Source organism: Kiloniella sp. EL199, assembly GCF_900313065.1.
Lineage (GTDB): Bacteria > Pseudomonadota > Alphaproteobacteria > Kiloniellales > Kiloniellaceae > Kiloniella.
Genome location: NZ_OMPU01000001.1, coordinates 1 through 57,671, shown reverse-complemented (window position 1 = coordinate 57,671; position 57,671 = coordinate 1). Strand labels below are relative to the sequence as shown.

Below are 57,671 nucleotides of genomic sequence, written 5' to 3'. Positions count from 1 at the left end.
TTAGGGCATCTTCCCGGCTGGTCCATTCCAATATTTGGTTTTGTCTCTCGCTCAGACGCATGACTGAATTGTTGTATAATTAAAGATAATGGTGAGTACTGTAATTTAGAGAATCTTGATTTATCTTGTTGTTCCTGTTGGTGTATTAGGCTACGGCTTGTAATCTCTTCCGGGTTATTGTATGGAAGAAATGAAGTTTTTCCCGTTTAAAATAAACATGGAAAGTATCGCCTTCAGTAAATTCGGTTTTACCCCTAACGCGAACAACTAAATCATCATTGAAACCCTCTGAATTACCATAAATCAGACTGTCGGCACCAAGTGGTTCTATTGCGGAGACTTTCAGTTTCAAATCTGAAGAATTGCTGTCAACAATTTCTATATCTTCAGGTCGAATTCCTAGTATGGCTTCTGGTTGTTCGATATTTGTTTTTATATCCAGGATCTTTCCGGAAACAGGAATTTCGATTTTATTATCTTTTGTTTTCACGGAGAGAAAGTTCATAGCGGGTGAACCAATAAAGCCGGCCACGAAAGTGGTTTGAGGGTGTTCATAGAGATTCATGGGTGTACCAATTTGTTCTGCGATACCCTTGTTCATAACGATAAGTCTGTCGGCCATTGTCATGGCTTCTACCTGATCATGAGTAACGTAGAGGCTCGTTACCTTAAGGCGTTTTTGAAGTTTCTTTATTTCCAAACGCATTTGGACGCGTAATTTTGCATCAAGGTTTGATAAAGGCTCATCAAATAAAAATACCGAAGGGTTGCGTACTATCGCCCGCCCCATAGCAACCCGTTGACGTTGCCCTCCTGAAAGTTGCCTTGGTTTTCTCGTCAAGTAATCACTTATCTGGAGTAATTTTGCGGCATTATTAACGCGATTTTCTATTTCGCTTTTTGCAAGTTTTTGGATCTTCAGGCCATAAGCCATATTTTCAAAGACACTCATATGTGGATAAAGAGCGTAATTCTGAAAGACCATTGCAATATCACGGTCTTTAGGTTCAAGCGTATTTACTACTTGATTATTAATAGAAATGTCACCACTTGTTATGGTTTCAAGTCCCGCTACCATCCGTAACAGGGTTGATTTTCCACATCCAGAAGGGCCAACAATGACAATAAACTCGCCATCTTGAATATTGATGTCTATCCCGTGAATAATTTGATCATTGCCATAGGATTTTGTGATTTGATTGATATGGACTTCAGCCATCGTCTATTTCTCCGTTTCCGTCAGGCCTTTGACGAATAGTTTCTGCATTATCAATACGACAATAGCAGGAGGTAACATTGCCATGAGGGCTGTCATCATGATCAAGTGCCAGTCAGGAGCTTGTTCTGCAGCTTCCAGCATTTGTGATATTCCCATTACGACGGTGTACATATCGCGATCTGTGGTTATTAACAAAGGCCACAGGTACTGATTCCATCCATAGATAAACAGAATAACAAAAAGAGCAGCAATATTGGTTCTGGACATGGGAAGCAAGATGTCCTTAAAGAACCTGAGAGGACTTGCTCCGTCAATACGTGCAGCTTCGAGTAGTTCATCTGGTATTGTTAAAAACACTTGCCTGAACATGAATGTTGCTGTTGCTGAAGCAATCAAGGGAATACTCAATCCCCAGTAAGTATCAAGCATGTTCAAATTGGCTACAACGGCAAATGTCGGCAAAATACGTACCTCTACCGGAAGCATGAGTGTTACAAATATCATCCAGAAAAAGGCAATTCGGAAGGGAAAACGAAAATACACAATGGCAAATGCTGATAATAGAGAAATACTGATTTTACCAACTGCAATCAGAATAGCCATAATCAAGCTATTAAATAGCATAATTCCTACAGGAGGACTTCCTGATCCTTCCAGACCGCTAAACAGGACTAGTTTCAGGTTCACCAGAAATTGATTACCTGGAAGTAAAGGCAAAGGAACTTGTGTCATACGAACAGCATCATGTGTTGATGCAACAAACGTAACCCAAAGGGGAAAAGCGACAACAAGAACGCCGCACAGTAATACCAGATGGGAAAAGAAGGTCGTGAGCGGACGATTTTCAATCATGTCAATATGCAACCTTTTTCTCAACATACCGGAATTGCACCGCGGTTAGAATAATGACGATCACCATGAGGATGACTGATTGAGCTGCGGACCCACCCAGATCTAAGCCAACAAAACCATCGTTGAAGACCTTGTATACAAGGATTTGTGTCGAATTTGCCGGGCCGCCCTGAGTGACGGCATGGATAATTCCAAATGTTTCAAAAAAAGCATATACGATATTGATGACAAGCAAGAAAAATGTTGTTGGTGAAATAAGGGGAAATATAATTGTCCAGAAACGTTTCGTCGGACCTGCACCGTCAATTGCAGCGGCTTCTATAAGTGATTTGGGGATGGCTTGCATTCCTGCCAGGAAAAACAAAAAATTATAGCTGATTTGCTTCCATGCGGCCGCGATAACAACAAGTAACATTGCCTGGTCACCGTTTAATTTGTGATTCCAGCTATACCCCAGAAAGTTAAAAATATAAGTTATAATTCCTAGTGTCGGGTCGAAAATGAAAACCCAGAGAGCCCCTGCAATTGCGGGAGCAACGGCGTAAGGCCAGATTAGCAAAGTGCGGTAGGTGGTGGCTCCTTTTATAACGCGATCAGCCATGGCAGCCAGTATAAGAGAAACCCCCATTGATAACCCGGCGACCAGAATTGAGAAAATAACAGTTGTTTTGAAAGCCCCCAAATAATAGGGGTCATTCATTAACTCTTTATAGTTATCAAACCAAACAAATTCAGTGCTGAGACCAAAAGCATCTTCTACAAGGAATGATTGATAAAGGGCCTGAGTTGCAGGCCAAATAAAAAAGATAATGGTTATCGCAACTTGCGGAGCTACCAATATGTACGGTAGGGCCGAGACATTAAAATGTACCCGTTTAATCATGATGAGCCTGAGTAGAAAAAGACAGTTCAGCGATACTAAATAGTCGGGCGCCTTTAAAAGACACCCGACTATAATATTTATAAAGTATTGTTATTTATTTGCTTTTTCAAACTTACGAAGAAGCTTGTTACCACGCTCTACAGCCGTGTCCATAGCATCATCCGCAGACTTGGAATCGTTCCATACAGCTTCAAGTTCTTCGTTAATGATGTCACGGATTTGAACAAAATTCCCGTAACGCAAACCGCTTGAATTTAGTGTGGGTTCATTCAGGCTTAGTTGCTTAATTGCAGTGTCAGTACCCGGGTTGCTTTCATAAAAACCCTGCTCTTGACTCAGGCTATATGCAGCTTTGGTAATTGGCACGTAGCCTGTTTCTTGATGCCACCATGCTTGCACTTCGGGGGAGGATAAATAAGTCATAAACTTGGCAACACCTTTATAATCGTCTTGATCGTGACCCTTCAAGGTCCATAGTGTTGCTCCGCCAATAATGGAATTTTGAGGTTTCGAGACAACGTCGGAATAGAAGGGAAGCATTGCTTGACCAAAATCAAACTTGGCCTGTTCTTTAATTGAGCCATAGTATGCAGATGAATTCATCCACATTGCACATTCACCGTTTGTAAACTTGGGTAAGCTGTCTCCGCGACGTCCGCCGTAGTCAAACAGACCATCTTTTTGCCATTGACCAAGGTTTTTGATATGGCGTTTCACCGTTTTGTTGTTAAAAGTGAGTTCTGTGTCTAATCCAGAGAAACCATTATCTTTGCTGCCTGTAGGCATGTTGTGCCAAGCACTGAAATTCTCAATCTGAACCCATGATTGCCATCCAAATGAAAAACCGCATTTCGATCCGTTGGCAACAAGTTTTCTAGAGGCTTCTTCCATTTCTTTCCAGGTTGTTGGAACAGCTTCAACCCCGGCTTTTTTAAATGCATCCTTGTTATACCAAAGAACAGGTGTTGAACTATTGAAAGGCATTGAGAGCAGTTTGCCATTCGGAGATGTATAGTAGCTGACAACAGCTGGTAGATAATCTGAGCTGTCGAATTCTTCGCCAACATCTTTCATAAGTTGTTCAATAGGATACACTGCACCTTTTGCAGCCATCATTGTTGCTGTACCAACCTCGAATACCTGAACAATATGAGGTTGTTTTTTTGCGCGAAAAGCTGCAACTGCGGCTGTCATTGTTTCCGTATAGTTACCTTTGTATACCGGGACGACTTTATAGTCAGACTGGGTCGCATTGAAATCTTCGGCAATTTTATTCACACGATCACCGTTGGCTCCACCCATAGCGTGCCACCACTGAACTTCGGTTGCAGCATTTGCCACGTTAATTGTCGCCAGGCACGAAAAAGCGCTAATGGCCATGAAAGTACTTTTAAACATAGAGATAACTCCCTGTGGGTAAGTATTGGAAGAATAAATCAGACCCGTTTGTCGGGTTCATTTGAACCATTTATAGCCTTCATATGAAACTATAACTACAAAAATAGGTCAAATAAAAGACAAAATACAACTCCAAGGATTTTCCAGAAATTCCACGCATTGACTCCGTTTTACCTATGGTTGCTATACTTTTTTCTTAAAGTTTATTGGTGGAAAATTGGTATCTTAAGTGTATTCAAAGTGGTTACTATTTTTGTGGATTTAAATTGTGACATCTCGTTGAGTTATCTTTCCTATTTAAAATTATGATATGCTTTGCACTGTTTCTGTAGATTTCTGAGAATTAAATTTCATGAAAGTATTAAACAAAATGCTTCTAAGGGCATTACTCATGTGCTTCCTAATTGTTGGCGCAATGCCGCCCGCTAAGGCTAATACAGATTTAACCAGGCGTTTTGATGAAGCATTGTCTTCTTGGGAGTTTGTTCTTTATGAAACAGCACAAAATTTGGAGCGTATTAATTTAAATCAGAATGATTTTGAAAATGCACGTGATCAGCTTGAAGTGGTTCGTACGGAATCAAGAGAAATTATTGCTCAACTGCTCCCCATTCAAGCACAACTAAACAGACAGCTAAAAGGGTTGGGACCCTTACCTGAAAAAGGTCAGGCACCAGAGACAGAGCAAATTGTTACTATACGTCAAAAGCTCGAATCAGAACTTTCGATTGTTAATAGTCAAATAAAACAAGCAGAGCTAATTTCCCCGCGGATTGACGAGCTTATCGATCGATACAGCAAAATGGAACGGCAACTATTTGTCCGGGAAGTTTTTAGCAGAGGTCCAGTGCCAATCTCTCGATCATTATGGCAAGAAGCCATGGATCTCAGTCAGACGGATTGGCAGTCTTTTCTTGCTCAACTGAAGCTGGAAGTGAGGACTTTAAGCTCGGATATTCAGTGGGAACAGGTTATTCCTCTGTGGATTATTGTTCTTGCTGCTGCGTTTGTTGTCTCTCTTTTATTGCGCGTTATGCGAAGGCGATACGGTGTAGAGGTCAGCGCTGTTCGCCCGGATTATCATAAAAGAGTTCTTGCTGCTTCTCTGTACGCTTTAAGGCGGGCATTGATACCAATTACTTGTCTGGTTTTGGTGACAGGCACACTTGTTTGGGGGGATGTACTGGAACCGGCGATAGAGCAAATGCTCAAAGCCGTAATTTTGGGGCTTTTGTTTTTAACAATTGCCGAAGCGATAACAAAAGCGACATTGTTTCCCAAACGTTCATCTTGGCGAATTCTCGCCATGTCCATACCTGCGGCACATCAGGTGAGGGTAATTGCCATTATCATCGCCTTCACATTTTCAGTTGATTTGATTATCCGTGTGATAAATGAGGTCATTGATGCGTCGGTAAGCCAGCATCTGATCGGGAACTTCATTACCGCTACTGCTATGGCCACGCTTGTTATTTTGCTTCACAGGAAAAGCTTGTGGCGATTAGCAGGCAAGGTTCCCGAAGAGATTATCAAGATTTCAAACCTCTGGTCTCGCTTTCGAAAAGCAATTGTTGCGTTTATGTCCGTTATGATTGCCGCGGCTTTTGTGGGCTTTATTCCTTTGGCACATTTTGCCGTATTTAACCTTGTCGCGACGCTAGAGCTATTTTTACTGTTACTTCTTGTACATGTGATTGTGCACGAAGTTACTCATTATGAGCTTTCGGGTGATGCAGATATCGGACGCAGTTTGCGGAATATTCTTTCTCTGGATGATGACGGTGCTGACCGACTTGGTTTTTGGATTGTTTTCGGTGTTGGTTGTGCCTTGATCCTGCTCGGGATTGTCGGAACCTTATTGATCTGGGGAATGAGTGGGCAACGCCTGTTCAACGTTATTCAAACAGCATTGACCGGCTTCAAGATCGGGGAAGTCCGTATCTCGCTTATTGATATTGCTGTTGCAGCTGTTCTTTTCCTTGGTTTATTGGCCTTAACAAAGGTCTTTGCCAATGTTCTTGATGAAAGACTGTTACCAAAGACAAAACTTGATTCAGGGGTTCGGAACGCGATTAAAGCGTCTGTTGGTTATGCCGGGCTGACACTCGCTGTTCTGGTCGGGGTGTCTGCCGCGGGATTTGATCTGTCAAACGTCGCGATTATTGCGGGTGCTCTTTCTGTCGGGATTGGTTTTGGGTTGCAATCCATTGTGAATAACTTTGTTTCTGGCCTGATTTTGATCTTTGAACGCCCTATAAAGCAAGGTGACTGGGTTGTGGTTGGAAACGAAGAAGGCTACGTCCGGAAAATCAAGGTGCGGGCAACTGAACTCGAAACCTTTGACCGTGCGTCGGTCATTATTCCGAACTCTGACCTTATTTCAGGGACGATGAAAAACTGGACGCACAAGAGCAAGGTTGGCCGTCTGGAGGTGCGTATTGGGGTCTCCTATGATGCTGATGAGGAGCAAGTTAGGGATATCTTGACCGAGATTGCAAAAAATCATCCAGGCATTATTCCCCGGCCTGAACCTTATGTCCTGTTTATGGATTTTGGTGCCAGTTCGCTTGATTTTGAATTAAGGGCTTATTTAAGGGATGTCGAGAGCAGATTAAGTATCGAAAGTGATTTGAGGTTTTCAATTCGAAAAGCTTTTATGGAAGCCGGAATTGGTATTCCTTATCCACAGCAGGAAATTTTTATCAAAGAGTTTCCGGGCGCTCATGTGGTTGAAAACAAAATGATTTCTGTACCGAAACCCAAAGATAAGAAGCAGGATAAGGAAATAGAGTAGTTTTCGACTGGAGTGCACAAAAATTTGGGATTTTTGTGGTTATTTAAGGTTATTTCTTGAAATGAAGTTGTTTGAGCGGCATAAAGATAATCGATTTATCTTTTGGGGTTATTATGTCTGCTTCGTCTCGCCAGCAAGAAATATTACGGGCAATTCGCTTGAAAGGCACCTGTGCCATATCTGAAATTGCGACGTCTCTTTCTGTTTCAGAAGAAACTATCAGGCGTGATATCAAGCCAATGGTTGCCAAAGGACTTGTCATTAAAACCCATGGCAAGGTTACCATGCCGGATGATGTCAAAGAGCCGCCGTTCCATATGCGTATGCAGGAAAATATGGACGCCAAAGTCAAGATTGCCACCGCTGTTTCTCGTATGATCGAAGATGGTGAGACAGTTTTTTTACATCCCGGATCGACAACCAATTATGTGGCGAGAGCTCTGTGTGATCACAGTGATCTGGTGATCCTGACAAATTCTGCTGAAATTTCTCGGACCTTGGTGAGTGGAGAAGGCAACGAAGTCTATATGGCGGGGGGATTGTTGCGGACAGACGATGCCGCCTCTGTCGGGCCAACGGCAATTGAGTTTATCAAAACATTTCAGGTCAAAACGGCTGTGTTTTCAATCGGGGCGGTTAGTCCCGCTGGTTTAATGGACTTCCGGCTCAGTGAAAAAGAGTTTTGTCAGGTTGTGATGGAACGTTCTGAGCGGGTAATTGTTGTCGTTGACCATACAAAGTTCGAGCGCAAAGGTATCGTCCATATATCCAGTCTCGAAGACATGGATCTTCTGGTGACAGATAAAGAGCCACCCCAAGAGCTTCAGGATGCTCTTGAGGAAGCCGGGGTAGAGACTTTAATCGCGACTTGAACTCAGCAAGTTAAGCGAATGCAAATTCAGTGAATTAACTGGATACTGCTTCGCGCCATCTGTCGGATATTCTCATGCCCCAATAAACGCTCTGCGCCGCCAGGGGACCAAAGATACCACCGTTCCATTCCAGCTCAAAGGCTTGAAAAAGCTTGTGACGGTCAGATGTTTTGCTTATGCCCTCGGCAACAAGACGCCCCCCTATAGGTGCTGTGTTCATGCCGTGCCCACCAAAAGCGGTACAAGACCAGACACCGGGTTTTAATTCACCGATATAGGGCATCTTGTGACGGGCATAGGCCATTAAACCCGTCCAGGCCATATCAATCTTCACGTCCGACAATTCCGGATAAACGTTTGTGATATCCTGTTTTAACAGGTGGGCAAGGCGTTTGGGTTGGCTTGTTCTTGTGGTGATTCTGCCGCCCCAAAGTAAACGGTCTTCGTCAACAATGCGGTAATAGTCCGATGCCTGACGGTCATCCAGAATAGCCGCGCTGGTCTTCACCAGATCATGTACCCGCGCACCAAGCTTTTCCGTGACAACCACATAGGTTGCTATGGGTAGTAAAGCACGTCTGAGACGGTCAAAAACATTACCGGAATAGCCTCCGCCACAGAGAACAACGTCTTTTGCTTTGACGGTGCCGCCTGTCGTGTGAATTTCTTTTGTCGGACCTTCTAGATTCATTTCAATGGCTTCGGTATTTTCAAAGATCAGGCCATCTTTGTTTGTGATTTCCTGTGCGATGCCCAGACAATAGTTCAGGGGATGGAAATGAAATGCACCCTTGTCGAAATTGCCCTGATAATAACGTGGGCTTTTGAATTTTTCCTCAAGGTCATCGCGGGATAGATAGTCCAGCGGATAATTGTACTGTTCTGCCATATCATCGCAGTGTCGTTTCATACCATCCGGGTCGTTATAGCGGATGACCGACAACATACCGGGGCTTGGGTTTACGCCTTGCAAATTCAGGCAGGCAATATTGTCCCGGACCATATTGACGCCTTCAAGAGACAAGGCAAAAACTTCGCGTGCTTTATCAATGCCCAGACGCTTTTCCACAATGGCCTGACCGCCCGCAAAACCCGGCGAAACAAAGCCGCCATTGCGTCCTGATGCACCCCAGGCCACGCGGTTGGCCTCTAGAATAGTCACGGACTTTCCTCTGCCCAGAAGTTCCAGTGCACAGCTTAGTCCCGCCAGACCACCACCGACGACGCAGACATCTGTTTCCAGTTTTTTTGTCAGAGTTGGATAGCTTGAATGTTTAATAGCTGTCCGGCTGTAATAGGTATCGGGATAGGTCATTGGCGTTGCTTATTTTCTTGTTCTTAAAGGGGGAAGGCTTAAAGCCATTCGTCTTTGATTTGATAAAAGGCATAGGCCGCTTTTAAATATTGCAAACGCAGTGCTGGCAACGGAAACTTATTGAAACGTTTGCTAAAGACAATCGGTAGCTTACTCTGTGTTCTGTCTCCGGCAATCTCGTCAGCCAGCGCTTTTCCAGCCCAGCCGGACATGGCCACGCCGTTTCCATGAAAGGCGAGTGAAACCCACGCCGTTTTATCTTTATTTATTGGCCCTATGTAGGGAACGAGATCATTGGCAAAGCAAATAAACCCCTGCCAGAAATGTGTGTGTTTGACATGTGACCAAGCCGGGAAGAGCTTTTCAAAATCTGCTCTAACGCGCTTTTCAGCCAGCTTCTCCCCTGTGGCCGAGCTATCCGTTCCCCCGCGCCCGCCAAAGAGAAATCGCCCATTAGGCAAGAGTCGGAAATAATGCAACAAAATACGGCTATCATAGACCGTTGTCGTGTTGCTCCAGCCTTGATTTTGCTGTTCCTGTTCACTCAAGGGGCGCGTTACCAGAATGGAGGACAGGGCAGGGAGTAACCTTCCGGCAGCATTCGAAGACAGGTTTTCTGCGGTATAACCATTTGTGGCCATGATGACATGGTTGGCTTTGACAATACCCTGTGGTGTGTGAAGGTGATGACCGTCCACATGCTTTTCCCACTTGGTCACAGGGCTATTTCCAAAAACCTCAATACTACTGTCGCGCAAAAGGCGGGCTAGCCCTCTGGCATATTTTAACGGATGAAGGCCAAATCCGGTTGGATTATGCAGGCCGCCGTGAAAATCACCAGCCAAGCCCATTTCCCCTAATTGCTCCGGGGATAAAAGGTGAGTTTTGTGATCAAAGGTTTGGGTCAGAAAGTCTTGTTCCTGTCGAAGATCAACCATGCGGTTAGTCTTATGGGCCAGCTCAATCTCTCCATTACCCGTAACATCTGCATCAATGTTATGGGTTTCCAGAAAAGACTTCACAAAGGCCACGGATTGTTTTTGCGCTTCAAAGAAATCTTGTGTTGCTTCTAGCCCATAACGACGGATCATTTGCTGATAACTGAGCTTTGTCGACCCCATACAGCAAAAGCCACCATTACGCCCCGACGCGCCCCAACCGGGTTGGGCGGCATCAAAAACTTTCACATCAATCTGGTATTTCGTCGCCAAGCGATAGGCGGCCATCATGCCCGTGTACCCACTGCCGATAACAGCCACTTCGCACTTGGTGTCTTCTGTCAGACGTGGGAAGTCCTCTAACTCCGACGCCGTATCCCGCCAATAACTCGGTGCATGATTTTGAGCAGAGAAAGCGTGCGTATCATAAAGGTATTTCATGGCGTGCAATTAGCTTTTTAAAAGGAGGCGAGGGATGTGTGTTTTGTTTCAGAGTATTCCATGTCAGGAAATAGATTGGATCAAGATAAAATATCTTGTCGAAGTATTCACATTTCTGCCTAAAGTAATAATTAAAACATTCTATACCGAACGACGGCAAAGCTGACAAAACCACTGTTGGTCAAGATTATTACCCTCCCAGGTATGTGTTAAGGGTTTTAAGACGTTCTCGCGCGAAATATTGCCCACAAATGGCACGCTGCATGACGTTCTTCTGGATAGTAAGCTTTTAGCAAAATCCGAATCTTTGCGGCGCGGTCGTGAGATTCGAGCAAGCCAAACTGATTAAGTTCTTCATTTGAGAAAGCTAAGGGAAAGCCACCACAGTTAGACAAGGCGCTTACACTACCTTCTAGATCCACCAAATCATATCCAAGAAACTCGAACTTTAGTTTTCCAGATGGAGCCTTGGGAGAGGAAATTGGGTTTTTGAAAACGCACAGAATGTTTTTGTTAACAATTTCAGATACTTCGTTCAGAAAATAGTTCAAATCTGTAAAGTAGTCCGACATATAGTCTTCGTTGACTATGTAAGGCCAATATTCATCCTTAGTCACCGACAACACGGGTTCGCACAACAGTCCATCAAGAGATACCAACTCTTTGAGTTGTGTCAACTTTGACCATTCAATGTACTTAACCCAAGCTTTACCATCCCAAGGCCCAAACCTTTCTGTTGCAATAAAAAGTGGTTGCATCTGTTTCCCCCAGATTAACAAACAACGATTGGTAGCGCTTACGTAGCGATCTCAAGTATGGCATAGGTTATTTAGGGCTAGCAATATATGACTTTGATCCCATTGGAGTTCGAAGCATAGAAGGGTTGAAAGCAGACGCCCCAATAACAAGTTAAAAGCTGTCTAAATATTTGATAAACAACCTTTAGTGGTGTCATGTGCGTATTTTAAGTGTTCTGTTTTTTGCTATTTTACGTTTTGCTGTTGGAATTGTATGCCTTTGGTGTTTTTCCAAGGTCTTTGTCCTTAAATATCTATTTCTGTATGTGAAGTTATTTTTTATTGCTTAATTGATAAATTAGAACTTTATTCGCTGATAAAATGAACTTGGCCTTATGTAAAGTATTTCGATATATCCAATAAATAGAGGTCACGACTGCGGCATTTTGACCGGTATAGATATCTGTTGTTGAGTTTAATATTATAACATGTATATAAAATACATGTTTAAAAATAGAGACACATTAAAGGAGAAGCTTATGGCATATGTTGTTTTAGCAGCCGAGCTTTTTACAGCCTTTTGGTTTGTGAATTACATCCTGTTGATATCCGGATTTGTCAAAGAAGGGGAAAAGGCTGCTTTTCCTAGGAGAGACCCGTTGGTGCGGTTTTTTATAGCCAATGCTAAATGGGCAATCGTTGTCGGGCTGACGACGGTGTATGCGGGAACCGTCGTATATGTGTATGGGTTAGCAACATAATCTTACTCAATTGCTTACGACCAGTAATGATCCCTTGAAGACACTGGAGAAAATTCCGGGAAAATCCTGAAAAAAGGAGAGAGAAAATGCCTTTAGAAGTTGATAAACTACTTATCAAAGCACTGACAATTAGCTTGATCTGGGTGCTTGTTCCCATGCCTCTATATATCTGGCTTTTTCTTGAGTTTCTTGTCTAAGTGGCGCAACCTTATTTCTTTTCGTGTCGGGCTGCTTCGCGCAAAAGCCATCGGCGGAAAGTTTGCAGGCGTGGCAGGCCGCGTTTGTTTTCGGGATAGACGAGGTAGTAGGCATTTTTGCCACGCACGCTGTCGTCAAAAAGTTGGGTCAGGAGACCTTTGCTCAGTTCTTCCTTGATTAAAAATGCGGGTAAGAGAGCTACCCCAAGACCCGTGAGAGCAGCATTGATGATCATGTGAAACTGTTCGAACTTGGGACCTGCTGCAGGGTTGATATCCTGTGTTTCCTTGCCCTTGAGCCATTCTTGCCAGGCATAGGGTCTGGACCGAAGCTGCAACAAAGTGTGGTGGCTTAAATCTGCAGGTGTTTCTATAGAGCCCACATCTTCCAACAGAGAAGGGCTACAGACCGGGATCATCTCTTCGCCCATGAGTTTATCAGATATTGTTCCGGGCCAGTTACTATCCCCAAAATAGATGGCTGCATCAATATCTTCACTCTCAAAATTAAAAGCTTCGATCCGTGTGACGAGGTTCACATTGATTTCGGGATGTTGCGATGTAAAACGTCCCAAACGCGGGATGAGCCATCGACTACCGAAGGTCGGCAAACATGCCAGTAATAACTCACCGCCCACACCTTGATAAGCCAACAGGTTAAGGGTGGCTGATTTGAGCTGATCAAGACCTTTTCTGACTTCCTGTACGTAGCTTGCGCCAGCTTCGGTGAGGACCAGTCTTTGCCGGACTCTCTCAAAAAGTCGAATACCCAGCTCGTCTTCCAGTTGTCTGATCTGTCGGCTGACCGCACTTTGCGTTACATTCAACTCTTCAGCGGCTTTCGTAAAGCTCATGTGCCGCGCAGATGATTCAAAGGTACGTAAGGCAGTCAGGGAGGGGACATATCGGTATATCACAGAATTAAAACCCAGATATCAAACAAAGAATTACCAGAATGACAATATCGTTATTTGATACATTAGTCATGAGTTTAATGAATGATGTTTGGAAAAATAATCGTTGGCCTTTATAGTTACAGCAGGGGACAATAAACTCTAGTTGTTTAACTCAACTCTTTCTCTTCGTTGTTTCATCGTTCATGTAGGAAAATCTACATTTCTCTCTTTACGCCTTGAGCCAGAATTAAGTTAAGCAACTATAATATTATTTAGGCGAATAAAAACCTTGAGGCACTTCATGTGCCGCGTATAGCTCGGAAAGAAGAACATGTCTGCATCTGCCAAACTTGGAAAATTCGATTGGGAAGACCCGTTCCTGTTAGACGTTCAGTTGAATGAAGAAGAGCGCATGGTCAGGGACAGTGCGCGTGACTATGCGCAAGACAAGCTGATGCCGCGTATTCTGGACGCGAACCGTAATGAAAACTTTGATCGCGATATTATGCGCGAAATGGGTGAGCTTGGGTTTCTGGGCGCGACCATTGACGGCTATGGCTGTGCAGGTGTTAGCTATACCAGCTATGGCCTGATTGCTCGTGAAATTGAACGTGTCGATAGCGGGTATCGTTCGGCCATGTCTGTTCAGTCTTCCCTCGTGATGCATCCGATCTATGCTTATGGATCAGAAGAGCAAAAGCAAAAGTACCTGCCGAAACTGGCGACGGGCGAATATGTCGGCTGTTTCGGTTTAACAGAACCCGATGCCGGGTCTGATCCCGGCGGCATGAAAACCCGCGCGCGCAAAGTTGACGGCGGGTACGAGCTATCGGGCGCGAAGATGTGGATTACAAACTCACCTATCGCTGATGTGATGGTAGTCTGGGCCAAAAATGACGAAGGCATTATTCGCGGTTTCGTTCTGGAACGGGGCATGGAAGGGCTTTCCACGCCAAAGATCGAGGGCAAGTTCAGTCTGCGCGCTTCTGTAACGGGTGAGATCGTTATGGATAAGGTCTTTGTGCCAGAGGAAAATATGTTCCCGGAAGTTACAGGTCTCAAAGGGCCGTTTGGGTGCCTTAACCGGGCGCGTTACGGCATTGCCTGGGGCGCATTGGGGGCGGCTGAGTTTTGCTGGCATGCGGCGCGCCAATATACGCTGGACCGTAAACAGTTTGGGCGTCCTTTGGCGCAAACCCAACTGGTACAGAAAAAGCTTGCGGACATGCAGACTGAAATCTCTTTGGGATTGCAGGGTTGTGTGCGTGCTGGCCAGTTGTTTGACGAGGGCAAGATTGCCCCGGAACTTATTTCCATGATCAAACGCAATTCCTGTGGCAAGTCGCTGGAAATTGCCAGAACAGCCCGGGATATGCACGGCGGTAACGGCGTCTCCGATGAATTTCATGTCATCCGGCATGTGATGAACCTGGAGGCCGTAAACACATATGAAGGCACGCATGATGTGCACGCGCTTATTCTGGGGCGGGCGCAAACCGGTTTACAGGCTTTTATGTAGGATCGGGCCCTTAGTAATAAGACACGGATCAAAACGGTGACAAAGCCTTCTGATAATCAGGAAGACGATATGCCCCACGATAAAATGTCCGGGGAGGATATGCCCCTAAAGGGGGTTAGGGTTCTTGATCTGTCACGTGTACTAGCCGGTCCCTGGGTTGGTCAGACTTTGGCTGATCTGGGATGTGATGTGATCAAGGTAGAGCGCCCGGGTTGCGGGGATGATACCCGTGCCTGGGGGCCTCCCTTTGTGAAGACTTCGGCGGGTGAGAATACACAAGAGTCAGCCTATTACATGTCTGCAAATCGCGGAAAGCGATCTCTAGCTGTGGATATGACCAAAGCCGAAGGACAGAAAATCCTTCAGGATCTTGTTCTTCACTGCGATATTGTTATTGAGAACTTCAAGGTCGGTGGGCTTAAAAAGTACGACCTTGATTACCAAAGTCTGTCAAAGATAAATCCCAAGCTTATTTACTGTTCAATCACTGGCTTTGGTCAGGAAGGTCCCTATGCGGACAAGGCTGGTTATGACCTGATGATACAGGGAATGGGCGGCTTGATGAGTATTACCGGGGAGGCTGACCGGCAGCCGATGAAAGTCGGTGTTGCTGTTGTTGACCTTTTCAGCGGGATGTACGGGGTAACGGGCATTCTTGCGGCCTTGTTCAAGCGCGAACGCACGGGGCGTGGCGATCACATTGATATAGCGCTGATGGATTGTCAGGCTGCGATGTTAGCTAACCAGGCTACAAACTACCTGGTTTCTGATAAAGTTCCCCATCGCAGAGGGAATGCGCATCCCAACATTTCGCCCTATGAAGTTTTTGAAACGTCAGACGGTTTCATGATTTTGGCCGTTGGCAATGATCGTCAGTTCGAGGCTTTTTGCAGTGTTGCCGGGTGTATGGAACTTGCAGAAAACCCCAAGTACCTGACAAATACAGCAAGAGTTGAAAACAGAGCGCAGCTTGTTCCCCTTGTTCAAAATGTCCTAAAGGAAAAGCCAACCGATTTCTGGATTACATCTCTTGAAGCGGTGAAAGTGCCTTGTGGATCTATTAATGACCTTTCACAGGTTTTTTCAGATCCACACATCCAGCAGCGTGGAATTCTTAAGGAATATGCGCATCCCGGCGGTGTAAAGCAGCAATTGGTTTCAACGCCAATCAAATATGGACAGGCAAAATCGGGTGCGGAACTTTCGCCGCCGATGTTAGGTCAGCACACGGATGAAGTGCTCGGTGAAATCCTTGGCACGGAACAGGATGACATTGAAAAGCTGCGAAGCATTGGGGCTATTGCATAATCAGCCGGGGCATAATCAGGTAAGTTAAAAATCCAAGTGAACCAAAATAAAGCAACAAAGTACAAATGAAAAGTTGAACAGGAAAGATTGATGGCAAATGTAACGGAACGTTCAGGCGGGGAAATTTTGGCTCAGGGCCTACAGGCACACGGTGTCGATACGGTGTTTTGTGTTCCGGGTGAAAGCTATCTGGCTGTTCTGGACGGTCTTTATGATTTAACGAAAGACATCAATGTTGTGACCTGTCGGCAAGAAGGCGGCGCGGCCTATATGGCTGAAGCCTATGGCAAGCTGAAAGGGACGCCGGGGATCTGTTTTGTAACGCGAGGACCGGGGGCAACCAACGCCTCTATCGGTGTTCATACTGCCTATCAGGATTCCACGCCGATGATCTTGTTTATTGGTCAAGTCGCACGCGATCAGGAAGATCGGGAAGCTTTTCAGGAAATTGATTATCGCCGTATGTTTGGTGAAATGGCGAAATGGGTCGCGCAGATTGAAACGGCTGAGCGTATCCCTGAATACCTTAATCGTGCATTTCATACCGCGACATCCGGGCGACCGGGGCCAGTGGTGTTGGCTCTGCCTGAAGACATGTTGACCGAACTGGCAAGCGTTGCGGATACACGAGCATACAAGAAGGTTGCTTCTGCTCCCCGTCCAGAGGACATGACTGATTTCAGAGCATTGTTAAGTGAGGCGCAAAAACCCTTGTTGCTCATTGGTGGCGGCGGGTGGTCACAAGAAGCCAGTGAAAACATAACGACCTTTGCTGAAAAAAATCATTTACCTGTTGCCTGTGCTTTCCGCAGGCAAGATGCTTTTAATAATCATCACGCGCAATATATTGGTGAGGTTGGTATTGCACCAAATCCAAAGCTGGTTGCCCGGGTGAAGGAAAGTGATCTTCTGATTGTTGTTGGTCCGCGTCTGGGCGAAATGACAACCAGTGGATATAACTTGCTGGATAGTCCAAATACCAAACAAAAGCTTGTTCACATTTTGCCCGGCGCAGAAGAGCTTAATCGAGTTTTTAATGCAGAGCTGGCAATCTTGAGTGATTTGACTGCCTTTACAAAAGCAGCGTTGGATCTTGCGCCCATCAATACGCATGTTTGGAAGGGCATGGTTGCACAAGCGCGTGCTGATTATGAAGCTTTTATTGCAGAGGAAGCTGGCATCAAAGACTTCCCAATGCACAAAATCAGCAGCTATCTGAGGGAAAATTTGCCGGATGATGCGATTATTACCAATGGTGCGGGGAACTATACCATCTGGGGGCAGCGGTTTTATCAATTCTCATCCTATCCAAGTCAGCTAGCCCCAACTTCCGGTGCTATGGGATATGGTGTTCCAGCAGGCATTAGTGCCAAGATTACAGAGCCTGAAAGAGTTGTTGTAACCTTGGCGGGGGATGGCTGCTTTATGATGAACGGGCAAGAAATTGCAACCGCGGTTCAATATGAGGCAAATGTCATTATTATTGTCGTTGATAACGGATGTTTTGGAACAATTCGTATGCATCAGGAGCGGGAATATCCTGACCGTGTTATTTCTACCCGATTGAACAACCCTGATTTCGCGGCTCTTGCACGGGCCTATGGTGGATTTGGTGTAACTGTTGATAACGCGGATCAGTTTCCCGAAGCATTTGAACAGGCAAGGGATAGTGACAAGCCTGCTCTTATTCATATGAAAGTACCAAATGTGTGGGAGTAGTTCGCTACTTCGAAACATCAGAGATTTTATTGTGCTGTTTCAATGAAGGGTTTGATTGGTCTATGTGTTTAAACTGATAGGTTTTTAAATCCATAAATCAGGCACGAAAAAAGGGTACCTAGTTGGTACCCTTTAGTCTGTCGCCTACAATCAAATTAATGATTGCAGTATGGCACTACTCAGCAACTGCAATTGTTGAGACAGCCATTTTGCCGTTACGGCCGCGTTCCAGTTCGAACTCAACACGTTGACCTTCGTTCAAACCTTGTAGGCCTGCACGTTCTACAGCAGAAATATGAACGAAAGCATCATCACCACCAGCATCAGGCTCGATAAAGCCAAAACCTTTAGTGGAGTTAAACCATTTTACTACGCCAGTCGCCATTAAAGAGACTCCTAATTACTTATCTTGTGTGACGGCCAAAATCAGCCGTTGGTAAAGGGTTCGGCAAGGCCGGGAATCTTCTTTAGTGACCAGTGTAGGGCAGGCAGAGGAGGCCGGGACTTTTAAAACCATAGTAGCTTTATCTACGAATTTAGAGAAAAGTCAAGTATTATCGGGATTTGGGCGTGTTAAAGTTTTGAGTAACACCTTGATACGGCATTCTCTTAGCCAGCTTGTCGCTTACTTAAAAAATAAGATAATAATCGTATGGATATATTATTTGAAATAATATGATTTTAGGCAAGGATTAATTTGTTTTCTGTTATTTTTACAACTTTTTGGGGAGAATTCTGAATAAAATTATTCTTTAGACTTTAAATTACAGGAAAAAATTCAAAGTGGCTAACGTTAGCAAATTCCAAGAAGAGCATGCCAAAAGATTGATCGATAGTTTTAAGGCTGTAACGGGGAGGGATTTAATCGGACTAGAGGCCATTGCGAGTATCGGGCAGCAATCATTCGAAGCTCCTTTTGTAGTGGTATCGCATAATGGCGGTGATGATCTTGTTCAAAATTATCGGAATTTGACGGCCCTTAATTTATGGGAAATGGCTTGGGAAGATTTTACAAGGACACCTTCACGCAGGTAAAACAGCAGAACCGGAATTTCGCAATGATCGTGCTGCTATGTTAGAGCCGACGAAAGAAAAGGGGTATTTTGATAATTACACAGGGATTAGAATTCCCAGTTCTGGTCGGAGATTATTAATAGAGAAGGTGATAATCTGGACTGTGCTGCCTGTTGTAGAGAGTGACGATTTGGATGCTCAAAAGAAGGGGCAAGCAGCAATGTTTAATTCCTGGACATATTTGGATGAGTAAATTTGTAGGCTCATTTAGATGAAAACATGTCGCTTATAGATTAATTTTTTGAACGCAATTTAATTTTTTTAATTAACAAATGTGCTTATTGAATTGATATTATTTAATTAATATGGAAAATTCATACTATATAAAGAAATCTTTATTTTGTTGACGACATAAAAAATTCTTTATATGCTTGTTTGGTGAAAAACGCAGGTTGCTGCATAATTTTTTGAGAAAACGAGCAAGCTAAAAGCCGAAAATCCGAGAAACAGGGATGGTCGGCTGTCAGGAAAGGGAGGCATTGATGCATCTGAAGGTGTATAGTGCAGAGCCACAGATAAAGAAAAAAGCACCCCGAAGAGATTTGCAGCGTGTGGTTTTTATTGTTCTTCCTGGCACGGCCTCTTTGGACACCAGTTTGACTATTCAGGCATTAAAAACGGCTAATGCTGTTGCTGGTTATGCGGCTTTTCACTGGCGTATTGCGACAATGGATGGTCAAGTAATCGATCTGGAAGATGGCTTCGTTTTACAACCGGATATGGCTGTTGGAGATGACGAATCTATTGATCTTGCTCTGGTGTTTGGTGAATGGGGTGTTCGTACGGGAAAATCAGATTATCTGGTGAATTGGTTAAAACGCCTTGATCGGCAAAGTGTTTATGTTGGGGCTGTTGGCGGGGCTTGTTATGAGCTTGCGAGTGCAGGTTTGTTGAATGGTTATCAATGTGCTGTTCCGTGGGCCTATCATGATAGTTTCAAAGAGCTGTATCCTTCTGTTGAAATACAGGATGCTCTTTTTTCCTGGGATAGAAAGCGTATTACCTGTACTGGTAAAGCTGCATGCCTTGAACTCATTCTTAATATTATTGAGCACCAGTGCGGTACAGATATCGCCGGGCAGGTAGCCGAAGCCTTTAACTATGAAGTCAGAGGCGGAGCCTCCATTCCCTTGCGTCAACGCAATCTGACTTTGCAAAAGCTGTCGGGAAAGTTGGCCGAAGCAGTTCGCATTATGGAAGAAAACCTGGAAGTTTTGTTGACGGCCGAGGAAATTGCGAAAGAAATCGGCAGTTCCAAGCGCCAGATAGAGCGCCTTTTTGCCCGTCACCTCGGTTGCAGCCCAAAGCGGTACTATAAGCGCTTGAGACTGAAAAGAGCTCGCGCACTTTTACGGCAAACAGCTTTACCAGTGAGTGAAGTTGCCATTGCTTGTGGTTTTACTTCTTTTTCTTATTTTTCTCGTGCTTACAGAGGATATTTTGGGGCAACTCCCCGCGAAGATCGTCTGGCCCAGGTTAGCTGATACCTAAACTTATTTGTTTTGACCTTGTTTGATAACTCTTCCAGAATGTTTAGGAAATAAACAGCTGTTAGATTGTCTTGTGTATGGTCGTATCTTCTGAATTTTCATCTCTTTCTGGTCTCAAAGTGGGTGTTGTCGGTCTTGGGAAAATGGGTTGGCACTTTGCCAAGAGATTGCATACAGCCGGGATGGAGGTGTTTATTCATTCCAGAACGCGCGACAAGGCGTCGGAATTGGAAGCACAAGGCCTCATTTATTGCCAAACACCAGCAGAGCTTGCGCAGAAAGTTGATAGTGGATTTATTATTATTTGCGTAACTGACACATTTGCTGTTGAGCAGGTGATCTGTGGCGAGCATGGATTGTTATCGGCGATCCATCCAGATACCTTTGTGATCGATATGGGGACGACCCAGGTTATGAATACACGCGATCTTGCCGGGAAAATCCAGGAAGCTGGCGCTAAATATCTTGATGCGCCAGTAAGTGGTGGAGCTATTGGGGCAGAGCAGGGCACTCTCTCAATTATGATTGGTGGTGCAGAAGATGACTTTCATCGTTCCATGCCACTTTTCAACATTCTGGGTGAGAATATTAATCATGTTGGCCCTCTAGGGGCTGGTCAGATTGCCAAGACCGCTAATCAGATGATTGTGGGGATGACAATTGATGCGGTTGCCGAAGCTTTGACTTTGGCGTCAAGGGCAGGAGCTGATCCAGCCAAGGTTCGCAATGCTTTGTTGGGGGGCTTTGCAGATAGTCGTATACTTCAACTGCACGGCCAACGTATGATAGAGCGTAGCTTTGAACCGGGAGCGAGAGCCACTGTCCAGCTTAAGGATGTGAAGCAGGCCGTTGAGCTGGCGGAGCACCATGACCTTCACCTTACAGGGTTGGAAACTGCTTTGACATTGTGGCAAGCAATGATTGATAAAGGGCTTGGCAACCTTGATCAGGCAGGCTTCATAAGGACCGTTGAAAAATCTGATTAACTCAAAATCTAATTAACTAAGGTTTATGTTATGTATCGTTTTGCAGCTAATCTCAGTATGCTTTTTACTGACGTTCCTTTTCTTGATCGCTTTAAGGCTGCGCAGGATGCTGGTTTTGAAGGTGTAGAGTTTCTTTTTCCTTATGAGTGGTCAAAGCAGGATCTAAAGGTGAGATTGGATGATACGGGGCTTGAACAGGTACTGTTCAACTTTCCGGCCGGTAATTGGCAAAAAGGAGAGCGCGGAGTTGCAGCTCTACCGGGGCGGGAAAGTGAATTTCAACTCAGCGTCGAAATGGCTTTGGAATATGCCGAACACCTAAACTGTCGGAAGTTGCATGTTATGGCAGGTATCTGTCCCGAAGGTGAAGCACTGGAAGCATGCTTTGAAGTTTATCTGGCTAATCTGGCATATGCTTGCGAACAGGCCCGGTCAGCAAATGTTATGATATTGATTGAGCCTCTGAATACAAGGGCTTTTCCCGGATACCTTTTGTCTCATCAAGCGCAAGCACGAAAGATTATTGATCATATTGCCATGCCGAACCTCAAGCTACAGATGGATCTGTATCACGCGCAGATTATGGAAGGTGACCTTTCGGTGCTGATCCGTCATCAAATGGATTATGTCGGGCATATCCAGATTGCGGGTGTACCAGATCGACATGAACCATCTGATGGGGAGGTAAACTATGGCTGGATATTTTCTGAGTTGTTAAAAGCCAAATATGAAGGTTGGATTGGTTGCGAATATACGCCCAAAGCAGATACCAAATCTGGACTTGGTTGGCTGGATACGGCGCGTGATTTGTTTTCATAGTTACAGGTGAGGTTGTAAGATTTCGATAGCGTCAACCTGTCCTATTGTTTTCCGTATGGTGTGACCCTATTTTGTGTTTATATAGAATGTATGTTTGCTGCGACAGTTGTGACTTGAGATATTTGGTTTGAAATGAGACTTACGACCTATACTGATTACTCATTGCGTGTTCTGATTTTTGTAGGGCTAAAAGGGGATGAGTTAACGACAATTACTGAAATTTCAGAACGTTATGACATTTCACGTAATCATTTAATGAAAGTTGTGAATCAACTCTCTCAGGACGGATATCTCAAAACTATTCGCGGTAAAAAAGGCGGTATGCTATTGGCGCGATCTCCTGTAGAAATAAATCTGGGGGATGTCGTCCGCGATATGGAAGATAATCTGGATATTGTTGAATGTTTTGACAAGAAAAAAGGTTGCTGCCAAATTGATGGCTATTGCCGATTACAGGGCATCTTAGGGGAAGCTGTCGTTGCATTTTTTGATGTTTTGTCTCGTTATACTCTGGAAGATTTGATGTCCAACAGACAGGGGCTTCAAAAGGCGCTAAGTATTTCATTTGTATAATATTTGTGTGTTTGGATAAAGAGAGATAACGGGTAAGGGTCCCTTCTTTCTTTTATGTGTCTAGAAAATTTTTTCTTGTAAAATTAATCAGCCCCTATTAGATATGTTTTTGCTTGGGCAATGCTTTATCCCGCTCGGGCCCTACGGAGATTTTATGTTAGAGATTGCGGTAATCCGCTAGTTCCTGACTCTCAGGAACAGTTGAAACTGTTGTAACGTTCAAGCTGTGTGCTGGGCGATACCTTTTTCTACGCTCACATAAGACGAAAATCCATTGAATATTTCAAAGTATGAACAGCGTGTTTTACACGTTCTCGCTCAGGGTGGTGCTATCCATTATGAGCGTGGTGAGAATGGCAAAATTACAAAGGTAATTTGCTATACCCGGGATGGTTATGTGCTTGCTGATTGTAACTATCGAGTTTTTCAGTGTTTGAGGCGGCGATCATTTATCAAATCCCAAAAAGGACAACCCTATCGGATTACCCGTTTGGGCATTCGATCAGTCCGATCGCAACTGGATAACAGATAAATCAGAAAGAAGTATATTGTTATGATTAGAAAGTATGAAATAGCCGATACGGCAGACTTAATTGACATCTGGTTTGCTGCAAACAGGATTGCTCATCCCTTTTTAAGTGATAATTTTGTTGCCCAAGTGGCGAAAAACATGCGGGAAATATATCTCCCCAATGATGAAACCTGGGTTCTGGATCATAACCAGAAATCAGTTGGCTTTATTGCGCTTGTTGGTAGTGAAATTGGGGGGCTGTTTCTATACCCTGAATTTCATGGCAAAGGGTTTGGTAAAGCTTTGGTCGATCATGCTCTTAAGCTAAAGGGTTCTCTTTGTGTAGAGGTCTTTGAGAAAAATAAAATCGGCCGTCGGTTTTATGATCTCTATGGTTTTGTTGAGCTTAATCATTATTGCCACGAACCAACGAATGAAACCGTGTTTAGGCTAGTTTACTCTGCATAACTGATAATCGTATGAATAAAGCAAGTTTTTTGAAAAGTTAAATAGCTTGCTTTATTCAATTGAGGAAAAAATGATTGTTTTCTTATGTCATGAAGCTCTTATGATTTCTGGACTTTATGGCAGGGATGATTATGTTTGCGATTACTTCAGTCCAAAGGTGGGGTCTATGAAATTCTTCCGGCAAGTTTGCCTAACGATATTCTGCTTTCCGTTGATTATGTTATGTTCTCAGCAATTTGTATTAGGTCAAGAAATAGAGGGAGTTCAACCAAACCAAGTCAACAAATTAGTTGCCGAAATGGGGGAAGGACAATTTGTTGCAATTCACTATACGTCAGATGATGGAATGTGTAGTTATTGTATTAAGAATAATGAGGTTTTTGGAAAAGCTGCTCATAATGGAATAAATGAGTATTATTTTGCTTCAGTAACTCTCAATCCTTGGCGCAGTTTTTTTGAGAGCTCCAAAGCAAAAGAGCTTCTCGAGTTTCAAGAAAAAATTGGCTTCCCGTTAACATCTGTACCTTCTGTTATGGTTTTTTATGATGGGAAACCTATTCGAATGGTTTCTGGGCAGCAAAAGAATTTGGCTGCAATTTTGACGCAAATCTCAGAAATAGTTAAAATTGATCGAAAACGTACTCCTGGCAATGTTAGCGTTGATCATATCCTGCCGTCGGAATTCCAAGATTATATTAAGGATACAAGTTTTGATCGTCCGCTTGTTTTGTCTTTAAGTTCGACAGACGCAGAGTGTTCAACTTGTACGACAGGTAATAAGATAATAGACGAAGCTTCACGTTATATGTCTAAGGATTTTAATTTTGCACGCCTTGATTACAACCCCTGGCGCTCAATTGTGCAGGATCGGATTATGAAGGCATATTTAAAAAAACATAAAGTAGTTCTCCAAGAGCTTCCAACCTCACTTGTATTCTACAGGGGAAAGTTATCGGGCAGCATTCGGACCAATGGTCAAGATCTACGAACGGCCTTATCTCAAGCTCTTCCTATGATTAAAGGAGAAGAATAAAACAAGGCAAATGCAGCAGGTGGTTACATTGCAAAACTAGTCAAAGCACAAGGAAAGTATCACAGACGTATTACTTTCCTTGTAATGATTCTAGAAGGTTATAACTTCTTTTTCGTTTTTTGCACGGCCATTAGATAGAGCATTTCGAATGCCATTGTCGCGCCTGCCAAAGCGGTGATATCGCTAATGTCGTAAGCCGGGGATACTTCAACTACGTCTGCCCCGACAATGTTTATGTCCTCTAGCCCGCGGAGTATTGTAAGGGCCTGATGCGGGGTTAAACCACCAGTGACAGGTGTTCCTGTGCCAGGGGCAAAGGCCGGGTCAAGGCTATCAATATCAAACGTTATATAAGCCTTTCTATCGCCAACGATCCGTTTGATCTCTGCTACAACAGCTTCGGGGCCTTTTTCGTGAACCCAGGGTGCGTGAATGATATTAAAGCCGTGAGTTTTATCGTTATGTGTACGGATACCAACCTGAGCTGAAGAGGAGGGATCAATAATCCCTTGTTTGGCGGCATGATAGAACATCGTGCCGTGATCAATGCGCTGTTGATCTTCTTCCCAGGTATCGGAATGGGCATCTATCTGGATCAAAGCGAGTTGACCGTGTTTCTCTGCATGTGCTTTTAGAATGGGGTAGGTGACAAAATGATCGCCACCCAGTGTCAGCATGGCAGTGTCTGTATCCAGAATTGTTTTCGCATGGGTTTCTATGGCATCGGGAATGCTCATTGGCTCCCCTGGATCAAAAACAAGATCGCCATAATCTGCCACGGCTAAAGTTTCAAAGACATCAAGCCCGGAAGGGAAATGTGGTGCCCAGGCAAGATTGGCCGAGGCTTTTCTTACAGCTTGCGGCCCAAGTCTTGTGCCTGATCGGCCCGTGGTTGCGCAATCGTATGGAATGCCTGATATAGCAACATCTGCTTCACGAAGATCGCGGGTGTATTTACGACGCATAAAGGAATTTGCACCGGAATACATGGGTTCAACATCTGTACCCAGAAGGCTTTTTGCCATAAAGGCGTTATCACCTTGGGAATTGATACCGGATATGTCGGTCATGTTGTGTCTCCAGAACGATCTTCTGTCTTGTTTTAAAGGGTGTCGGGCTGAGATTTTGCCGGGTTAGGTTTTAGAACGAAGGGGGTGTTGCAGAGCTAACCACTTCGCATTCTTCGTCACCGGGGTTGCGAAAGCGGTGTGGAATTTCCGCGTTAAAGTAATAGGCTTCACCCGCATTGAGAATTTTAACTTCATTGCCGACGGTGATTTCCAGTTGCCCGCGGATAATAACGCCTGCTTCTTCCCCTTCCTGAACAATCATCTTTTCGCCTGTATCGCCATGGGGCGGATATTTTTCATGCAGTACACGCATTTTACGATCTTTTTTGGCAGCACCGACCAGACGGACTGACATCGTGCCGTCGGACATTTCTACCAGCTCGTCTTCGGCATAAAATATCTTCTCTTCTTGCTCGGGCTCCATCGAAAAGAATTCGATCATTGTGACTGGAAAACCGGCAAGAACTTTGGTTAAGGAATCAATAGACGGGCTAACGCGATCTTGTTCAATCATAGAGATTGCACTGTTGGTAACACCTGCGCGTCGGGCAAGTTCTCGTTGTGAAAGGCCGTGCATGGCGCGTAGGGCTTTTAGGCGTTTTCCAACACTGGCTGACATCTGTTCTGTTTCACCTCGTTCAGTTATGGTCTGGTTCTATGAGTTTTCTCTATAGTAAATCGCGTAGGCGGTAATAGGCCATGGCCAAAACCAGAGCAGGAGTTCGAAGCAAGCGCCCGCCTGGGAATGATTGGTGTGGAATACGGCTGAAGACATCAAAGCGTTCTTCTGAGCCGGCAATGGCTTCGGCAATTAACTTTCCAGCCAATCCAGTCAGGACAACACCATGCCCAGAAAAACCATGGGCAAAATATGTACTTTCTGCCAGTTTGCCGAAGTGCGGAAGGCGGTTGACGGTAATGGCGACGTTTCCGCCCCATGCATAATCAATTTTTTTCGGCGCAAGTTGGGGGAAGTATTCAAGCATGGTTTTTTGCATGATTTTACCGATATCCGACGGATCTTTGCCTGAATAGTTGACTTCGCCTCCAAAGAGCATGCGTCGGTCACCGGATAGTCGGTAATAGTTGAGGACAAAGAGAATGTCAGCAACAGCTGCATTGTCAGGAATAAGTTTTGTGGCTTCGTTTTCTGATAGAGGCTCTGTTGCAAGGATGTAGGTGCCGACAGGCATGATCTTTTTATCGAGCTTTTTATCCAAACCGTCGAGATATGCGTTCGTGCACAGCGCGACGTGCTTGCAGCTCACAACACCTTTGTCTGTATAAACTTTTGGAGCTTTTCCGTGCTCGATATTTGTTACACGGCTATGTTCATGGAGTTTTGCACCAGCTTTTTCGGCGGCATCGGCCAGGCCCAAAGTGTAATTCAGGGGGTGTAGATGTCCGCCATTGGGATCATACATGCCGGACAGGTATTTCTGGCTATCGATTTTTTGACGTATTTCGCTTTGATCAAGAAGCTTGCAACCTCTGTAGCCTGCTGTTTCTAAATCCTCGAGATATTCTTCTAGTTCGCCAATATGACGTTGTTTCGTGCTAACGTGATAGTGACCTGATGCCAGATCACAGTCTATATCGTGTTTTTTGATTTGGCTTTTAGCGAGAGACATGGCCTCTTCACCCATCTTCCAGAGTTTACTGGCGTCATCCTTGCCAACCATTTTTTTGATGTCTTGATAAGATTGGTTGTAACCAATGATCATCTGGCCACCGCTACGACCGGATGCACCCCATGAGATTTTACTGGCCTCGAGCAGGATAACTTTATACCCGCGTTCAGCAAGGTGAAGCGCAGCTGAAGTCCCGGTCATACCCCCACCTATGACACATACGTCACAACTATGTTCGCCGGTTATTTCCGGGCGATCATGGCTTTGGTTCATGCTCGCTGTATAATAGGAATTTGTGTAGGCCTGACCGTTCATACTCAAACGCTCCTCAGGTACCAGTCAAATTCGACAGGGGATATGTGGCTGTTGAAACGCTCACGTTCTGTTTTTCGGCAAATAGTGAAGACATTACAGAATTCTTTACCCATGTGTTTGGGTAGTATTTCAGCCTTTTCAAAGGCATCAATTGCATCAGGCCAGATATTAGGCAGAGTTGCTTCTTTTTCTTCATAGGCATTCCCGGTAACCCGTGGACCGGGATCAATTTTGTTTTCCAATCCGTGGAGCATGCCAGATAAAACAGCTGACATAACAAGGTGCGGACTGGCATCTGCGCCTGCAAGCCTGTGTTCAATTCTGGTTGCTGCTGGGGGGCCAGCGGGAATGCGCAAGGCAACCGTTCTATTATTGATCCCCCAGCAAGGAGTGTGTGGTGCGTAAGAGCCTAGCTGGAACCGACGATAGGAATTTGCGTTCGGAGCAAGAAGTGCCATTGATTCTGACATGGAATCACATAGGCCACCCATTGCCCATTTTATTTCATCACTTAGGCGTTTTTCACCTTCTGTTCCTTTGCCTTGAAAGATGTTTTTCTTGTTTTCGTCTAGTAAGCTGACGTGGATATGGGTGCCATTCCCTGATTCTTGAGTGTATGGTTTTGCCATAAAAGTGGCTTCCATGCCGTGCCGTTGGGCAACGTGTTTAATCAGGCGTTTAAGCAGAACGGCCTGGTCGCAAGCCAGAAGTGGGTCATCCACATGGTGCAGGTTGACTTCGTATTGTCCTGGGGCGTATTCCGCGACCATTGTATCAGCAGGTATCCCCTGTGCTTTGGCCGTTGCAGCAACTTCGTCCAGAAAGTCATCAAAATCATAAAGCTCATCAATGCCATAAACCGCTGGCTGCGCGTGACGTAATCCTGAAATTGGTGATACTGGCGGTTGCGGGTAACCAGCCATCGTCCTGTCTTTGTCCATAAGATAGAATTCAAGTTCGACAGCAGTTACTGGCTTTAGGCCCATTTGGGTGAAGCGATCAATTATACCTTTGAGAACATGGCGAGGGTCTGCAAAGAAGGGGGCGCCATCTTCTTCATGCATTGTCAGAAGAACCTGAGCCAAACCTTTTCTGTGCCATGGAACTGGTTTTAATGTTCCGGGGACGATGTGGCAGACACGATCGGCATCACCATTTGCCCAAACCAAACCGGCACCTTCTACATTAGCCCCGGATGTATCTAGGCAAAAGATTGATCCGGGAAGAAGAATACCATCTTTGTAAACGGATGCCAGTTTATCCCGGGTAATACGTTTACCGCGCAAAATACCATTGCCATCAGCGATAAGAAGTTCAATCAAATCAATTTCAGGATGCTTCTTTAAAAAATCAGTCTGTTCAGAATAATGATCAGTCGTGTTATTCATTTTTTATCGCCCAGATTTTACGCAATTTTCTGGATTATGCACAGCTTGACCTTATATTTGTCAAGTGATGTCCAATAAAAAGAACTCTTTCGTCCAAATTTTAGGATTCAAGGTAAATTCTGTTCTTTATATTGATCATTTGTTACTTTGTTGTTATAAAACAATAATTTTTAATTTTTCTTGTGATTTTCCTAAAAAAATAAATTTTCCTGTTCTCTTTTTTTAAAATGAGAACTATCATTCTGTTCAGAATAACGATCATTAGTTACGTCAAGGTAGTTCAAAAATGAGTATTGGTAAGGCCTTTATTGGTGTTTCCACCTGTCGTATGCCCAAGAACGGTAATGAGTACGATAGTGTAAGCCGATATTATTCCGAGGCGAGTGCTAATGTTGCGCAAGTAATCCCAGTTGGGATACCTGCATTAGGTGATCAATTGGATAGTGATGCTCTGTTGGATCATCTGGATGGCATGCTTTTTACGGGGAGCCCGTCAAATGTTGAACCCAAGCACTATGCAGGTGAGCAGAGTGAAGAGGGAACACTGCATGATCCCGCACGAGACGCCACAACACTACCGCTGATCAAAAAAGTATTGGAACGAGGCATCCCAATGTTGGCGATCTGCCGAGGATATCAGGAGCTGAATGTTGTTTTTGGCGGCACGCTTTTCCAGAAAGTGCAGGACCAACCCGGAAAAATGGATCACAGGGCTGATATGACTGGAGCGATCGAAGACCGTTTCGCGCTGGCCCACGATATTGAGTTAGTATCTGGCGGAATTCTGGCAGGGTTAAACAATGGTCCGACAGTTAAAGTTAATTCCGTACATGCTCAAGGCATTGATCGGTTAGGAGAGGGGCTGACGATTGAAGCTTATGCCCCAGATGGGCTGGTTGAAGCCGTCAGCGTTTCCGGGGCTTCTGCATTTGCGCTGGCAGTGCAGTGGCACCCGGAATGGAACGCTAGTGATAATGAGTTCTCCAACAAGATTTTTAAAGCTTTTGGGGATGCTTGCCGGGAACGCGCCAGGAAACGATAACAAGTAGGCGGTAACGAGTTGACGGTAAGTAGAACAGGATTTGGTATAGGAAACCGATATCCAATAGAACAGGTGATTTATGACGTTTGAAGAATTAGAACAGTGGTGTAAAGAGCGAAAGATTACGGAAGTCGAGTGCATGATACCTGATATCTCAGGCGTGCCACGCGGTAAGATCTTGCCCACTGAAAAATTCTTACGTGGCATTGGAAGTAATGGACATCGTCTTCCCGAAAGTATTTTTACACAAACCATTACCGGCGAATGGCCCGAAGAAGATACCTGGGTTGATATTGCTGATCATGACGTGATTTTGGAAGTAGATACCAGTACGATACGTCCTGTGCCCTGGTACAAAGAACCAACGGCACAGGTTATTTGTGATTGTGTTTATCCCGATGGGAAGCCCGTTGACCTCTATGCCCGTCAAATTCTTCGAACAGTGTTGGGACTTTACGAGAAAAAGGGGTGGGAGCCAGTAATTGCTCCTGAGTTGGAATTCTATCTGGTGCAAAAAAATACCGACCCGGATATGCCTTTGGTGCCACCCATTGGTAAGAATGGGCGACCTGAAACTGCCCGTCAGTGTTACGGCATTGATGCGGTGAATGAATTCGACCCTGTGTTTGAAGATGTATACGACTACTGTGAGGCCCAAGGGCTGGATATAGATACACTTAACCACGAGGCCGGAGCTGCGCAGATTGAAATCAATTTCCTCCATGGTGATCCCTTGTCATTAGCGGATCAGGTTTTCCTCTTTAAGCGAACTGTTCGCCAGACGGCTTTGTCCCATGACATCTATGCAACTTTTATGGCCAAGCCGATGAAGAATGAGCCTGGAAGCTCCATGCACATTCACCATTCCGTTGTTGATGCCAAAACAGGCAATAACATCTTTAGCGATGTCGATGGGAATGTAACAGAACTGTTTGATAACTTTATTGCTGGTCTGCAACGCTATTCAAGTGCTGCGATGCCTTTCTTTGCGCCGAATGTAAATTCTTATCGCCGTTTTGGGTATGATGAGTCACCGATCAATATCCATTGGGGAATTGATAATCGTAGCTGTGGTTTCCGGGTGCCTAATTCCAGCCCGCAAAGCCGCCGTGTAGAGAACCGTTTGTGCGGTTCAGATGTTAACCCTTATCTGGCAATAGCAGGTAGCTTGCTTTGTGGTTATCTGGGGATGACACAGGGCCTGAAAGCGGAACCTGAAATCGAGGATAATGCGTACATATTACCATGTGGGTTACCACTTTATCTATCTGATGCAATTACCGCATTGATGGATTGTAAGCCGATAAAAGATGTGTTGGGTGATCGCTTTGTCGAAGCTCATTGCGCAACCAAAGAAGTTGAATACAACAATTACCATCAAGTCATCAGTTCGTGGGAACGCGAACATCTGTTGCTTAATGTTTAGTGCCATGATCTTGTTTCTAAGATCGGCAATTAAGAGGGTGTTATGAACCATATAAATAAAAGTACCGAGTATTGGCAGGAACTGGATCGGGCGCATCATTTGCACCCCTTTACAGATACGAAGAGTCTGAATGAAAAAGGCACCCGTGTTATTACCAAAGCTGATGGCGTTTACCTATGGGATTCTGATGGTAATCGTATGCTTGACGGGATGGCGGGCCTGTGGTGTGTGAATATAGGTTATGGCCGTAAAGAATTGGTCGATGCTGCGCAACGCCAGATGCTTGAGCTGCCCTACTACAATACCTTCTTTCAAACGACAAATGCGCCTGCGACTGAACTCTCACAGCTTTTGGCGGAAATTACGCCAGAAGGCTTGAACAGAGTGTTCTTTGCAAATTCTGGATCAGAAGCGGTTGATACGGTCATTCGCCTTGTTCGTCGTTATTGGCAGGCAGAAGGACAACTCGATAGAAATGTGATTATCAGCAGGAATAATGCCTATCACGGAAGTACCGTTGCCGGTGCATCCCTTGGGGGTATGGACCCGATGCATGAGCAAAGCGGTCTTATGATGCCTGGTATAGAGCACATTATGCAGCCCTATTGGTACAAGGATGGTGGCGATCTGTCTCCAGCTGAGTTCGGGTTGAAAGCGGCACAAGCACTGGAAGAACGTATTCTAGACGTCGGCCCGGAAAAGGTTGCTGCCTTTATTGGCGAGCCTATTCAAGGTGCTGGTGGCGTGATTGTTCCCCCGGAAACCTATTGGCCTGAAATTCAACGGATCTGTGAAAAGTACGACATTCTTTTGGTTGCAGATGAAGTGATCTGTGGATTTGGTCGTACCGGAAACTGGTTCGGAAGTGAGACTTTTGGGATCAAGCCGGACCTGATGTCCATGGCAAAGGGAATGTCTTCTGGCTATTTACCTATTTCAGCTGTGATGGTTGGTGATCGTGTTGCCGATAGTCTTATTGAGAAAAGCGGAGAATTTTACCACGGCTATACCTATTCTGGTCATCCCGCGGCTTGTGCGGTGGCCATCGAGAATATCCGTCTTATGCGAGATGAAGGTATTGTTGACAAGGTGCGTGATGAAACGGGGCCTTATTTTCAAAAATGTTTGCGTGAGCTAGAAGATCATCCTTTGATTGGTGAAGTTGTCGGATACGGCATGGTCGCTGGCATGGTGATGGTGAAAAACAAGGAAACCCGCGAACTTTTTGAAAATGGTTCGGAAGTCGGTAACATTTGTCGTGATCATTGTTTTAACAACGGCCTGATTATGCGGGCTTGTGGAGACCGAATGGTTCTTTCGCCGCCATTGGTTATGACGAAGGCGGAAATTGACGAGTTGTTGGAAAAAGTGAAATATTGTCTTGATTTGACAGCTAAAGATCTTGGAAAGTTATGACTGGGAGTGGATATTGGTAACTCACCTGTAAAGTGAGGCTGATATCCGCATAACTTTACCGGGTACATATACATAACGGAGGCTACATCGTGAAAAAAATTGGAAATGGTTTGCTGACCAGTGTTCTGGCACTTGGGTTGGCTGTGAGTACCCAAGCCAGTGCGGAAGAAGTGGTTAATGTCTTTAACTGGTCAGACTATATTGACGAAAGCATTTTAGCTGATTTTGAAAAAGAGACAGGAATTAAAGTTGTTTATGATGTCTTTGATTCTAATGAAGTGTTGGAAACAAAACTTCTTGCAGGCAGTTCTGGTTATGATGTGGTGGTTCCCTCTGGTACTTTTTTGGCTAGGCAAATACAAGCGGGTGTTTTTCAGAAACTTGATCAATCCAAATTAACGAACAAAGAAAATCTATGGGATGTTGTTCAAGAGCGAGTTGCAAATTTTGATCCTGGTAATGCTTACTCGGTAAATTATATGTGGGGCACCACAGGTATTGGTTATAATGTTGGAAAAGTTAAAGAGCACCTTGGTATTGATCGTATAGATAGCTGGGATGTTGTTTTTGATCCTGAGAAGTTATCAAAACTCAAAGGGTGTGGTGTCTATCTGCTTGATGCGCCAACTGAATTGATTCCTGCCGCTTTGAATTATTTGGGAAAAAATCCAGATAGCCATGATAAAGCGGATATAGCTCTTGCCGAAGAATTACTTCTATCAATTCGCCCCTATGTGCAGAAGTTTCATTCCTCAGAATATATCTCGGCTTTGGCCAATGGAGATATCTGTCTTTCTGTGGGGTGGTCCGGCGATATGATTCAGGCCCGAGATCGTGCCGCGACAGCTAAGAATGGTGTCGTTATTGAATATTCAATCCCTAAAGAAGGGGCTCTGATGTGGTTCGATCAAATGGCGATCCCTGTGGATGCCGCGAATGCGAATAATGCCCATAAGCTTATTAATTATGTGATGCGTGATGATGTAATGGCTAAGGCTTCCAATTATGTTTTTTACGCTAATGGGAATCTTGCTTCTCAAAAATTACTTAGTGAAGAATTGATTGGAGATACAAGGATTTACCCAGATTCTGGCACAATGCAAAATCTTTATACTCTTACTCCTTATCCGCCTAAGATACAGCGTGTTGTAACGCGTGCGTGGACCAAGGTTAAGAGTGGTAGTTAACCCCTGATAAAAGTATCGCCTCAGTTTTGGGGCGATACTTTGTTTGTATAGAGACTTAGTTTGAGAGTGCTATGAATATTTCATCAGCCAAGAAGCCATCATCTCGCTTTGAACCTTGGGAAGATCCTACTGAAAAACCACTGGTGAGATTTAAGAATGTTACCAAGCGTTTCGGATCATTTACAGCGATTGATGATATCAGCCTTGATATTTATGAACGAGAGTTCTTTGCCTTACTCGGCCCTTCCGGGTGTGGCAAGACAACGATGATGCGAATGCTCGCGGGGTTTGAAACACCCAGCGAAGGTATTATTTCTCTAGGCGATGATGATATTGGCACAGTTCCCCCGTATAAACGTCCTGTGAATATGATGTTTCAGTCCTATGCCCTTTTCCCGCATATGACGGTTGAGGCCAATATTGCTTTTGGGTTGAAGCAAGATAAATGGCCTAAAAATCTTATTGAAGAACGCGTCGAAGAAATGCTGTCGCTTGTGCAACTGCGTAAATTTGCCAAGCGAAAACCGCATCAACTTTCCGGTGGCCAGCGCCAAAGAGTTGCGCTTGCACGCTCGCTCGCCAAAAAACCCAAGCTACTCTTGCTTGATGAGCCCTTGGGGGCACTTGATAAAAAGCTAAGGGAACAGACTCAATTTGAATTGATGGATATTCAGGAAAAATTGGGTATGACTTTCGTTATTGTGACGCATGATCAAGAAGAAGCGATGACTGTGGCTAGTCGGATTGCGGTCATGGATCATGGTCAAATTATTCAGGTTGCAACACCGGAAGTCATTTATGAATATCCCAACAGCCGTTATGTCGCTGACTTTATTGGAGACGTAAATATTATTGAAGGTCGGCTTGATAATAGAACGGAAGAGGGAATCAATTTATTTTGGGCTGAAGGTCAACCAGAAATTACGATCGCGAATAATACCAATAGATCCGAAGGCGAGAATGCCTGTTTTGCTATTCGTCCTGAAAAAGTACATGTCTCGCGCGAAGAACCACTAGATGCTGATAATAAGATCAAGGGGCAGATTGATGACATCGCTTATATTGGCAATCTATCGACCTATTACGTCAGACTTAGCAATGGTATGATTTTTAAAGCCCAGGAATCAAATCGCCGTCGCCTTGCAAACCGAGAGTTTACCTGGGAGGATCAAGTTTGGCTGTCGTGGCGTAATACCGCTGGTGTCCTCTTGGATTAAGGCGGAGATTATGGATAAGAAACTTGGACGTTTATTACTTATCGGAATACCATATTTTTGGTTATTCCTGCTCTTTCTCGTTCCTTTCGGAATTGTACTGAAAATCTCATTCTCTGATGTTGCTGTTGCCATTCCTCCCTATACCCCGACTTTTGATTTTGAGAGTGGTTGGGAAGGCTTTAAGGCTTTGTTGGCAGAGCTGGATTTTGAGAATTATGTCTGGCTTACCGAAGATGATCTCTATTGGACGAGTTATCTATCTAGTCTGAGAATTGCTTTAATTTCTACGGTTTTGGCACTGTTGATTGGATATCCTTTGGCCTATTCCATGGCAAAGGCACCATCTGAATGGCGGCCAACGCTGTTGATGCTGATTATTTTACCTTTTTGGACAAGCTTTTTGATTAGGGTTTATGCTTGGATAGGTATTTTGAAAACCGAAGGATTGTTAAATCAGCTATTACTGTTTGTTGGGGTTGTTGATGAACCACTTAAGATCCTGAACACTGATACAGCTGTTTATATTGGTATTGTTTATTCTTACCTGCCCTTTATGGTTTTGCCGCTTTATTCTTCACTTGAAAAGATGGACGTTTCTCTCTTGGAAGCTGCACAAGACCTTGGTTGTACGGCAATTTCTGCCTTTTGGAAGGTAACTTTACCTCTTTCAATTCCGGGTATTGTTGCGGGATCTTTTCTTGTCTTCATACCTGCTATTGGTGAGTTCGTTATTCCGGATCTTCTTGGTGGATCTGATACCAAAATGATTGGTAAGACGCTTTGGGTAGAATTCTTCAGTAACAGAGATTGGCCAGTTGCATCTGCCGTTGCTGTATTACTCTTGTTGTTGTTAATCGTACCTATTGTTCTGTTCCAAAAGCAGCAAGAGCGCGTGCAGGAGGCAGAACAGTGAGTAATAATCGCTTCACGTGGTTTAATACCACGTCGTTGACCCTGGGGTTTGTCTTTCTCTATCTGCCCATTCTTATTCTAGTTTTCTTCAGCTTTAATGAATCCCGGCTTGTAACTGTCTGGGCCGGTTTCTCGACCAAGTGGTATGTCGAACTTTTCAAAGATGAAGCTTTTTTGGATGCTGCTTTAGTTACATTACGTGTGGCTTTATTATCGGCAACAATGGCGACAATTTTGGGAACTTTAGCTGCTGTTGTTATGGTCCGCGCCGGGCGATTTCGGGGACGTACTCTTTTTTCCGGAATGATCTATGCACCTTTGGTGATGCCCGAAGTGATTACGGGACTTTCCTTGCTTTTACTTTTTGTGGCAATGGGGATAGATCGTGGTTTTTGGACCATCACAATGGCCCACATCACTTTTTCCATGTGCTATGCGGCAGTCGTGGTTTCGTCGAGGATGGTGACGTTTGATAGTTCATTAGAAGAGGCTGCAACCGATTTAGGGTGCACGCCCTTTCAGGCCTTTATAAAAGTGACACTACCAATTATGGCTCCGGCGATTATTTCGGCTTGGCTTTTATCTTTCACGCTGTCGTTGGATGATCTGGTGATTGCTTCCTTCACTTCAGGGCCGGGGGCGACAACTTTGCCAATGAAAATCTATAGTCAGGTTCGTCTTGGGGTAACCCCAAAAATTAACGCACTGTCGACCATCCTGATTATGATTGTCACGATGGGGGTTATTACTGCATCTATCTTGACGAAGAGAGCGGAAGCTCAACGCAAAGCGGATGAATTGATGGCTGAATCCTAAGATAAAAACTGATGGGTGAGAGAATTAGGAACCTGCATCTAAATCCTGATTGTCTCACCAGCATTCGTCTTTGCGATAATCTGTACACTGTTTTCCATCGATATGATGTTCTGCAATTCTTTTACTTGTATAAACGATAGCCCTGTCGATAACGCATCAGCTTTTATAGTACTATCAGCGATAACACTCATTGATTGGTAAAGAGGCTGGGATTTATTATGAGATTGGCTATTTAAGTTATGAACTGACAGTAGATGAGAATGTCCATCACAAAGAACTGTTCCAGTGGGCGTTGACGTGGCAATCGCTTTTCCTGCTTGCAGATTTACAGAGTTTCCTCGGAGTTGCTGACCTTCATTATCTATCTCAATGATCCATTCTCGACCGGATGGATGAGTTCCCAAAGCTTTGATTTCCCCAATATTGACGAGGCTGTTTGTTAGTCCCTGACTCTTCAAGATGTGATATATGCGATCAGTAATGAAACCTTGTGCTATACCATTTAATGTAATTGCCATGCCGGGTTTCCTGAAAGATATTCGTTTTGCAGAAAAATTAATATTTCTATAATCAACCAACTCTGTGACAGCTTGCTCCATTCTTTGACGCTTATAGTCTGTTAGATTAGGCATTTCACTGTGGAGTAGCCATAGAGGCTGAACCGTTATATCAAAAGCACCTTTGGTAAGTTTTGATACTTCGTTTGCAATAGAGATCACGTGATAAAGTTCAGGAGAGGGGTTTAGAATTTTCCCCTCGGTATTTAAGCGATTAATTTCAGAGTTCGGAATGTAAAGGCTGAAGATATTTTCTAATCGCTTTATTTCTTGCCGTATTTTCCAAGCGAGTATTTCTGATCTCTTTTCGTTTGGAAGAAGAATTTCAGCATGCCCCCCCAGAGCAATACCTTGCCATCTATGAAACGTTGTCTTTTGCAAACTATCTTGTGCAAAAGACTGCTTTAATAAAGAGGGTGAAAAAAGAGATGTTGTTCCGATAATTTGCAGAAAACGTCGTCTGGTTTTGTTGGTGGGCATGACTATTTACCTGAATAAAGTTCTTTATTCGATTGTAGATAACGCAGGATTATCGGGGATTTCGACCATTCCCAACACGTAATCAATGGGGATATCATCAAGAGAAACAATTTTTCCGCCGTATTGAGCTATAAAATTTTCAGCAGATGATGATTCTTTAAAGGGGACTACTGCGGGTGCCCCCATACCGCCTCGTCGTTTGCTTTCGATTACGAGTGTTGCTTCTTTTATATCAATCCAGGGACCTGATTCTGGCGACGGCCAGTTGGCTTTTCCCATATCGGTGACATAAACGGCAGTAATTTCATTATTTTCATCCGGAAGTTTCATATAGCCCACGGCATCTCTGGTTGCTGCAAACCAGATGGGCACTGTCTGTCCGAGGATATGGATTTGCGCTTTTGGTCCGGGGTGCCCCGCAGCTGTCATACCACAAAAGTAACTTTGATCTTCGGAAGTCAGCATTGCGGGATCTGGTTTTGGTGTGTCATCAGAACCAAAACAACCATTTAAGAGAATACTGCTTGATAGGAAGAGTAAAGTGCAGAGCTTTTTCATATCTCTCTCCTTGAAAAGAGGTATCCGGAAAGCAAAAGAGGTAGAGTGATCCAGCCAAGAAGTGCAATGATGGCATATTGAACCGGAAGTACGGCTCGTCCAGCAATGGATAACATGCCTGAAAGTGCCGCTGTACTGTCAAAGCCAGTCAGGTTAAGTAATCGAAAAGAGTCAGCCGGGTTAAAAAGAAGCAGGAAGTTTACAAAATCGGACTTCAGGTTCTCGCCTTGATCGACGACCAAAGCCCCTAGAACAGCCATATCAAACAACAAAACAAACAGCAGCCAAACAGCTACGGCCAGGCCAATGGCTGTTGGGCGCTCTTTCACGCAAACACTCAAGAGATAGCCAATTGAAAGAAAAGCACTACCTAATAATACTGTTGAGGCGATCAAGCTGCCAAATACGAGCCAATCCTGAATATTCGTGCCATCAGAATTAAGGCCAATTAATAAACCTGCAGCACCGTACCCGAGAATTGTGGCGATAGACAGAATAAGCGTATGGCCGAGGAACTTGCCCACGATGATTTGCCATCTATTAATGGGATAGGTGAGTAGCAGCAGCATAGAGCCGCGTTCTACCTCACCGACGATACTGTCATAGGAAAGCATCAATGAGATCAAAGGTACAAGGAAGACAGAAAGGCTTGAGAGGCTTACGACAGTTACTTGCATCGTGCTGATCTTTGCGCCGCCTACAGGAGCAGTTCCCACAAACGCTAAACTGAGAGCGAGAACCGCCAGTAAGCAAGATGCCGCGATGATCCAACGATTACGCAGGGCATCTTTCAGTTCTTTTAGGGCGATGATCCAGATTGTTTTCATATTATTACTCTCTCTGATCACTAAAGACGGCGTAGAGTTGATCTAGTGACGTGTTTTGAAGTTCGATATCTTCAACAAGGGAACCAAGTTCTCCGAGACGTCGAAGCATTGTCATTTTTGAACTTGGAGCACATTCAATTTCCAGATGCCTACCGTTCATATAGGTTATGGTCGCATTCTGGTTTTGTAGCGGCTGAGCGATTTTTTCGGTCATACCTTCTTGGACAGTAATGCGAAGGCTAAGAGGTAACCCTGCCTGTGCGCGCAAGTCTTCCAAAGAGCCGGAAGCAACGACCCTGCCGGAATTCATAACGGTGACGGCATCAGTCTGGGCTTCGAGTTCAGTTAATACATGTGAACAGAGTAAAATAGTGACGCCGTCTTTTCTAAGGTCGCGGATAATGTCGTAAAAGTGCTGTCGGGCAGCAGGATCAAGCCCGGATGTTGGTTCATCTAGAAGAAGCAGACGCGGTTTGCCAAGAAGTGCCTGTGCCAACCCCAAACGCTGCTTCATGCCTTTTGAATAGGTTTTATAACGTCGACCAAGGGCAGTAGAGAGGCCAACCATATCCATGAGCTCTAGGCTGCGGGATTTTGTTTCTCTTTTCAGACTTGCATAAAACGCGATTAATTCTTTACCCGTCATGTTTGCATCAAATGCAACATTCTCGGGTAAAAAACCAATGGCATTGCGGTAATGGAAAGAAGCCTTATCTTTGGGATCATGCCCCAGTATTGAGAGAGATCCTGTTGTTGGTTGTACCAACCCGAGGATTAGCTTCATCAGCGTTGTTTTGCCTGCGCCGTTATGCCCAACCAGTGCCATCAGGCAACCCTCGGGCACTGAGAAATTCACGTCTGTCACTGCTTTGTGGGACGGATAATGTTTACTTACGTTTTCTAAAATAATGCTATTTTTAATCATGGATTTGTCTCCATGCCAGAATGTAGTGGGCTAGAATTTAATGGCTCAGAAGCTAATGGGCCGGAATTTAATGAGATCTGATCAATCAGGGGAGGCGTCATCAAAGGAGCACTGTCAAAGACTCCTCCAGGCTGTAGTGATGGGAACTGGGATTGTGACCAGCGCAAAATTTCCATAGCGGGTGAATTAATCAATAGTTTGGCTGAAGGGTAAGCCCATATCACCTGATCCAGAACGTCATTGGGTCGATAGACACTATCGGCAATATTATCGCCGTTCAGATCGAAGGCTGGATTATCGCTCCAATAATTACCTCGATTATTTTCCGACCAATCCAGATGACGTGTGCCAACGTATTTGACTTGGTGTTGATTGCCGATAAAGGCATTTTCACTAACAGTATTCTTTTCAGATCCGGCTGTGAAATGAATACCTATTTGGCATCCTTCAAAATGATTTTGCACAAAACGATTTTTGTTGGAATTGTATATGAAAACACATTTTTTACCGCCGTTCTCGACCCGATTTTCCTTGAAAAGGGATGAGTTTGCGTAGTTGAGGGCAAACCCGTGTTCCTTGTCATTGATTGATTGGTTGTTGGTTACTTTCAGCTTCTTTGAAAACATCAAAGCGTATCCGACGTCGTTGCCGCGGGAAATATTACCACTGACTTCGCTGTTATTTGTGTACATGTAATGAATGGCAAAGCGTGTTTTCTTGAAAATGTTGTTTCTGAAAATATTCTTTTTACTTGTGGTCGTGAAGATACCGTCACGACCAAAAAGAATGGTGTTGTTTTCAACAATTGATCCCGGTGTATTCCACAGTTGGACACCGTTGCCTCTATCATTGATTTGCAGAACTTGTAATCCTTCAATGCGGTTGTTTCTGACAACAGCATCCCTGGGACCCCAGAGATAAACCCCGATCAGATTGTCTTGAAGGATGTTATTTTCGACAACGGTATTATGAGCTGTTTTATTGACAAAAACGCCACTGTTCTGTTGAGAAAGATCCTGACCTGAGTTTATAATTTTTAACCCGGAAATAACACTGTCAGGGGCGAGGACTTCAATCGTATTACCTATGCGGTTGCCATCAATGACAGCACCTTGTTCGCCTTTTAGTGTCAGCGATTTTTTAAGTACAATCGGGCCAGCATAAAGACCTTTGGTCATTACAAGGACATCGCCGTCCTGTGCTTTGATTAATGAGGTTGCTAGCGTGTCAGGTGTCACCTGTAAAACGATGGCTTGGCTCTCAAACACCGTCATTAAGACGACGATGCTTGAAAGAAACGCTAAAACATATTGTTTCATTACCAACTTTTTTGAAAACCAAGCCATCGATCTACTCAACTTTCCCTAAGCTGGTTCAACCAGCATACGTCCACGCATCTCCATATGAAGTGCGTGACAGAACCACTGACAATAGAACCAGTGAACGCCGGGACGATCAGCTACAAAGGTTGCAGAGGCTGTTTGTTGAGGTCCGACCTCGAAACACACCCCATAATTTGCCAATGTAAAGCCGTGGGTCAGATCTTCAACATCATCCAGGTTTGTAATCACAATTGTGACTTCATCCCCTTGTTTGACGGTGAATTTTTCCAGACTGAATTCTGGTGCAACAGAGTTCATGTAAACACGAACCTTGTTGCCGTCTCTGATAACATCCTGGCAATCTTCCGGATCAATACCATCTGCTTTCGCCATTGCAATGGTATCGGCAAAGGTAGGATCATTGCGATCATAGATATGAAGTGGATTAACAACGGACCTGTGAACGATAATACAATCATGTGGCTCGGCAAACGTTGGGCCGTCATGAACGATTTTCATTTCATCGCCAGAGATATCAATCAACTGTTCGTTCTCTGGTTTTAGGGGGCCTACGTTGATGTAGCGATCTTTAGAAAACTTGTTCATAGAGATCAGCCATTTACCATCAGCCTCAGAGGTTTCCCCCATAGATGTATGGTTATGACCGGGCTGATAATGAACATCGATTTTCTGGATGATCGGATCGACATCTTCACCTTTATAGGCGCGGATGGCTTTGTCCATATCCCATTTTGCCACCTGACTATCCAGAAAGAGTGTGGTGTAGGCGTTACCTCGGCCGTCAAAGGCTGTATGAAGCGGACCAAGACCAAGTTGAGGTTCCGCAACAATCGCATCACGTGGCTTGATCTTTCCTTCAAAAACATCATCCAGAAGTTCGACATCAATAACAGAAACAGTAGGTGATAGCTTGCCGTTAATGACAATGTGGCGTTTATCAGGCGCAGAGTTTACACCATGCGGGCTGTTAGAAATTGGAATGTAAGTTGTTAATGAAGAGCCTTTGGTTCCATCAACAACAGGCACATCTCCGTCAAATACTTCGTACTCGCCTTTGGCAACGGCTTCTTCAATACGTTTAATATTGAAAACAACGGCGTGATCCTGTTCAGAAGATGTCATTTCCGCAAGGGTTACGCCTTCTTCTGAGTTATAAGAAGAAGCAATGGCGTATTTACCTTGGTAATCAGCATCAACGTTATCCAGGTTACCACTGACCTTAACCTGCCACTTAACCTCCATAGTGTCACCGTCGATAGCGGAGAACACTGAATAGTATTTGCTTGGGTCATCAAGAACAGAGCCATCGTTCGGTAAGGGAACGCGGTGTTCACCATTGGCAAAGATATAACCAGTGCGTGGATATTTTTGCGGACGCAGGCCATGGATATCAGCTGCGTTTGGAATTTCGATAATTTTATCAACCTTCATGATATCACAGCGTATGCGGGCAACACGTGTGTTTGCCTTATCATTCATGAAGAGATAACGACCATCATAGGCACCGTCGGTAAAGGACATATGGGGGTGATGTAAGTCACCGTTCATATAGTCGCCACCGCGTGTTTCCAGAAACTTTTTGGTTTGTGGCAGAAGATTTTCAGTAAGAATTTTCTTACTTTCGTTGGTTTGCCCCCAACCTGTTGCAGAACACCTGTTAAACACGGGTACACGCATAAGTTCGCGCATAGAAGGAAGACCTAGAATACGCAGTTCACCTGCTTGTCCTGAAGACCAGAAACCGTAATATTCGTCCAACTGTCCGGGTTCAACGGTTGCCGGGTTATTTGCGCCAGCAGCAGATGCTGTTGAAACACTACCTAACCCGGCTATACCAGAGGCAGCACCGACACCGGCGATAGTCGCTAGTTTCGCTGAACCCCCAAGCAGATCACGTCTGGACAGACCTTTATCTTTTGACATTTATATGCTCCTCTTTAAGTGCCCAACCTGTCGCGTGTCTCACCATTCAACAGGTCGAGCGTGCTGTCGCCTTTGGGGCGACTGTTTTGCTAGCTCGGGGTGACTTTCTCCGGGCTAGCGCCTTCCCCCCTGTTTTTGCAGAAGGTCCGGGATTGTTCTTGTCATCACCTATGAAATCTGGAATTTCTGTCGCAGAGCAGCTTGCTTTGACGACAGCAGCGCTTTTGCTTTGAAGATCCTGTAGGCGTTCCCTACGCTTGCGCTTTTGTACCATTGGCGGACAGCGATGTTCGTCATGGTAAACAACCTGACAATGCAGGCAGTAGAGACATTCGTTTGGATTGATTTCCCCTGTTGGATGAATTGCCTGAACCATGCACTCTTTCGCACAAGTTTGGCAGGGATTACCACAGTCCTTGGGATGTCTTTTGAGCCATTCAAACATGCGCATGCGACCGGGGATGGCTAATGCTGCGCCTAATGGGCAAATGTATCGGCAATAGAAGCGCTCGACAAACAGCCCTGCTGCCAAAAGGGCAAGGGCATAAATAACCCACGGCCAGTCGCGCACAAATTTCAGAATAATGGAGGTTTTGAAGGGTTCGACCTCTGCCCAATGTTCTGCATCCTGCAAGGAATAGAGAGAGAGACCAAACAAACCAAGGAAGATAATATATTTCAACGGCCACAGGCGTTCGTGCAGCCCCCACGGAAGTTCAAGCTGTGGTACTTTGCAGAATTTGGCAGCTTGGTTCAAAAGCTCTTGCAGTGCACCAAAGGGACATAACCACCCACAATAGGCTCCACGACCCCAAAAAAGCAGTGCGCCAGCAACAGACAGCCATAACAGGAAGATCATGGGTTCCATGAGGAAGTAGTTCCAGCTGAAATCAGTCATCAGAGCATTTGCAAAGGTGAGAACATTGACGACAGAAAGCTGTGCTTGAGCGTAAAACCCAATGAAGAGAACTGTAAAGACAAGGAACAGATTTCTGGTCCATGTCAAAAGCCTTGGGCGTTTGACCAGCCAGTCCTGAAAAAAGAAAATTACCGTTAGTATAGCAATCGCAATTGTTAGGACTGCGATGTCAGGCCTTTTGAGATTCCACATGCGTTTCCACAATTCAACGCGATGGGTATCTTCTGACGCTTCTTGATTAACAGGAAGATTTGATGTTTTTGTTGTTGCTGTCTGCGTTGGCTTTAATTTTTCTATCGTGATGTACTTATCTGGCAGGTCATAATTTAGCTCGAATGCCAGAAATATCTTTTTAATTGCTGCGATTTCACGGTTTGCAAGTAGCTCAATGCGAAAATTATCTGCTGGATTGAAGTTAACATCCGTCGGAATACGGAATAGACCTATTTCCTTGAAATAGGGGGCTCCATCAGCGCCAAGATCACCGATCCGTTTGTGAAGTTTGTCCCGGAAACGAACAGAGCTTTCCCCCTGAATGAGTTGGAAGCGATCAAAGATACCACCACGTACATAGCCGGACCCTTTGAAGGAGTAGCGGCCATTGGCGAAAATGAGTATTGCGTCCTGATTAAGTTCAAGTTGTTTGAGCAAATTGTTGTATTCAACATCACCTAAAAGAGTTTTACCGATTGCGGGAACACTGACTGGTGCAACATAAAGGTCAATATAGATATCATCTGGCGCCCCTTTTTCAGGACGAGAAGCTGCTTTTTTGTTCCCTGAATTTTCAAACGCTTCGTTAATTTCTGCCAATGTAATAACGCGATGACGAACGGCACCATTGCCAAGTAGTGTTTGCCAGTCAGTAACATCAGTAATGTCTTTGTTGACGTGTCTGATTTCGGTTGGCTCAGATGCCTGATCCTGTTGTACGCCAGCAATGCCAAGATATCTTGCAAATTTAATAGCTGATCTAAATATGGAATCTTCGATGACCATGATGGTGACAGTCGCACCACTGATCATATCGACTTCGCCTGTATCCCGGCTCTGACCTGTACGACTAACTGCATCAATACCGGTATAACCGAACATGAAGTTGGATATTTTTTCTTCTGGAATACCAATTAGAACAATGGGTTCACTGTGCTTTACCAGCTTTGTTCCACTGACCACACCTTCTGGGGTCAAACCAACCATAACCTTGATTGGTTTCCCGGAATAACCAGTCGCATTTACAAAGTCGGTATTCAGATAGGCATAACCGACTTTCTTAGTATCTTTTAGAATTTCCGCGTAGGAAGGATTGCCGGAAACAAGGCGGAAATCTGTTGCGCCATCAAAAATTTCCGCGGGCTGTACTTTTGAGATATATTTCTCAAAATTGTTTGTTGCTGCACCTGCTGTAGCGATAGCGAACAGAAAAGAGAGCCCGAGTAGAAGCGATATAAAAATGAGCTTGTGAATAAACACAGCAGAAACATCATAACAGGCAGTAAGTACCTGTAGTTTGGTGATGTTTTTTTCCGTTGTACTCTTTGCCCATGCCTTTTGGTTCGGCATGAAGCATCTCCTTTCGCTTACATACTGACAAAATCCTAATGGAAACAAACATCTGCCTATTTCGAGAAATTGCCTTTGATGTAAGTCAAGAAAGATGCAAAAAAATTATATCTTAATGGGTGCTGTTCATTAAATGAGTTACTTGAGGGGAAATGAAATTTTTCGCTAATTCTGTCGCTTGATAATTCGAGTTAGAAATACTGGAACGATAAAGACGATTACCAACAAACGTAAAGCATGATGCGTTGTGACAAAGGCCGGGTCTATCCCCATGGACAAGGCGGCCAATGTCATCTCTGCAAATCCGCCGGGGGACAGGGCAAGGATAAGGGCTTCAAACTCTAGATCAAAAGTGTAGGACAAGGCCCCTGATACGATCAATGTAACCGCCAGCATCAGGAATGCCATGATCACAGACAATAACATTAATTTACCGACTTGGCCGAGAGAATAACCTACAAAGCGGGCACCCAATGCTGAACCTAGAGTTACTTGCAATAAGATTGTAACGATTTCTGGTGGTTCGCCCTGAACGAGTCCACTGGTGTGAATGATAGCACTCAATAAAAGCGGGCCTGTCAGTTGATAGGCCGGGAATTTGGCAATCTTGCCCAAAAACAATCCACCGGCGGCAATGATAAGAAGGGTGATAATATCAAGAAAAGACCACAAAGGGACAGTACTCTCTCTTTCAACCATTTCCAACCCCGACCAATAGGTGAGGAGCAGGGGAATAGCGAGGAGTATAGTTGCAACGCGGCAGGCGTGGGCGAGGGTAAGTGCAGGAACGTCAGCCCCGGCTTCTTCCCCGAGAATTGTCATTTCTGATAGACCGCCAGGAAATCCGGCAAAGATTGCAGTCAGGCGATCCATCTTCATAAACTTTCGACAGTAGAACTGCGCGATAAAGGTGAGTACTGCTAGGTAGAGTACTGCTGCGATCAGCGTAGGTATCCATTCGCTGGCACGGGCAAGAACTTCGGGGGAAAAGGTCCCGCCCAGCATTACGCCCAGAATAACCATAATGATCAGGCGAACGGGTTTGGTAACTCCCACGGGGATACCAGATAGTGATGCCATAAGGCTACCGGTCAAGCAGCCTAACATCCAGGGAAGCGGGAGGCTCAGTGTCCAAAACACCAAGCCCCCTGCCAACCCGGATAGAAAAGTCAGAACCAGCTTAAATACTGTTTTCGGGCGCGTTGTTTTTGAGGAAGGCACATTCACCCCTCGCCATCATTTACCTTGAGGGCCTTTTTTCTGCGAATATCGATAATGTTCTGAACGAGTGGTGCAAGTAAGACAACAATTGTAATACCAAGAATGCTTGCGGTAATTGGACGTTCCCACAAGAAGGAGAGTTCCCCGTCACTGATTGCCAAGGCGCGACGAAGGTTGTCTTCCATCATTCCACCAAGAATAAAGCCTAATAACATTGGGGCGAGTGGGAAGTTAATCAGCCTGAAGATGATCGCAATAATAGCAACGATGACCATGATGTGAATGTCAAAGGTATTAAAAGAAACGAGGTAAACACCGATCAAAGAAAAGAACAGGATCAAGGGGGTCAGGATTTGCTTGGGCAAGGCCAGCAACCGAGCAATGTAGGGGATTAGCGGCAAGTTCAGAACAAGCAGAATGATATTCCCGATGTACATTGAAATAATCACAGACCAGAATACGGCAGGCTGTTCCACAAAGAGTCTTGGCCCGGGCTGTACGCCATAGGAAATAAGTGCCCCAAGCATAACTGCTGTTGTACCTGAGCCGGGAATTCCAAGAGTTAAAAGAGGAACGAAGGACCCAGAACAGGCAGCGTTGTTTGCTGTTTCCGGCGCAGCCAAGCCTCGTATGGAACCTTTGCCGAATTTCAGTTTCTCTTTTGCGCTGGCAAAACTACGCTCCATCCCATAGGCGAGAAAAGAGGCAATTGTCGCTCCGGCACCAGGAAGAACGCCGATAAAGAAACCAAGAATAGAGCTACGTCCGACAACAGGCGCTAGGTCTTTGACCTCTTCTTTGCTAACTTTCATGCTGCCAAGTTTGCCTTTGGTGGCTTCTTCAGCTTCCCGAGATACTTTTTCCGGCTTTAGAACGACCATCAGGGCCTCTGATAAGGCAAAGGTTGCCATTGCAAGCAGGAGAAAGCTGATACCGTCAATCAAATCGAGAGAGCCAAAGGTAAAGCGCTGTAGTCCTGCCGTTTGATCGGTTCCGATGGTGGAGAGCATTAAGCCAAAGAGCGTCATCAGAACAGCAATCAGGAACTTACCCTTTCCGGCAAAGGCGGAGACTGCGGTTAAGCCAAGAACCATAAGGGCGAAATAGTCTGCTGATTGAAAACTGAGAGATACCGAAGCCAAAGCCGGGGCTGCGAAAAGAAGGAATATCGCTGCAATGGTGCCGCCACTGAAGGAGCTATAGGCTGCAATTGCCAGAGCTTTACCAGCATGGCCCTGCTTGGCGAGGGGGTAGCCGTCAAATGATGTCGCAACGGTACCGGCAACACCTGGTGCATTGATAAGGATTGCTGATGTGGATCCACCAAAAATGGCGCCATAATATACACCAGCCATCAGGATCATACCCGTTGCCGGGTCAAAGCCGTAGGTGATGGGTATCATAAGGGCAATGGCAGAAATAGGACCAAGACCGGGTAACATGCCGATAAAGGTTCCTGCGAAACAACCAACAAAAACCATGAGTAGATTAACGGGGGAAGCAGCAGTGCTTAACCCTTGAAGAATACCATCAAGCATTAATTTGCTCCGAACATAGTAAAGATCTCACCGGGCGCGAGATAGATACCCAGGAGCTTATCGAGAATGAACCAGAAACCAACAGTCGCTGGTACCGATGAAAGAAGAATGATGGACCAACGTCTTTCACCCAATGCATAGATGCCACCAATGAGAAACAAGACGGTAGATAACAGGAACCCAAGTGGACTCAAGGTTAATCCGTAAAAGACCATCAGACCGATCAAGATAGACGTTCTGCCCCAGTTCAATCCCCGGAAGACTGAGAAAATGTCATCTGTTTCTTCGCGTTGAGGGAGAACGAGAAGAAGAAAGGAGACAAGACCTGTTAGCCAGGAAAGGGCGATAGGCATAGTCCGGGCGGTAAAAGGTTCCAGTTCATCACCCGGAAACAAGGGAATATGCCTTGCTTCCATACCATAAGCGATTGCGAGAACAAGAAAACACAAGGCTCCCGCTTTTTCCTTGCTGAGGGTCATTGTCTCCATTCCTTTTTCTATTGCGTGCAGATACTAATTCACGATACTTGGCTTAGAGAAAGCCAAGCTCTTTCATCAGGTCGCCAACAATGCCTTCCTGTTCTTCGAGGAAGGTGTAGAAAACATCAGCAGGCTGGAAGACTTCTACCCATCCGTTACGCGCACGGACAGTTTCCCATTCCGGTGTGTCGTACATTTTCTCAAGCGTAGCGTTATAGGCCGCAACTTTTTCTTTTGATGTACCCGGAGCAGCAAAGAAACCGCGCCAGTTAACAAACGTTGCATCAATTCCCTGTTCTGTCAGGGTTGGAATATTTGGTGCATCATCAATACGGTTTTCACCTGTCATGGCAAGAATACGAACCTGGCCGCTGCGTTCCAGCTCAAGTGCTTCAGAAAGGCCTGTGGAAAGCAGTGCTGTTTCTCCAGATAGGAGACCTGCCATGGCTTTACCACCAGCATCGTAAGGGATGTATTTAACAGCTTTAGGATCACCGCCAGCCGCTTTAAAGGCTTGTGCAGCGACAAGGTGATCCATGCTTCCACGTGCCGAACCACCGGCGATTTTCACGGATTTCGGATCAGCTTTGAAATCAGCGACGACCTCGGAGAAGGATTTGTATTTGGAATCAGCCGGCACGACAAAAGCAGCGTAATCACCAATAACGCCAGCTACAGGGACAAGGTCACGGAAAGACTGTGGAAAAACCTTTGTTAGTGAACGGATAACGATCGGGGTTGAATTCACCATCAGGGTGTCACCCTGACGTTCAGCCGTTTCGATAAGGTGTGCAATAGCTTTACCGCCACCACCACCGGACATATTTTCAAAAGAAGCGGAGCCGAGCAAGCCAGATTTTGTCAAAGCTTCGCCTGTACCGCGTGCGGTACCATCCCAGCCACCACCGGCACCACCGGGGATCAGGAAGTGGATTTTTTCCAGATCTGCAGCTGAAGTAGAAGAAAGCGGCATGGTCATGCCCACGGAAACAGCTGCTGCTGCCATAGATAACACAAGACGGCGAGATAGTTTTGTTGTTTTGCCAAACATGAATTGGCCTCCGAGTATGATTGTTAATTCGATGAATAACAAACCGCCGAACGAAGTCGGATGAGGGAGGTGTCCACATTTGAATTAATCAGATCAGAGGATTATCCGAGCTGTTTATATACTGTCTCCCCAACCGCTTTTATTATTTTTTATCTGCGGCCTACCATTCAATATATGTAGGCTAAGGGAAAAAGCTGTCACTACCCTGTCGTTGAGGAAAATAATTTACTTTAAATTAAAACATTAATTAAATCAGATATTTGCATTGTTTTTATAATGTTGTTCATTGAGAATTATTCTCCGCGTAATGACTTGTTCCACTGGTTTATGGTCTTACGTCTTTTCACCTGATCCAGATAAACCAACAACCCCGGACCGACCTTAATGGGTTGTAAATTGCTGCGGGTTTGAGCAGCAAGAATCTCTTCCGGGCCACTGCTTTTAATCGCGGGGTGAACAGCATTCAGCTTTGCGCTGGTCGCGAGCAGCTGTTGTCCGCGTTCTGAGAGAAGGTATTCGAGAAAAAGCTTACCTGATTCTTTGGATTTGGCTGCCTTGGGAATGATTGCAAGGCGAGAGAGAACAGTTGTATAGTCTTCAGGGTATAGTATGCCGAGATTTGGCGAGCTTTCTAACCGTGCAAGAGCATATGAACCAAGAACATTATATCCGATAACGTATTTGCCACTATTGACGTTATTTATAATCGCTGTCGAGCTTGTGGATAGTTTAACGCCATTTGCGCCAAAGCTTTTGACCAGGTTCCAGATGCCTTTGTATCTTTCTGAATCAACTCCCATAAAGAGAAAGCCAACGCCGCTGCGTTCGATGTCGTATGTGGCGATACGACCGAAAAGATCAGATGGCCTTTCCGCTAGAAAACGTTGCATTTCCAAACGGGTTTTTGGGAGTTGTCGGTCTTTGAAATATTCCTTGTTGTAAATCGTGACTGCAGGTTCAGATGTAAAGCCAAAGACTTCATTCCGCCATTGTGACCAAGGCGGCATTTCTTGCGCAGTTGATATTTCCACGCGCTGTGCAAAACCGTCATTGGCGAGCTTCATTTGCAGATCCATGGCCGAGCTGATGGCGATATCTGCTGTTATATTATTGTTCAGGGTTTCTTCCTGAATGCGTTCGTAAAGCTCTAGTGATTGCAGGTCATGATAGATGATAGAGATATCGGGAAAGAGTTCTTGAAAGTCAGCAATGGTACCTTGAAAGATATCAACATCGGTAACGCTATAAATTGTAATGACATTGTTTTCTTTGCCAGATACTGCCGGAAAATCAAAAGCTTTTGCCTGGACAGTATATGGTATTAGCTGTGAGGCGATAATGGCAACTATTATACATAGTGACTGACACCATGACTTGGGAATAAAGCCTTGGGAAAGTGATCTCGCTGTTGATAGTGATTTAATTGTCTGAACCCCTGATTTTATTTTTTTAATTTTTTCATACACATTATGGCCCGAAGCTGTCGGGAACCTGTCATCCGGCAGGAAATTGATTTTCTTTCGACCTTTTCTTTCTTCTCGGGCTTTTCAAAAGCCTTGGAACAAAGTTAGTCTTTTATTCATGAGAATACTAGTTGTTGAAGATAATGCCGCTTTGGCGGATGGAATATCCAGTGCGCTTACGCGTATGGAAATGGCTGTGGATGTTGTTGGTGACGGTACCGAAGCAGATGTTATTCTACGTACTCAGGAATTTAACCTGATTGTGATGGACCTGAACCTGCCGGGCTATGACGGGTTGGATATTTTAAAGCGTTATCGGCAGAACGGTGGCAAGGCGCAGGTGCTTATTCTTACGGCGCGTGATACATTAAATGACAGAGTGAAAGGCCTTGATCTCGGGGCGGATGATTACCTGACCAAACCGTTTGATTTGGTTGAATTAGAAGCAAGAGTACGTGCGCTTCTTCGGCGACAAAGCGGCTTCAAATCACCGGAAATAGCTATTGGCGCGTTGATCTTTGATAGTGTGGCGCGACGGGTTTCGCTGATGGGTGAGCCTTTGGATTTACCGCGCCGTGAATTTTGCTTGCTTGAGCTTTTGATCAGTCGGGCCGGGCAGGTTGTCAGTAAAGAACAAATCGCAGACAGCCTTGCCAATTTTGATCAGGATATCAGCCCCAATGCTGTGGAGCTTTATATTAGCCGTTTGAGAAAGAGGCTGGCGGCAGCGAATATCAGTATCAAGACTGTACGTGGTCTTGGCTATTTGTTGGAAAAATAATGAGGTGGCAGCGCAAGTCTCTCCGTCGGCGTTTGTTGTTGTGGTTGCTCGGTGCGCTCGCGATTATTTCTGCCTTGATGCTTTTAGAAGTTCGTTCCAGTGCAAGTAAAGCAGCCAATGAGGCTTATGATCGGGTCTTGCTGGGGTCTGCGCTGGCGATAGCAGAACGCGTCGTTGTGGTTGGGGAACAGCTAGAGGTTGATGTCCCCTATGTTGCGCTCGAAATGCTGACGTCGGCAGCTCAGGATCGCGTTTTCTATCAGGTTGTTGGCCCGGGAAATAGCTTTATCACAGGCTATGATGATTTGCCTGTCGTGGATGATAAGGATATTCCAAAAAATGGCGCGCCGCTTTTCTTTGATGCTGATTATCGTGGTGATGCTATTCGGGTTGGGGTAATCTCACGTCACATTTCTGGTGGTCGTTTGTCGGCGCGTTTTACGGTGATGGTCGCTGAAACTGTTGAGGGGCGCAATAATCTGATCAATGAAATGATGACGGCAGCAATCGTTCGACAATTAGTTTTAATATTGGTTGCCGGAATTGTGTTGTGGATTGGTATCGGGTGGGGGCTAAAACCTCTTGTGCGCTTGGAAGCGGCGTTGAACAGGCGTACGTCTTCTGATCTAAGGCCCATTGAGCACGAAGTTCCACAAGAAGTACGCCATTTGATTGATGCCATTAATGATCTTATGAAAAGGTTGGGCGCGTCTATTGAGGCTATGCAACGTTTTACATCAAATGCTGCACATCAACTCAGAACGCCACTGGCAGCAATTCAAACCCAAGCTGAGTTGGCACAGGATGAAAAAGAACCGGTAAAAATTGCAAAGCGGTTAGAGCATTTAAATCGAAGCACAAAACAAACGTCACGTTTGATTAACCAGCTTCTCAGTTTAGCTAGAACTCATCAGGAAGATGAGAATTTTCACTTTGAAGCGGTCGATTTAAAGGTGTTAAGCGAAGAGGTAACGCGGGCTTACGTTCCCAAAGCGGTTTCTCAGCAGATTGATTTGGGGTTCGAGCAACAGGGAGAAATTGGGTCTGTTGTTGGAAATGAAGAGTTGATTAAAGAAGCATTGAAAAATTTGATTGAAAATGCGCTGCACTATTGCTCTGGAAATTCGACTGTTACTGTTCGATTAAAGCAAATGTCCGAAGACGTTGTGATTGAAGTTGAAGATAATGGTCCAGGTGTTCCCAAAGAAGAGCGAGACAAGATATTTGAGCGCTTTTATCGTTCTGAAACACGAGATGATGAAGGCTGTGGTCTGGGATTACCAATCGTCCGGGAAATTATGGAACGGCACAATGGTTCTATTGAATATCAAAACGTTGGGCAAGGGGTGGGGGCTTGCTTCAAGTTGAGATTTCCTCAAGGTTAGTTACACTGTTTTCCTTGAGCAGATTTCTAATGCGGGCCTTTACAGATGCTGCTTCGTCTAGCAGAGCTTTTTGCATTATCGTCTCTGTTTCGGTTTATATTCTGGGAATTGTTTACTTAAGAAATGAAATCCGTGATACCCCCAGGCACAAATTAATTTCCTATTACTTTTAAGGCAGAGGCGAATGAATTGTTCGACGTTTTTTTGTGTGATACGTCAACTGTAAAGTGAGATTATCAAACTATGGATATTCTCAACAGATTTCATGCCCCATGTAGAAAGTCAGGATAAATGAACAAAGAAAGAAGGCAGAGGGATAATATTCTTCTGCCTTCTTGTTTAATTAGATGAAAATTTTAACCGAGAATGGCTCCGTCATCTTTTGTGACAGCAATAATCGCAGAGCGTGGTGCAGTTCCTTCGCCACCAGGGAACGTGCTGTCTCCTTTCTCACCCGGATGCTGAATACCAACAAAAACTGTTTTGCGATCTTCGCTCCAGGTAATACCAGTCACTTCAGATTCTTTGGGGCCAACGAGGAAACGTTGTATTTCGCCGGTTTCAGTATCCCCGATCAACATCTGGTTATTTCCCATGCCAGCAAAATCATCTTTGTTGGAGTATTTACCATCTGTCTGGATCCAGAGCTTTCCGTTGTTATCGAATGAAATACCATCAGGCGAATTGAACATATTGTGGGCGTCAATATTCTTCGAACCTGCATAGGCATCGTTGTGGATGGTCGGGTTCCCCGCCATAACAAATAGATCCCATGAAAAAGTGTTGGCAGTATGATTTTCACCCTCTGGTTTCCAACGAACGATCTGGCCATAAAGGTTTGCAGCGCGCGGGTTCGGGCCTGTTACAGGTGTTTCATCACCACCAGCATTTGGTTTCTTGCCCCGATTTTTGTTGTTGGTTAAAGCACAGTAAATCTCTGCTTTTTTAGGATGAGATGCGACCCATTCTGGGCGATCCATCGTTGTTGCACCAACTTTTGAAGCCGCGATGCGAGCATGAATGCATACTTCAGCCTGAGACTTCATACCTGTTGTAGCAGGGGAAAGTTCCAGCCATTCACCACTTTGGTCGTCGTTGAATTTGGCAACGTAGAGCTGACCTTCGTCCAGGAGATCGGCATTGTTGCCGCCTTCAACAAATTTTCCTTTTGAGACAAAGCGGTAGATGAATTCACCGCGCTCGTCGTCGCCCATGTACACCACAACATGACCGTCTTTGTTGACAACAACTTCTGCATTTTCATGCTTGAAGCGCCCCAAAGCTGTGCGCTTTTTGGGTATTGATGCCGGATCACTTGGATCAATTTCGACCACATAGCCAGCTCTGTTTGGCTCATTCGGGTTTTTGCTGATGTCAAAACGTTCATCTTCTTTGGCCCAGGCATAACCCCAGTCCTCATTTTTGACACCATAACGTTTCAATTCATTACTCGGTGTGTAGTTTTCATCACTGCTGGAGAAGTAGCCGTTGAAATTTTCTTCACATGCGAGATAAGTCCCCCAGGGTGTACGGCCATTACCACAGTTGTTCCATGTACCGAGTGATTGCGTGCCGGATGGATCTGTTGATGTTTTTAGCAGATCATGACCACGGGCGGGGCCAGAAATTTCCATAGGTGAATCAGCTGTAATACGGCGGTTATATTTGGAATCTTTCACAATGATCCAATTCTTACCGTCTTGTTTGATCTCTACGACTGTAACTCCGTGAGCGGCTTTGCCTTTACGAATGTCATCCGCGGTTTCCGGTAATTTACTTTCGCGATTATCGTACATGATACTGCGATTTGTGTATTCATTGTTTGAGACAAGCAGATGGTGCCCATCAACTGTAAAGAGCGACATGCCGTCGTTGTTATCGCCAATCGCAAGTTCCTGACTTTCACCCGTACCGCGCGTTTTGTGATCGAACGGGATAGATTTAGACCAAAGTTCGTCCCCCCATTGGGTTACGATTTGCCATGAATATCCTTTGGGAACTGTCACAGTATCCAGTGAATTTGCAGGAATTGGTTCGAAATCAAAGTTACTGGCAGCTTTCGCATTAAAAGGTGTTAAAGCTGTCGATCCCAAAACAAAGGCGGATGCTCCTATACTCAAACCACCGCCAAGAAAATTACGGCGAGACATGGCTTTTTCTACGATCTGTTCAAATCCGGTTACTTCTGGACCTGGATTTGTGATTTCATCAAATTCATCAAAAGAAAGATCTTCATTTTTATTTTCAATCATTTTGCACTCCTGAACGCACGACAGCCTTGGTGGGAGTCGGCTTTATCATTTTTGGATGCTTAACGGTTACTTACTTGCAGTTGCAAAAATATTACATTTCTTGGAATGTTTAAAAACAACAACTTGTATTAAGTTTGATATTATATGTTTGACCAATGAGGCAGAGGTTTGTTCCGCAATCATTTATTGGAGGTAACATAAATGGAATTGAATATTTTCCTTATAAATCTATCCAATGATAGATGTTTTTTTCATTGCTAGAGCAGATTTGATAACCGCATTGATTACGTTTATCGGAGTAGCCCCAAATCGTATTAGCTGCGAATGAGCTCACATTATTTGCAACTGAGCTGGCAATTATAAATCTCGGCTTCTAATATAGCTTCAAAAGATCACTCTTCCCTGAAAGCTCTCTCCAACTGATCTGTCAGTGGTTTTATCAGGTAGCTCAGAGCAGAACGTTCGCCGGTTTGGATATAAATCTCTGCGGGCATGCCGGGAACCAGCTTGGCTGTGTTCAAACGGGCCATTTCTTCTTCGGGGATTTCAATGATGCCCTGATAATAAGGTATGCCACTTTGCGGGTCTTGTAGTCGGTCCGGAGAGACTTTGAGGACATAGCCGTTGAGTTCCGGTGTGACCTTTTGGTTAAAGGCAGGAAACTTAACCACCGCCGGTTGGCCGCTGTAGACTTGATCGACATTCTGCGGATCAACCTGTGCTTCGACGGTCAAGCGTTCATCAAAGGGCACGATCTGCATCAGAGGTTCTGCCGGAGAAACCACGCCACCTACCGTAAAGATACTGGAGCCATGGATAATACCATCAACCGGGGCCTTGATTTCCACCCGTGCCAACTGTTCCTGATAGGCTATTTTCTGTTCTTCCAACTCGGATATGGAGGAATTGGTTTCCTTAAGCTCCGTCAAAGCCCGTTCACGGTAATCCTGTTCGACCTGCAGGATTTGTAACTCGGCCTCCCCGATCTGGTTTTCAACACGGGCAATGTTGGCAAYAAGTTCGGATATTTCTCCATCCAGTCTGGCTGCTTCCCGCTCCAGTGTCAGCAAGCGCGGGAGTGTTGCATGACCTTTTTCATAGAGCTTGCGCAGACCCGTACGCTCTTGAGAGATGTAGTCTCCCTGTTGCTTCTTGGACTGTCTCATATACACCTCTCCGAGCC

General features: G+C 44.8%; 52 protein-coding genes (1 of these 52 running past the window's edge). 24 read left to right on the top strand and 28 right to left on the bottom strand.

The window, feature by feature from the left end:
• The 5 genes from D9A03_RS00255 to ugpB form a co-directional block, all read right to left on the bottom strand.
• Positions 1-61: the 5' portion of a DeoR/GlpR family DNA-binding transcription regulator gene (locus D9A03_RS00255; RefSeq protein ID WP_120495236.1), read on the bottom strand. The gene continues 704 nt to the left of window position 1, outside the view; only the first 61 of its 765 coding nucleotides appear in the window; it begins with the start codon at positions 59-61; its stop codon lies beyond the left edge, outside the window.
• A gap of 84 nt (positions 62-145) precedes the next feature.
• Entirely contained in the window at positions 146-1,219 is a 1,074-nt protein-coding gene (locus tag D9A03_RS00250; protein WP_120495235.1) for a sn-glycerol-3-phosphate import ATP-binding protein UgpC, read from the bottom strand.
• Positions 1,220-1,222: 3 nt separating this feature from the next.
• Positions 1,223-2,071, bottom strand: coding sequence for a sn-glycerol-3-phosphate ABC transporter permease UgpE (ugpE, locus tag D9A03_RS00245; protein WP_120495234.1), 849 nt, complete (start codon positions 2,069-2,071; stop codon positions 1,223-1,225).
• 1 nt (position 2,072) lies between these two features.
• Positions 2,073-2,954, bottom strand: a complete 882-nt coding sequence (ugpA, locus tag D9A03_RS00240; RefSeq protein ID WP_120495233.1) for a sn-glycerol-3-phosphate ABC transporter permease UgpA — start codon at positions 2,952-2,954, stop codon at positions 2,073-2,075.
• Positions 2,955-3,044: 90 nt separating this feature from the next.
• The gene (gene ugpB, locus D9A03_RS00235) at positions 3,045-4,352 is read right to left on the bottom strand and encodes a sn-glycerol-3-phosphate ABC transporter substrate-binding protein UgpB (protein WP_120495232.1); all 1,308 of its coding nucleotides are present in this window, start codon (positions 4,350-4,352) and stop codon (positions 3,045-3,047) included.
• Positions 4,353-4,743: 391 nt separating this feature from the next.
• Between ugpB and D9A03_RS00230 the strand changes: the two genes are divergently transcribed.
• Positions 4,744-7,146, top strand: a complete 2,403-nt coding sequence (locus tag D9A03_RS00230; RefSeq protein ID WP_162937896.1) for a DUF3772 domain-containing protein — start codon at positions 4,744-4,746, stop codon at positions 7,144-7,146.
• A 113-nt stretch (positions 7,147-7,259) separates the two neighbouring features.
• Complete coding sequence (locus D9A03_RS00225) at positions 7,260-8,018, top strand: DeoR/GlpR family DNA-binding transcription regulator (RefSeq protein ID WP_120495230.1); 759 nt, start codon at positions 7,260-7,262, stop codon at positions 8,016-8,018.
• 34 nt (positions 8,019-8,052) lie between these two features.
• Here D9A03_RS00225 and D9A03_RS00220 read toward each other — a convergent pair whose 3' ends face one another.
• The 3 genes from D9A03_RS00220 to D9A03_RS00210 all read right to left on the bottom strand — a co-directional run bounded on the left by D9A03_RS00220 (position 8,053) and on the right by D9A03_RS00210 (position 11,470).
• Complete coding sequence (locus D9A03_RS00220) at positions 8,053-9,333, bottom strand: FAD-binding oxidoreductase (protein ID WP_120495229.1); 1,281 nt, start codon at positions 9,331-9,333, stop codon at positions 8,053-8,055.
• Between the two features lie 38 nt (positions 9,334-9,371).
• Entirely contained in the window at positions 9,372-10,712 is a 1,341-nt protein-coding gene (locus D9A03_RS00215) for an FAD-binding oxidoreductase (RefSeq protein WP_120495228.1), read from the bottom strand.
• 218 nt (positions 10,713-10,930) lie between these two features.
• Complete coding sequence (locus D9A03_RS00210; RefSeq protein ID WP_120495227.1) at positions 10,931-11,470, bottom strand: hypothetical protein; 540 nt, start codon at positions 11,468-11,470, stop codon at positions 10,931-10,933.
• Positions 11,471-11,988: 518 nt separating this feature from the next.
• On the opposite strand from D9A03_RS00210, the gene D9A03_RS00205 reads away from it, so the two are divergent.
• A complete protein-coding gene (locus D9A03_RS00205) occupies positions 11,989-12,210 on the top strand; it encodes a hypothetical protein (protein WP_162937895.1) in 222 nt (73 codons plus the stop codon).
• A gap of 208 nt (positions 12,211-12,418) precedes the next feature.
• Here D9A03_RS00205 and gcvA read toward each other — a convergent pair whose 3' ends face one another.
• Positions 12,419-13,324 carry a transcriptional regulator GcvA gene (gcvA, locus tag D9A03_RS00200; protein ID WP_256386270.1) on the bottom strand — a complete coding sequence of 302 codons (906 nt, stop codon included), beginning with the start codon at positions 13,322-13,324 and terminating at the stop codon, positions 12,419-12,421.
• A gap of 310 nt (positions 13,325-13,634) precedes the next feature.
• Between gcvA and D9A03_RS00195 the strand changes: the two genes are divergently transcribed.
• From D9A03_RS00195 to D9A03_RS00185, 3 genes are all read left to right on the top strand, one after another.
• Positions 13,635-14,822 (top strand): acyl-CoA dehydrogenase, encoded by a 1,188-nt coding sequence (locus D9A03_RS00195; protein ID WP_120495225.1) that lies wholly within the window; start codon positions 13,635-13,637, stop codon positions 14,820-14,822.
• Positions 14,823-14,906: 84 nt separating this feature from the next.
• The gene (locus tag D9A03_RS00190; RefSeq protein WP_120495298.1) at positions 14,907-16,130 is read left to right on the top strand and encodes a CaiB/BaiF CoA-transferase family protein; all 1,224 of its coding nucleotides are present in this window, start codon (positions 14,907-14,909) and stop codon (positions 16,128-16,130) included.
• A gap of 90 nt (positions 16,131-16,220) precedes the next feature.
• On the top strand, positions 16,221-17,849 hold the full coding sequence (locus D9A03_RS00185) for a thiamine pyrophosphate-binding protein (protein WP_120495224.1): 1,629 nt from the start codon (positions 16,221-16,223) through the stop codon (positions 17,847-17,849).
• A 175-nt stretch (positions 17,850-18,024) separates the two neighbouring features.
• Here the strand turns inward: D9A03_RS00185 and D9A03_RS00180 are convergent, their stop codons facing one another.
• A complete protein-coding gene (locus D9A03_RS00180) occupies positions 18,025-18,234 on the bottom strand; it encodes a cold-shock protein (protein WP_020593825.1) in 210 nt (69 codons plus the stop codon).
• 398 nt (positions 18,235-18,632) lie between these two features.
• On the opposite strand from D9A03_RS00180, the gene D9A03_RS19845 reads away from it, so the two are divergent.
• The 9 genes from D9A03_RS19845 to D9A03_RS00140 all read left to right on the top strand — a co-directional run bounded on the left by D9A03_RS19845 (position 18,633) and on the right by D9A03_RS00140 (position 24,803).
• Entirely contained in the window at positions 18,633-18,884 is a 252-nt protein-coding gene (locus D9A03_RS19845) for an MEKHLA domain-containing protein (RefSeq protein WP_216825338.1), read from the top strand.
• Entirely contained in the window at positions 18,832-19,116 is a 285-nt protein-coding gene (locus tag D9A03_RS20235) for an MEKHLA domain-containing protein (RefSeq protein ID WP_216825341.1), read from the top strand. Before D9A03_RS19845 ends, D9A03_RS20235 begins: the two co-directional genes overlap by 53 nt.
• 289 nt (positions 19,117-19,405) lie before the next feature.
• Positions 19,406-20,407 (top strand): GlxA family transcriptional regulator, encoded by a 1,002-nt coding sequence (locus D9A03_RS00170; RefSeq protein ID WP_162937894.1) that lies wholly within the window; start codon positions 19,406-19,408, stop codon positions 20,405-20,407.
• An 83-nt stretch (positions 20,408-20,490) separates the two neighbouring features.
• Positions 20,491-21,399 carry an NAD(P)-dependent oxidoreductase gene (locus D9A03_RS00165; RefSeq protein WP_120495222.1) on the top strand — a complete coding sequence of 303 codons (909 nt, stop codon included), beginning with the start codon at positions 20,491-20,493 and terminating at the stop codon, positions 21,397-21,399.
• Positions 21,400-21,429: 30 nt separating this feature from the next.
• Positions 21,430-22,218 (top strand): 2-oxo-tetronate isomerase, encoded by a 789-nt coding sequence (otnI, locus tag D9A03_RS00160; RefSeq protein ID WP_120495221.1) that lies wholly within the window; start codon positions 21,430-21,432, stop codon positions 22,216-22,218.
• A gap of 132 nt (positions 22,219-22,350) precedes the next feature.
• Positions 22,351-22,791 carry an Rrf2 family transcriptional regulator gene (locus D9A03_RS00155; protein ID WP_120495220.1) on the top strand — a complete coding sequence of 147 codons (441 nt, stop codon included), beginning with the start codon at positions 22,351-22,353 and terminating at the stop codon, positions 22,789-22,791.
• A 274-nt stretch (positions 22,792-23,065) separates the two neighbouring features.
• Entirely contained in the window at positions 23,066-23,323 is a 258-nt protein-coding gene (locus D9A03_RS00150) for a YjhX family toxin (RefSeq protein ID WP_120495219.1), read from the top strand.
• A gap of 21 nt (positions 23,324-23,344) precedes the next feature.
• Positions 23,345-23,770, top strand: a complete 426-nt coding sequence (locus D9A03_RS00145; RefSeq protein WP_120495218.1) for a GNAT family N-acetyltransferase — start codon at positions 23,345-23,347, stop codon at positions 23,768-23,770.
• A 70-nt stretch (positions 23,771-23,840) separates the two neighbouring features.
• Positions 23,841-24,803 (top strand): hypothetical protein, encoded by a 963-nt coding sequence (locus tag D9A03_RS00140; protein ID WP_162937893.1) that lies wholly within the window; start codon positions 23,841-23,843, stop codon positions 24,801-24,803.
• A gap of 98 nt (positions 24,804-24,901) precedes the next feature.
• Here D9A03_RS00140 and speB read toward each other — a convergent pair whose 3' ends face one another.
• The 4 genes from speB to D9A03_RS00120 all read right to left on the bottom strand — a co-directional run bounded on the left by speB (position 24,902) and on the right by D9A03_RS00120 (position 29,207).
• Positions 24,902-25,873 (bottom strand): agmatinase, encoded by a 972-nt coding sequence (gene speB, locus D9A03_RS00135; RefSeq protein WP_120495216.1) that lies wholly within the window; start codon positions 25,871-25,873, stop codon positions 24,902-24,904.
• A gap of 70 nt (positions 25,874-25,943) precedes the next feature.
• Positions 25,944-26,492: a cupin domain-containing protein gene (locus D9A03_RS00130; RefSeq protein WP_120495215.1), complete on the bottom strand. Its 549-nt coding sequence runs from the start codon at positions 26,490-26,492 to the stop codon at positions 25,944-25,946.
• Between the two features lie 49 nt (positions 26,493-26,541).
• Positions 26,542-27,819 (bottom strand): FAD-binding oxidoreductase, encoded by a 1,278-nt coding sequence (locus tag D9A03_RS00125; protein WP_120495214.1) that lies wholly within the window; start codon positions 27,817-27,819, stop codon positions 26,542-26,544.
• A gap of 2 nt (positions 27,820-27,821) precedes the next feature.
• Positions 27,822-29,207: a glutamine synthetase family protein gene (locus D9A03_RS00120; RefSeq protein ID WP_120495213.1), complete on the bottom strand. Its 1,386-nt coding sequence runs from the start codon at positions 29,205-29,207 to the stop codon at positions 27,822-27,824.
• Between the two features lie 286 nt (positions 29,208-29,493).
• Between D9A03_RS00120 and D9A03_RS00115 the strand changes: the two genes are divergently transcribed.
• From D9A03_RS00115 to D9A03_RS00085, 7 genes are all read left to right on the top strand, one after another.
• Complete coding sequence (locus D9A03_RS00115) at positions 29,494-30,249, top strand: gamma-glutamyl-gamma-aminobutyrate hydrolase family protein (protein ID WP_120495212.1); 756 nt, start codon at positions 29,494-29,496, stop codon at positions 30,247-30,249.
• A gap of 79 nt (positions 30,250-30,328) precedes the next feature.
• Positions 30,329-31,675 (top strand): glutamine synthetase family protein, encoded by a 1,347-nt coding sequence (locus D9A03_RS00110; RefSeq protein ID WP_120495211.1) that lies wholly within the window; start codon positions 30,329-30,331, stop codon positions 31,673-31,675.
• Positions 31,676-31,717: 42 nt separating this feature from the next.
• Positions 31,718-33,091, top strand: a complete 1,374-nt coding sequence (locus tag D9A03_RS00105; RefSeq protein WP_120495210.1) for an aspartate aminotransferase family protein — start codon at positions 31,718-31,720, stop codon at positions 33,089-33,091.
• Positions 33,092-33,180: 89 nt separating this feature from the next.
• Positions 33,181-34,278: a polyamine ABC transporter substrate-binding protein gene (locus tag D9A03_RS00100; RefSeq protein ID WP_120495209.1), complete on the top strand. Its 1,098-nt coding sequence runs from the start codon at positions 33,181-33,183 to the stop codon at positions 34,276-34,278.
• Between the two features lie 71 nt (positions 34,279-34,349).
• Entirely contained in the window at positions 34,350-35,495 is a 1,146-nt protein-coding gene (locus D9A03_RS00095) for an ABC transporter ATP-binding protein (RefSeq protein ID WP_120495208.1), read from the top strand.
• A gap of 10 nt (positions 35,496-35,505) precedes the next feature.
• Complete coding sequence (locus D9A03_RS00090) at positions 35,506-36,408, top strand: ABC transporter permease subunit (RefSeq protein ID WP_120495207.1); 903 nt, start codon at positions 35,506-35,508, stop codon at positions 36,406-36,408.
• Entirely contained in the window at positions 36,405-37,223 is an 819-nt protein-coding gene (locus tag D9A03_RS00085; RefSeq protein WP_120495206.1) for an ABC transporter permease subunit, read from the top strand. The genes D9A03_RS00090 and D9A03_RS00085 overlap by 4 nt, the downstream gene beginning before the upstream one ends.
• Before the next feature lie 38 nt (positions 37,224-37,261).
• Here D9A03_RS00085 and D9A03_RS00080 read toward each other — a convergent pair whose 3' ends face one another.
• The 12 genes from D9A03_RS00080 to D9A03_RS00025 form a co-directional block, all read right to left on the bottom strand.
• Positions 37,262-38,260 (bottom strand): FAD:protein FMN transferase, encoded by a 999-nt coding sequence (locus D9A03_RS00080; RefSeq protein ID WP_120495205.1) that lies wholly within the window; start codon positions 38,258-38,260, stop codon positions 37,262-37,264.
• Between the two features lie 24 nt (positions 38,261-38,284).
• Positions 38,285-38,818 (bottom strand): nitrous oxide reductase accessory protein NosL, encoded by a 534-nt coding sequence (locus tag D9A03_RS00075; RefSeq protein ID WP_120495204.1) that lies wholly within the window; start codon positions 38,816-38,818, stop codon positions 38,285-38,287.
• On the bottom strand, positions 38,815-39,645 hold the full coding sequence (locus tag D9A03_RS00070; protein WP_120495203.1) for an ABC transporter permease subunit: 831 nt from the start codon (positions 39,643-39,645) through the stop codon (positions 38,815-38,817). The genes D9A03_RS00075 and D9A03_RS00070 overlap by 4 nt, the downstream gene beginning before the upstream one ends.
• Before the next feature lie 4 nt (positions 39,646-39,649).
• On the bottom strand, positions 39,650-40,570 hold the full coding sequence (locus D9A03_RS00065) for an ABC transporter ATP-binding protein (RefSeq protein WP_216825337.1): 921 nt from the start codon (positions 40,568-40,570) through the stop codon (positions 39,650-39,652).
• Positions 40,567-41,916 (bottom strand): nitrous oxide reductase family maturation protein NosD, encoded by a 1,350-nt coding sequence (locus tag D9A03_RS00060; RefSeq protein WP_120495202.1) that lies wholly within the window; start codon positions 41,914-41,916, stop codon positions 40,567-40,569. Before D9A03_RS00060 ends, D9A03_RS00065 begins: the two co-directional genes overlap by 4 nt.
• Positions 41,917-41,934: 18 nt before the next feature.
• Entirely contained in the window at positions 41,935-43,836 is a 1,902-nt protein-coding gene (gene nosZ / locus D9A03_RS00055; protein ID WP_120495201.1) for a TAT-dependent nitrous-oxide reductase, read from the bottom strand.
• Between the two features lie 46 nt (positions 43,837-43,882).
• Positions 43,883-46,318: a NosR/NirI family protein gene (locus tag D9A03_RS00050; protein WP_120495200.1), complete on the bottom strand. Its 2,436-nt coding sequence runs from the start codon at positions 46,316-46,318 to the stop codon at positions 43,883-43,885.
• Between the two features lie 165 nt (positions 46,319-46,483).
• On the bottom strand, positions 46,484-47,539 hold the full coding sequence (locus D9A03_RS00045; protein WP_162937892.1) for an AbrB family transcriptional regulator: 1,056 nt from the start codon (positions 47,537-47,539) through the stop codon (positions 46,484-46,486).
• Between the two features lie 2 nt (positions 47,540-47,541).
• On the bottom strand, positions 47,542-49,077 hold the full coding sequence (locus D9A03_RS00040; RefSeq protein WP_120495198.1) for a tripartite tricarboxylate transporter permease: 1,536 nt from the start codon (positions 49,075-49,077) through the stop codon (positions 47,542-47,544).
• Entirely contained in the window at positions 49,077-49,556 is a 480-nt protein-coding gene (locus tag D9A03_RS00035; RefSeq protein ID WP_120495197.1) for a tripartite tricarboxylate transporter TctB family protein, read from the bottom strand. The genes D9A03_RS00040 and D9A03_RS00035 overlap by 1 nt, the downstream gene beginning before the upstream one ends.
• Before the next feature lie 52 nt (positions 49,557-49,608).
• A complete protein-coding gene (locus tag D9A03_RS00030) occupies positions 49,609-50,607 on the bottom strand; it encodes a tripartite tricarboxylate transporter substrate binding protein (RefSeq protein WP_120495196.1) in 999 nt (332 codons plus the stop codon).
• A gap of 293 nt (positions 50,608-50,900) precedes the next feature.
• Entirely contained in the window at positions 50,901-52,073 is a 1,173-nt protein-coding gene (locus D9A03_RS00025; protein WP_162937891.1) for an ABC transporter substrate-binding protein, read from the bottom strand.
• A 115-nt stretch (positions 52,074-52,188) separates the two neighbouring features.
• Here D9A03_RS00025 and D9A03_RS00020 point away from each other — a divergent pair, with 115 nt between their 5' ends.
• A complete protein-coding gene (locus D9A03_RS00020; RefSeq protein ID WP_120495194.1) occupies positions 52,189-52,851 on the top strand; it encodes a response regulator transcription factor in 663 nt (220 codons plus the stop codon).
• Positions 52,851-54,236 (top strand): sensor histidine kinase, encoded by a 1,386-nt coding sequence (locus D9A03_RS00015; RefSeq protein ID WP_120495193.1) that lies wholly within the window; start codon positions 52,851-52,853, stop codon positions 54,234-54,236. Before D9A03_RS00020 ends, D9A03_RS00015 begins: the two co-directional genes overlap by 1 nt.
• 356 nt (positions 54,237-54,592) lie before the next feature.
• Here the strand turns inward: D9A03_RS00015 and D9A03_RS00010 are convergent, their stop codons facing one another.
• Both D9A03_RS00010 and D9A03_RS00005 read right to left on the bottom strand, forming a co-directional pair.
• The gene (locus tag D9A03_RS00010; protein WP_120495192.1) at positions 54,593-56,488 is read right to left on the bottom strand and encodes a PhoX family phosphatase; all 1,896 of its coding nucleotides are present in this window, start codon (positions 56,486-56,488) and stop codon (positions 54,593-54,595) included.
• Between the two features lie 392 nt (positions 56,489-56,880).
• On the bottom strand, positions 56,881-57,671 hold a 791-nt coding region (locus tag D9A03_RS00005; protein ID WP_120495191.1), incomplete at its 5' end, for an HlyD family type I secretion periplasmic adaptor subunit.

What these genes read in the sequence shown, in the direction of transcription:
- D9A03_RS00250 (WP_120495235.1), bottom strand. Translation starts at nt 1,219, where the DNA reads ATGGCTGAAGTCCATATCAATCAAATCACAAAATCCTATGGCAATGAT.
- D9A03_RS00105 (WP_120495210.1), top strand. Translation starts at nt 31,718, where the DNA reads ATGAACCATATAAATAAAAGTACCGAGTATTGGCAGGAACTGGATCGG.
- D9A03_RS00115 (WP_120495212.1), top strand. Translation starts at nt 29,494, where the DNA reads ATGAGTATTGGTAAGGCCTTTATTGGTGTTTCCACCTGTCGTATGCCC.
- D9A03_RS00165 (WP_120495222.1), top strand. Translation starts at nt 20,491, where the DNA reads ATGGTCGTATCTTCTGAATTTTCATCTCTTTCTGGTCTCAAAGTGGGT.
- D9A03_RS00145 (WP_120495218.1), top strand. Translation starts at nt 23,345, where the DNA reads ATGATTAGAAAGTATGAAATAGCCGATACGGCAGACTTAATTGACATC.
- D9A03_RS00155 (WP_120495220.1), top strand. Translation starts at nt 22,351, where the DNA reads ATGAGACTTACGACCTATACTGATTACTCATTGCGTGTTCTGATTTTT.
- D9A03_RS00020 (WP_120495194.1), top strand. Translation starts at nt 52,189, where the DNA reads ATGAGAATACTAGTTGTTGAAGATAATGCCGCTTTGGCGGATGGAATA.
- D9A03_RS00070 (WP_120495203.1), bottom strand. Translation starts at nt 39,645, where the DNA reads ATGAAAACAATCTGGATCATCGCCCTAAAAGAACTGAAAGATGCCCTG.
- D9A03_RS00110 (WP_120495211.1), top strand. Translation starts at nt 30,329, where the DNA reads ATGACGTTTGAAGAATTAGAACAGTGGTGTAAAGAGCGAAAGATTACG.
- D9A03_RS00230 (WP_162937896.1), top strand. Translation starts at nt 4,744, where the DNA reads ATGTGCTTCCTAATTGTTGGCGCAATGCCGCCCGCTAAGGCTAATACA.
- D9A03_RS00140 (WP_162937893.1), top strand. Translation starts at nt 23,841, where the DNA reads ATGATTGTTTTCTTATGTCATGAAGCTCTTATGATTTCTGGACTTTAT.
- D9A03_RS00065 (WP_216825337.1), bottom strand. Translation starts at nt 40,570, where the DNA reads ATGATTAAAAATAGCATTATTTTAGAAAACGTAAGTAAACATTATCCG.
- ugpE (WP_120495234.1), bottom strand. Translation starts at nt 2,071, where the DNA reads ATGATTGAAAATCGTCCGCTCACGACCTTCTTTTCCCATCTGGTATTA.
- otnI (WP_120495221.1), top strand. Translation starts at nt 21,430, where the DNA reads ATGTATCGTTTTGCAGCTAATCTCAGTATGCTTTTTACTGACGTTCCT.
- D9A03_RS00080 (WP_120495205.1), bottom strand. Translation starts at nt 38,260, where the DNA reads ATGCCCACCAACAAAACCAGACGACGTTTTCTGCAAATTATCGGAACA.
- ugpA (WP_120495233.1), bottom strand. Translation starts at nt 2,954, where the DNA reads ATGATTAAACGGGTACATTTTAATGTCTCGGCCCTACCGTACATATTG.
- D9A03_RS00035 (WP_120495197.1), bottom strand. Translation starts at nt 49,556, where the DNA reads ATGACCCTCAGCAAGGAAAAAGCGGGAGCCTTGTGTTTTCTTGTTCTC.
- D9A03_RS00030 (WP_120495196.1), bottom strand. Translation starts at nt 50,607, where the DNA reads ATGTTTGGCAAAACAACAAAACTATCTCGCCGTCTTGTGTTATCTATG.
- D9A03_RS00040 (WP_120495198.1), bottom strand. Translation starts at nt 49,077, where the DNA reads ATGCTTGATGGTATTCTTCAAGGGTTAAGCACTGCTGCTTCCCCCGTT.
- D9A03_RS00060 (WP_120495202.1), bottom strand. Translation starts at nt 41,916, where the DNA reads ATGGCTTGGTTTTCAAAAAAGTTGGTAATGAAACAATATGTTTTAGCG.
- D9A03_RS00075 (WP_120495204.1), bottom strand. Translation starts at nt 38,818, where the DNA reads ATGAAAAAGCTCTGCACTTTACTCTTCCTATCAAGCAGTATTCTCTTA.
- speB (WP_120495216.1), bottom strand. Translation starts at nt 25,873, where the DNA reads ATGACCGACATATCCGGTATCAATTCCCAAGGTGATAACGCCTTTATG.
- D9A03_RS00180 (WP_020593825.1), bottom strand. Translation starts at nt 18,234, where the DNA reads ATGGCGACTGGCGTAGTAAAATGGTTTAACTCCACTAAAGGTTTTGGC.
- D9A03_RS00195 (WP_120495225.1), top strand. Translation starts at nt 13,635, where the DNA reads ATGTCTGCATCTGCCAAACTTGGAAAATTCGATTGGGAAGACCCGTTC.
- D9A03_RS00015 (WP_120495193.1), top strand. Translation starts at nt 52,851, where the DNA reads ATGAGGTGGCAGCGCAAGTCTCTCCGTCGGCGTTTGTTGTTGTGGTTG.
- D9A03_RS00090 (WP_120495207.1), top strand. Translation starts at nt 35,506, where the DNA reads ATGGATAAGAAACTTGGACGTTTATTACTTATCGGAATACCATATTTT.
- D9A03_RS00220 (WP_120495229.1), bottom strand. Translation starts at nt 9,333, where the DNA reads ATGACCTATCCCGATACCTATTACAGCCGGACAGCTATTAAACATTCA.
- D9A03_RS00215 (WP_120495228.1), bottom strand. Translation starts at nt 10,712, where the DNA reads ATGAAATACCTTTATGATACGCACGCTTTCTCTGCTCAAAATCATGCA.
- D9A03_RS00225 (WP_120495230.1), top strand. Translation starts at nt 7,260, where the DNA reads ATGTCTGCTTCGTCTCGCCAGCAAGAAATATTACGGGCAATTCGCTTG.
- D9A03_RS00125 (WP_120495214.1), bottom strand. Translation starts at nt 27,819, where the DNA reads ATGAACGGTCAGGCCTACACAAATTCCTATTATACAGCGAGCATGAAC.
- D9A03_RS00205 (WP_162937895.1), top strand. Translation starts at nt 11,989, where the DNA reads ATGGCATATGTTGTTTTAGCAGCCGAGCTTTTTACAGCCTTTTGGTTT.
- D9A03_RS00095 (WP_120495208.1), top strand. Translation starts at nt 34,350, where the DNA reads ATGAATATTTCATCAGCCAAGAAGCCATCATCTCGCTTTGAACCTTGG.
- D9A03_RS00050 (WP_120495200.1), bottom strand. Translation starts at nt 46,318, where the DNA reads ATGCCGAACCAAAAGGCATGGGCAAAGAGTACAACGGAAAAAAACATC.
- D9A03_RS00190 (WP_120495298.1), top strand. Translation starts at nt 14,907, where the DNA reads ATGTCCGGGGAGGATATGCCCCTAAAGGGGGTTAGGGTTCTTGATCTG.
- D9A03_RS00120 (WP_120495213.1), bottom strand. Translation starts at nt 29,207, where the DNA reads ATGAATAACACGACTGATCATTATTCTGAACAGACTGATTTTTTAAAG.
- D9A03_RS00170 (WP_162937894.1), top strand. Translation starts at nt 19,406, where the DNA reads ATGCATCTGAAGGTGTATAGTGCAGAGCCACAGATAAAGAAAAAAGCA.
- ugpB (WP_120495232.1), bottom strand. Translation starts at nt 4,352, where the DNA reads ATGTTTAAAAGTACTTTCATGGCCATTAGCGCTTTTTCGTGCCTGGCG.
- D9A03_RS00130 (WP_120495215.1), bottom strand. Translation starts at nt 26,492, where the DNA reads ATGTCAGCCAGTGTTGGAAAACGCCTAAAAGCCCTACGCGCCATGCAC.
- nosZ (WP_120495201.1), bottom strand. Translation starts at nt 43,836, where the DNA reads ATGTCAAAAGATAAAGGTCTGTCCAGACGTGATCTGCTTGGGGGTTCA.
- D9A03_RS00185 (WP_120495224.1), top strand. Translation starts at nt 16,221, where the DNA reads ATGGCAAATGTAACGGAACGTTCAGGCGGGGAAATTTTGGCTCAGGGC.
- D9A03_RS00010 (WP_120495192.1), bottom strand. Translation starts at nt 56,488, where the DNA reads ATGATTGAAAATAAAAATGAAGATCTTTCTTTTGATGAATTTGATGAA.
- D9A03_RS00210 (WP_120495227.1), bottom strand. Translation starts at nt 11,470, where the DNA reads ATGCAACCACTTTTTATTGCAACAGAAAGGTTTGGGCCTTGGGATGGT.